Genomic DNA, 56,270 nt, shown 5'->3' with positions numbered 1-56,270 from the left:
CATCTACGGGCCCGAGATCGCCCGCCGCGTCCTGGCCTACTTCACCGGCATGCCCGATCCGTCACGCACCGCCTTCCCCGAGCTCACCGAGCGGGAACGGGAGGTGCTCGGGCTGGTCGCCCAGGGCAAGGGCAACGGCGAGATCGCCGGGATCCTCTCCCTGTCCGGCAAGACCGTGCGCAACCACGTCTCCAACATCTTCATGAAGCTCCAGGTGGCCGACCGCGCCCAGGCGATCGTCCGCGCCCGCGAGGCCGGCCTGGGGGGCTCTCCCTGACCGGTCGGCCTCTCCGTACCAGAGTCACCAGAACCTCCCGAGGATGCCCCGGTCTTCAGGCCGGGGAGGAATCGGGAGCGAGAGGGCCGCCAAGGCCCGAGCATGCCCTGACCGGTCAGTCATGTCGATCGGCTTCTTTCCGGGTCGTGTAGCCGTAGCCGTCCGCGCGTTGAAGGTGACGGACATGGCGGTGGTTGATCCCGATGATGCGGCCGTGCCGGGTGGTGATGTCGAACGAGCCGGAGGAGCGGACCAGGACTCGCCCGAGGTGAACCCCGGCCTTCTTGCCTGCCGGGACGTTCGCGCGGACCAGGTCGCCGGTCTGGAAGCCGTGGTGCAGTTTGGTCCGTGGCCGGACAAGGCGGGGGAACCCGTATCGGTCGGGGACGGTGCGGGCGTAGCTGCCGCGCCCGGTCGCCGCGACCACCAGGAGCATCGGCGGCCAGGCGGTCACGCTCTCCAGTTCACCGACGTGCAACGCGTCCAACGTGTGGGACTTGGCGGCGCCGGTACGCGACCGGTTCCACTTCGTACGGCCGCCGGAGGCGGTGTGAACGGGCAGGCCGGTGGCTTCCAGGGCCCGCCACAGCGCCCACCGGGTGGCGTTCACGGCGGCGGCATCGCGCAGCGGAGCCTTCGCCTGCTGGAGGATCCTCGCCAGCAGGGTGGGCCTGTCGTTGAGAAATTCCTCGATCGGGGTGGCGTTCTTGGCCTGGTTGCAGCCGATGCACGCCAGGGCAAGGTTGCTGATCCGGTCCGAACCGCCCCGGGAACGAGGGTGGATGTGATCGATGTTCAACGGCACATTCTGCTTGCCGCAGTACGCGCACGTTTGACCCCATTTGGCGAGCAGGTATTCGCGGACCTCGTACCCGGCCAGGGTGCCCTGCTGGTATTCCATGCCTTCCAACGGCTTGCCCGCCGACAGGGCGTGGGTGTCGAAGGAGACCTTCTCCACGTGGACGGCGGCCACAGGCGCCCACCGGGTCAACCGCGCCGCCCACGACACGGTGGTGTCCACCCGGTGGCGCAGCGACGGCGCCAGCCACCCTTTCGGCTTGGTCCGGTTGAAGAACCGGCGAGAACGGTAACGCAGGTTCCGCGACCGCCTACCCCGCCGGTACGCGGCCCGCGAGGCGAGCCTGTCGCGGATCAGCGTGCCTCGGTGGTCGAGCTGGATCGCATACCGTCCGGCCCGGCCCTCGTTATGTTCGGTGAACACGGCCAGGCCGGTGTGCCTGGAGCCGGGGTCGATACCGACCTGCACGCCTTCGACGGTCGAGGTCGCCACATCGCGGTCCTTAAGACGGATGACGAACGGGGTATGACGCACCACCACCGCACGCCCGGCCGCCAGCAGGCGACGGGCACGGGCAGGATGGCAGGGATCGAGCGGGTGGCCGCGCTTGTCGAGGACGAACACGACCGGGTGAACCTCACGGTTCGCTCCCTCGGACACCGAAGCGCCCTCGGGGTGACGCCGAGCAGATCGGGTGCCGTCCTGCTCGATCTCCCCTCGCCCAGGTCGAACACCAGGTACCGCCGGGCGGCGGTGTCCGTGAGCCGTTTCGTGCCCACCCTCGGGCGTGTCTGCTCCCACGGATTCCAGAGCGGCAGGCTGAGGAAGCACCCGCCGGTGGGTCTGCGATCTCGTGTTCAACGTGGCCATCAAAACGCACCTCCTTGAGCTGACGGCCAGGGCTGGTCAACGCGGGGCTTGTCAGGCGCATCGCTGCGCCTCAAGCCCCCTCCTTCAGAAGGGGGTCGTTGACTCGCAGACGTCGGCGAGGAACTCCAGGACACGGAGCGGATCGGGCAGCGGGCGGCCGTCCGGCGGGCGCAGCCACGAGCAGTGCCCGCCACTGGGCAGGAGCGAGGGCGGGGCGAGGACGTAGCTGTCGCGGCAGTGCCAGCGCAGGCCGGGCATCTCGTCGATGGTGGACGGGCCGAAGTCGAGGGCGCAGGACCACCACTCGTCCTCGTCGTCGGAGACGTTACGAGTGGCCACATAGAACAGGGCCCGGTCGCCGTTGACGGCGACCGGGCCCTGGGCTGCTCCGGCGGAGTCCATGTTCGCGAGGGCGGTGCGCCCCGCGGCGAGCGGTACGTCGAACACGTCGAACACCCGCCCCGTGGGGAGGATCACATTCGCCTCGGGTTCGTACCGCCACCAGTTGGTCAGCAGCGTGGGGTCGGTGGTGGCCTGCATCTGCCAGGCCACCGAGAGAGGGTGGCTTCCCGGGTCGGGACAGCCGACGCGGTCACAGGAGCAGGAGCGCGAGCCGCCTCTCAGCGGCCGCGCGCCCAGACAGCTCGCCCAGCCCAGCGCGGCGTACTCCAGCACAGAACTGATCATCTGCTTCGGATGGCCATGTCGTCTGTTTCGACGAACCATCGGTACCCCGACCATTGTGTCCTCCGTCGTCCGCGCATCCCGCGTGCCACCCGGATGCGACGACCTGTCCACACTCTGGTCAGTGGGAACGTCAAACCCCCCAGGGTCTACGCCACCTGGGACACATCCGCACCGGTTATCGCACTCTAACGCACACGTATCTCCAGCAAGCGACGAACCTCCAGTTCTCGGTACGTGCCGCCGATCTCATCTCAGCTTCGCGGCGACCTCGGTCGCCCAGTAGGTGAGGACCATGTCGGCCCCCGCCCTGCGGATCGCGACCAGCGACTCCATGATCACTCGATCCCGGTCGATCCAGCCGTTCGCGGCGGCGGCCTCGACCATGGCGTACTCGCCGCTGACCTGGTACGCCGCCACCGGCACGTCCACGGTGTCGCGCACCTGACGCAGGATGTCGAGGTAGGCCAGGGCCGGCTTGACCATGACGGCGTCGGCGCCCTCGTCGAGGTCCAGCCGCACCTCGCGCAGCGCCTCCCCGACCGGTCCCGCCGCGTCCTGCTGGTAGGCGTTGCGGTCGCCGAACTGCGGAGCGCACTCGGCCGCCTCGCGGAACGGGCCGTAGAACGCCGAGGCGTACTTGGCCGAGTACGCGAGGATCGGCACCTGCTCGAAGCCGTCGCCGTCCAGGGCCGCCCTGATCGCCGCCACCTGGCCGTCCATCATGCCGCTCGGTGCGATCACCTGCGATCCGGCCCGCGCCTGGGCCACCGCCGCGGCCGCGTAGCGCTCCAGGGTGGCGTCGTTGTCGACCTCCCCCTCAGCGGTCAGGATGCCGCAGTGGCCGTGGTCGGTGAACTCGTCCAGGCAGGTGTCGGTCATCACGACCATCGTGTCACCCACGTCGGAGACCAGATCGGCGACGGCTCGCTGGACGATCCCCTCCGGGTCGTCGGCCGCCGACCCCCTGCCGTCCTTCACCGCGGGGATACCGAACAGGATCAGCCCGCCCACCCCTGCCTCGGCCGCCTCGTGGGCGGCCTTGCGCAGCGAGTCGCGGGTGTGCTGGAACACCCCGGGCATCGAGCCGATCGGGTTCGGACGGTCGATGTCCTCCTTCACGAACATCGGCAGCACCAGTTCCGCCGGGTGCAGCCGGGTGCCGGACACCATCCGGCGCATCGGTGCCGTGCGGCGGAGCCTTCGCGGGCGTGCGACAGGGAACTGGGCCGTCATGGTGTCTCCCCCTCCTCCCGGCCGGTGAGGGACTGCGGGCCGGAGAAGCTCGATGTGTGTGCCGGCTCACCGCTCACCGCGACGCGCCGCTGTCTCATGGCGCGCCGCCCGGCACCGCACATCACGCACCGCGTGCCGCGGCACTCCGGTCGCCACGCCCACCACCTGTGGCGACGCACCGCCTGCCGGGGGCGCCGCCGATCACGGCCCGGCGCGCTCGCGCGGGACCGTCGAGCACGGCCTACCCGCCCTTTTCGCGTGCGCAGCCGCCTTGTTCAAGGTTACTTGGCGCGGCGCCGGGCCCCTCTCCGGGTCTGCGAGGGCCTGCGGGGGACGTCCCCCGCCATGACCGCGGCCTGCCGCTGCTTGGCACCGTACTCCGCCAGCGCCGCCGCGAGAGCGGAAGTCGAAGGTTTGTCGGCCATGACGTCGACCCTGAGCCCGAATTCCTCCGCGGTCTTGGCGGTCTGCGGACCGATCACGGCGATGACCGTGACGTTGTGCGGCTTGCCCGCGATGCCGACCAGGTTGCGGACGGTGCTCGACGAGGTGAACAGCACCGCGTCGAACCCACCGCCCTTGATCGCCTCGCGGGTGGGCGCGGGCGGCGGCGCGGCGCGGACGGTACGGTAGGCCGTCACGTCGTCGCACTCCCAGCCGAGCTCGATCAGCCCGGCCACCAGCGTCTCGGTCGCGATGTCGGCACGCGGCAGCAGCACCCGGTTGATCGGGTCGAGCATCGAGTCGTACGGCGGCCACTCGACCAGCAGGCCCTCCGAAGACTGCTCGCCGGACGGCATCAGATCGGGCCTGACGCCGAACTCCACCAGGGCCCGCGCGGTGCTCTCACCCACGGCCGCGACCTTGAGCCCGGCGAACGCGCGGGCGTCCAGGCCGTACTCCTCGAACTTCTCGCGCACCGCCTTGACCGCGTTCGCGCTGGTGAAGGCCACCCATTCGTAGCGTCCCGTGACCAGGCCCTTGATCGCCCGATCCATCTGCTGCGGGGTGCGCGGCGGCTCGACGGAGATCGTGGGGACCTCCTCGGGCACCGCGCCGTACGAACGCAGCTGGTCGACCAGGCCGGCCGACTGCTCCTTGGTCCTGGGCACCAGCACCCGCCAGCCGAACAGCGGCTTGGTCTCGAACCAGGACAGCCGGTCGCGCATGCCGACGGCCTCCCCGATCACGATCAGCGCGGGCTCGACCATCCCGGCATGCTTGAGATCGGGCCCGATCCGGCCCAGCGTGGTCACCACGGTGTGCTGCTCGGTCGTGGTTCCCGCGCTGCTGATCGCCACCGGCGTCGAGTCGGGACGGCCCGCCGCGATCAGCGCCTTGCCGATCGGGACGGCCTCGGCGACGCCGTTGTAGATCACCAGGGTGCCCGCTCCCGCGGCGTAGGCGGCCCAGTCCTTGATCTGGGTCGCGTCCACCACCCGGAACTCGGGCACCGACACCGCGGCCGGGATCCCGGCGTAGGTGAGCACCGCCGTGGCCGGAGGCACACCGGGCACGATCTCGAAGTCCACCTCCGCCTTGGCGCAGGCCGCGACCTCCTCGGTGATCGAGGAGAAGAACATCGGGTCGCCCGCGCACAGCCGCACGACGCAGCTGCCGCCCTTGGCTGCCTTGACGGCCTTCAGCGAGACGGCGCCCTCCTCTGCCGCGCCGATGATCTCGACGCCCTCGCGGCAGTGACGTAGCAACGAGCCGTACGCCTCCTGATCGAGGATGACGATGTCCGCTCTGGAGAGCAGATCGGCACCGCGTAGCGTGAGCAACCCCTCATCGCCGGGCCCTGCACCGACAAAGGCGACGAACCCGGACGGATGCTCGAAGGTGGTACTTCCGGAGCTCAATGTGCTTGCTCCCCTATCAACGTGCCGGCCCCTTCGGCGATCATCTCGGCCGCGAGGTCGCGACCGAGATCCATGGGCGCAGAAGAGCTCCCGGCGGCGGACTTGCGCACCGCCCGCCTGCCGTCGACGGCGACGGCAGCGGCGGTCAAAACCAGATCGTGCCCGTGCTCGGCCGCGTACGTGCCCAGCGGGGCGGCACACCCCGCCTCCAGCGCGTTGAGCACCGCGCGCTCGGCGGTGACCTCGGCGCGGGTGCGCGCGTCGTCGAGCACGCTCAGCAGCTCGATCATGTCGGCTCTGTCGGAGCGGCACTCCACGGCCAGCGCTCCCTGACCGGGGGCGGGGAGTATCTCCTCGACCTCGAAGATCTGGGAGATCTCGGCCTCGCGCCCCAGCCTGCCGAGCCCGGCGGCGGCGAGCACGACCCCCTGCAGCTCGCCCGAGGTCACCCTGCCGATCCGAGTGTCGGCGTTGCCCCGGATGGGAACGTAGTCGAGATCAGGACGGATCATCCGGAGCTGGGCGATCCTGCGCGGGGAGCCCGTGCCGATCTTCGCTCCGGACGGCAGGTCGGCCAGCTTGGCGACGCCCACCAGGGCGTCCCTGGGGTCGTCGCGCGGCGGGATCGCCGCGATGACCACGCGCGGGTCGGGCGTGGTGGGCAGGTCCTTCAGCGAGTGCACCGCGAAGTCGATCGAGCCCTCGATCAGCTCGTCACGGAGCGCGCTGACGAAGACGCCCGTACCGCCGAGCTGCGTGAGGTCGCCCTTGGTCACGTCACCGAAGGTGACGACGCCGACGAGCTCGACGGCCCTTCCGGTCAGCTCGGTGAGGCGGTCGGCGACCAGGCCCGACTGCGTGGTCGCCATGACGCTCCGCCTCGTTCCCAGCCGGAGCGGAGGAGAAATGCTGCTCACAAGCCTGCCTCCTTCTTGCTCGGCTCGGTGTTCCTACCCTGCTCGACATCGATCGTCTCGATACGCCGCACCGCTTCGGGCACCTTCGGGTCAAGATTGAACAGCTCGCGGAGTGCTTCCGCATAATGATCGCCCGCCGGAGACTCCGCCAGCTGCTTGACACGCACTGTGGGCTCGTGAAGTAGCTTGTCGACCACCCGCCTGACGGTCTGGGTGACCTCGGCCCTGACTCGCCCGTCGAGTTCGGGAAGCCGCGCGGCGAACCGCTCCAGCTCCGTCTCGACCACCTGCGCCGCCTTGCTCCGCAGCGCCACCACGGTCGGCGTGACGCGCGCGGCGCGCTCGGCCGACAGGTAGGCGGCGACCTCCTCGGCGACGATGCCGCGCACGGAGGTGACGGCCTCGGCCCGGCCGCCGTCGTCGGTGCTCGCGTCGGCCCCGCTCTCCTGCATGGACTCCAGGTCGACCAGCGTCACGCCGGGCAGCCGCCGTATGGCGAGGTCGACGTCGTGCGGCAGGGCCAGGTCCAGTATGAACATCCGGTGGGGAGTCACCATGTCGGCGGTGATGACCACGTCGGTGGCGCCGGTGCAGGAGATGACCAGGTCGGCCCTCGCCAGCTCCCTCTCCAGGTCGTCGAACTCGGCGGCCCGGCCGCCGACCGTCTGCGCCAGCCGTACCGCGCGCTCGTGGGTCCGGTTGACCACCACGATGTCGGTGAGGCCCGCCCGCTGCAGGGTCGCGGCCGACAGGGCGCTCATCGATCCCGCGCCGACCACCAGGGCCCGCGTCCCTTCGAGAGGGCCGAGGGCCCGCTCGGCGAGCGTGAGCCCGACCCCGACGAGGGAGGCACCGGCCCGGTCGATGCCGGTCTCGGTGTGCGAGCGCTTGCCCACCCGGAGTGCCTGCTGGACGAGCTCGTTGAGCGTCGGGCCGAGCGTGCCCTGCTGCTGGGCCAGCCTGAGCGCCGAACGCACCTGGCCGAGGATCTGCCCCTCGCCCAGGACCATCGAGTCAAGTCCCGAGCCGACCGAGAACAGGTGCTCGATCGCGCGATCCTCGTAGTGCACGTAGAGGTGGGCGGCCAGCTCGTCCATGGAGACGCCGGAATGGGTGCTGAGCAGCCAGGAGATCGACGTCACCGCGGCGTGGAACCGGTCGACCTCGACGTAGACCTCGACCCGGTTGCAGGTCGAGACGATCATGGCCTCGACGACGTGGGCATCTCGGTGGACGTCCTGGAGCAGCTTCACCAGCGAGTCGCCGGAGACGGAGACCCGTTCCAGCAGGGCCACCGGGGCCGTACGGTGGCTCAGGCCGACGACGAGAACACTCATCGCCCCTCCACCGCCTTCCCCGGGAGGGCGCGGTCCGCCCCCGTCGTCCCCATGTTCGCGGCACACGTCGTAGTGATCGTGCTCATCGTGGTCGCCCGGGAGGGCCTGAAGAGTGGGTGCCCGTCAGTTCGTGCGTGGTGCTTCCTCACAAGTCCACCGCCTCGGGCCACTCCTCGGCCATCGCGGGCCCTCCAGTCATCCGATCCGTCTTACGTTGCTCGTGGAACGCAAGGATCTGTAGTTCAATCGATAGGTCGACCTTACGGATGTCAACACCTTCTGGAACAGAAAGTACAACGGGGGCAAAGTTCAGGATGCTGGTGACCCCCGCGGCAACGACCCGGTCGGCCACCTGCTGGGCCGCCAGGGCCGGTGTCGCAAGCACCACGATCGACACTCCCCGCCGTCGTATCACGGCTTCCAGCTCGTCGATGTGCTCCACATTCAATCCCGCGATGTGGTCGCCCACCACTTCGGGGTCCGCGTCGAGCAGCGCCGCGACCCTGAATCCTCGGGAGACGAACCCGCCGTAGTTGGCGAGTGCACGACCGAGGTTACCCACTCCGACGATGGCAACGGCCCAGTCCTGGGTGAGGCCCAGCTCACGGGAGATCTGGTAGATCAGATATTCGACGTCGTAGCCGACTCCTCGGGTGCCGTACGACCCGAGGTGGGAGAGGTCCTTGCGAAGCTTGGCGGAGTTGACACCGGCCGCGACGGCCAGGTCCTCCGAGCTCACGGTCGCCAGGCCACGCTCGGCCATGCCGTTCAGCGCTCGCAGATAGAGCGGCAGCCGGGCGACGGTCGCCTCGGGTATGCCGCGTTCGCGGGCTTGGGACAGACGGCGGATCACGTGCCGGAGCTCCAGGGGGACAGGCGACCGGCGCGGCCCGGACGCGACGGATGACGAGGTGAGGCCACTGTCATTCAGGTTAGTCCTTTTGTGAACCGGTGCACAAAGTGAGTGTTCACAATCTTGGCCACCCCCTCCGCCGGTTCGTGGTCCGACCCCCTCATCAGGGCCCTGACCTGCGCCTCCGGCAGCTCCCCTGGCGGCCGTCACCGGCCTGCCCACCGCCCGCCGCGCAGGCCGTCGGGCAGGCCGTCGGGCAGGCCGTCGGGCGCCCTGACTCGGCTACCGTGGCGGTCATGTCACCCCGAGACCATCGCATCACCCTGCTCGGCAAACCCGGTTGCCACCTGTGCGACGACGCGCGGGCGGTGATCGAACGGGTCGCCGCCGAACTCGGCGTCCCATGGGAGGAACGCGACATCACGGCCTCAGCAGAGGATCAGGAACGGTACTGGGAGATGATCCCGGTCACCCTCGTCGACGGCGTGCAGCACGACTTCTGGCGCGTCGACGAGAACCGCCTCCGCGCCGCCCTCGGCGCCTGACACGTCCCACCCGGCCCGGCGCGCGGACGATCACCGTCCGCGCGCCGCGTTCACGGCCTGAAGGCCGTCGGGAGCGGCATCACCTTCGCGGCGTTCATGGTGAGCTCGATGACGTTGGTGGCGAGCACCATCGGCTGGCGTTCGGTGACGAAGCGCTCCGTGTGCGGCTGGCGTTGATGGTCGCTGTAGGCGACCTCGTCACGGTAGATCTCGTAGACGATGCGCTGGAGCGGCGCCGACTTCACCGAGTGACAGGCGTAGATGAGCGTGTCCGGCTCGGATCGGCGTACCGCCTCGACGGTCTCCTCGGCGAGCCGGTCGAACCTCTCGCCGGTGCCGTCGAGGAGGGTGAAGACGGTCAGCATGCCGAAGATGTTCGGTGAGGGACGGCCTGAGCCGCCCGGCAGGTCGCCCGGTCCGCCCGGCCCGCCGGGTCCGCCAGGTCCACCCGGGCTGTCCGGGTACCTGGCACCGCTCGGGGGGGCGGCGCCGAACGCCTGGTCATAGCTGTGAAAACCGCCTCGCCCCTGGTCCATGCCCGGGGAGGGCGCGCTGCCGAACGCCTGGTCGGCGGGCATGGGCTGGAGACTGCCCGACCTGCCGAACTCACCGGTGGCGGGCCCGGCGGGCCTGCCGAACTCACCGGTGCCCGGACCGGACTGCCTGCCGGGGCCGGAGGCCCCGTGCCTGCCGAACTCGTGGGCCGGGATGTCGTACTCGCCGGTCGCCGGCCCCCCGGACGGCATGCCGAACTGACCGGTGACCGGCGGCTGTCCCCCGGGGGCGCCACCCCGTCCGCCCGGGTCGCCGCCGAACGGCTGGTCGGGAGAGGGCATGCCGAACTGACCGGTGACCGGCGGCTGTCCCCCGGGGGCGCCACCCCGTCCGCCGGGGTCGCCGCCGAACGGCTGGTCGGGGGAGGGCATGCCGTACTCACCCGCCATGAACATCCCGGTGGCGGGTCCGCCGAACCTGTCGTCGCTCGGCGGAGGCTGCTGCCCCATGCGTGCCGCGTAGTCGACGTCCCGGTCGCCCGCGCGGTACTCGGCGACGAGGTCGCCGAGTCCGGAACGGCGGGGGGGCTCCTCGGCCAGGGCCCGGCCGCCAGGGGCCTCCTGGGACATCCTGCGTCCGGCGACCTGCACGTCGCGGGGCTGGTACTCGGGGGGCCGGAGTGTCGGGAGGCGGTTCTGCCAGTCGTCGTCCGCGGCCTCCTCGTCGTCGTCCTCGTAGGGCGCGAGCGGGCGGAGCATGGCGTACCAGACGGCGGCGGCGGTGACGAAGAGCAGCAGCGCGGTGAACATTCCGGGCACCGCGAAACTGACGGCTCCCACCAGGGCGAGGCCGGTGGGACCGAGCACCAGGAGCGCGTGCATGTTGTCGGCGTCGTAGTCGTCGCCACCGCGCCAGCGCACGACCGCGAGCAGCAGTCCGGCCAGCAGCACGATCGCGACGATCACGTGGACGACGAGCAGCAGGTATTTCGACGGCAGGTCCCAGTGGTGACCACCCAGCGGGAGGACCTTGGCGAAGTCCTTGTCCTGCAGGACCGGGTCGACCGCCAGGATCACCGTCGCGATGACGGTGAGTGCGATCCCCAGGAGCCATGAGGCGAACCTGGCCGTGCCCTTACGGGCCAGCAACTGGATGACTCCGACGGCCAGCCACAGGGGCGCCAGCATGGATCCGGTCAGTTGATAAACACGAAATGTTCCTGCCCCGAACCCGGTTAAGTAGCCGACGGCGATTACTCCGAGTGAAACGGAGAGAGACGCCGTCGTGATGCTCCAGGCGATCAGCCAGCCCTTGGGCTCACTGCGAAGGCGGCTGATGAGAGCACCGGTGGCGATGACGGCGAGCAATGCACCGGCGAAGGCGATGACAGCGACGAGGACTTCCATGGTGTCTCCAATGCTGCCGGACATTACCCCCTAACCGGTAGCCGAACCCTCGGTCGGCTACCGGAGTCGGCACGAAACAACCGACCCCACACCGTATCTGGCGATTACCCCCAGTCACGGCGCTTCGAAGTGGATTGTGGAATTACCGCTTGGTTTCCTAGAGTGATCAGGCACGCCGTACCCCCTTCCCCTCAGGGATACCGGATGCCTGAAACGTGGCCGCTCGCCGGGCACCTCCCCACGACCGTCGGGATGGCCCAGCCCGTCCGCAGTAATGACCTCACTCTGCGTGAGGACGCCTCCGAAGAACTCCGGAGGCTCGTTTTGCGTGCCAAAACCGGAGACACGGATGCTTTTGGCACGCTCTATGATCGCTACCTCACCCTGGTCTACCGCTATGTCTATTTCCGGGTCGGCTCACACCCGCTGGCCGAGGATCTCACGAGCGAGACCTTTCTCCGCGCACTCCGCCGGATCACTGACTTCACGTGGCAAGGGCGTGATTTCGGGGCCTGGCTCGTGACCATCGCGAGGAACCTGATCACCGATCACTTCAAGTCCGGCAGGTACCGTCTTGAGGTCACAACGGCCGAGGTGATCGACATCCCGCTCGACGGCCCGCACATCCCGGAGAACGCCGTGGTCATCTCGATGATCAGCGACCGGGTGCTCAGCGCCGTCCGCGACCTGGGCCCCGAGCAGCAGGAGTGCGTGGTGCTGCGCTTCCTGCACGGCATGTCGCTGGCGGAGACCGCGCTCATCATGGGCAAGAAGAGCGGCGCGATCAAGGCGCTGCAGTTCCGCGCGATCCGCTCCCTGGCCCGCGCGCTCCCCTCGGACCTGGGCTGACGCCGCGTCCGCCCCCCCTTACCCCGCCCCGGGAGGCCTCACCCGGAGGAGCCCGCGGGAAGAATCACGCGTCCGGCCGGGCAGCGGAGGATTGTTCACCATGCCGATGCCGGTGCGGCGCGTAACCTGGCGTGCGGAGTCGTCGTTAGGCAAGTGAGACCGATGGATCATGAGCTGGGGGCGGCAGGGAGCGTTCATGGGGAAGTGGCTGCCCGGAATCTCGCGGAGATCGCAGGCTCACATCCAGAACCGTGTGTCGCGCCTCGGTAACCGCATGGCGGCCACCCCCCGTCCCGAGTTCCACGCCAGGCTCCGTGAGCAGCTCACCCAGCCCCCTCCCGGAGAGGACCTGTCGGAGCGGCCGCCGACCGGCCCGCGCCACTCCCGGCGCAGACCTCGTACCGGGCTGTTCACGCAACTGCTGAGCGTCGCCCTGGTGGCCGCGATGGTCGCCTCCGGTATATGGACCTACCGGTCGATGCCCGGTGACACCTTCTACCCGCTCAAGCGCGCCGCCGAGAGGACGCTGTTCCACCTGAGCACCGACGAGGCCGAGCGGGCCGACCGCTCCTTCGGCTACGCGGAGACCCGCGCCCGCGAGGTCGAGGAACTCCTGGGCTCCGGCGAGCGCGAGGACATGATCGGGGAGACCCTCCAGGCGATGGAGGACACCACCCGCTCCGCGGTGACCTCTCTGCGGCAGGTCCGGCGCCGTGACGCCGCGAACGCCAGCGAGCTCAAGCGCTTCGTCCAGAAACAGCGCACCCAGATCAGCGGAATGATCCCCAAGATGGACGCCGAGGATCAGCTCAAGGCCCACGTCTACCTCAACTACATCGACGGCCTGGCTCCACCCGATTAGCCTGTTCCGTCCGGGTCACGCCATGTCGTATGACACCGAGACGTCGCATTTGACTAACACCGATCTCCCCCCGTGTCCCGGTTAAGCTGAGGTGCTATGAGGCGGCTACTACGACGACGGGGCGAAACGGCGACGGTCGGGGAGCAGGCGGCCGGGGAGGTCGCGGCCGCGGCCGCCGTGGCGATGCCGATGGCCGAACCCGACCCGGTGGCCGCCGCCTTCTTCGACGTCGACAACACCATGATGCGCGGCGCGTCCATCTACCACTTCGCCCGGGGCCTCGCCTCCCGGGGCCTGTTCACCAGCAAGGACCTGATCAGGTTCGCGCTCGGCCAGGCGGTCTTCCGGGTCCGCGGCGACGAGAACCCGGTCCACATCGCGGAGGCCAGGGAGACCGCGCTGGCGTTCGTGGCGGGCAGCAAGGTCGAGGAGATCATCCGGCTCGGTGAGGAGATCTACGACGAGGTGATGGCCGACCGCATCTGGGCGGGCACCCGCGCCATCGCGCAGGCGCACCTCGACGCCGGCCAGCGAGTCTGGCTGGTCACCGCGACCCCGGTGGAGCTGGCCCGCGTGATCGCCCAGCGCCTCGGCCTGACCGGTGCCCTCGGCACCGTCGCCGAGACCGAGAACGGCGTCTACACCGGCCGCCTGGTCGGCGACCTGCTCCACGGCCCGGCCAAGGCGGAGGCCGTCAGGGCTCTGGCCCGCAGGGAGGGGCTCGATCTGACCCGCTGTTCCGCCTACAGCGACTCGGCGAACGACCTGCCGCTGCTCTCCCTGGTCGGCCACGCCACCGCGATCAATCCCGACGCCGAGTTGCGCGACTTCGCCAGGGAGAACGGCTGGGAGATAAAGGACTTCCGCACGGGGCGTAAGGCGACCTTGATCGGCCTGCCCATCGCGGCGGGCGCCGGGGCCCTCGCGGGGAGCATCGCCGCCGCCATCGCTCTGCGCCGCCACTACCGTTCCGGCGGCTGACCCACCCCACCGCTCCGGCGCCCGCCGGACGGCCTGGTGCGGCTCCGGTCAGCCTGCCGTACCGGCGGCCGTGACCCGGTCCAGCAGTGCGGACAGTTCCCGGTTGACGGCCTCCGGGCGTTCCAGGCCGATCATGTGGCCGGCCTCGGGGAACACGACCATCCTGGCGCCCGGCAGAGCCTCGGCGATGCGCCTGCTGTGCGCCGGCGGAGTGAGACGGTCACGGTCTCCGACCATGACGAGCGTCTCGACCCCGCCGAACGCGGCCAGCGCGGCCAGCTTGTCGTGGATGAGGAAGTCACGGAAGAAACCGACCATGATCTCTGTCGGGGTGGCCGAGGCCATGTCGCTGACGAAGCGCACATGCTCGCGCGGGGCGCGGGGCCCGAAGGCGACGTACCGGGTCACCGGCAGGTTGGTGCGAGATTTGAGGGCCGCGCTGCGGTCGATGAGCGCCCCCCTGGCCAGCATGCGTTCGAACATGAGGGGCGTGACGCGCGGGGCGAGCCGCCCGATCGGCCCGGGGAGCCCGAACGTGCTGCCGTTCAGCCGCCCGGACGACGTGCTCAGCAGGGCCACTCCCACCACCCTGGCGGCGAACGTCTCCGGATGCCGCCCGGCGAACGCCATGACCGTCATACCGCCCATGGAGTGGCCTACGAGCACCACCGGCGACCCCTCGGGCACGGTGGCCTCGATCACCGCGGCGAGGTCGTCACCGAGCTGGTCGACGGTGCAGGCGTCGAGGGCACCCGCCGAGGAGGCGCCGTGCCCGCGCTGGTCGTAGAAGACCAGGGTGGCCCTGCCGGCGAGCGCCTCGCGCTGGAAGTGCCAGCAGTGCCTGTTCATCACCCAGCCGTGCATGAAGATCACGGTCGGCTCGGGCGCCCCGGCCTCCTCGATGTCGACCGCGAGCCGCACGCCGTCGCCGGTGGTGACGGTGGCCGGCCGACCGCGGTGCCCGCCGAGCACCGTGCCCGCGTACGCCCTGCGCCGCCGCGCGGCGACTCCCAGCGCCGCCCCCACGGCCAGTCCGGCGATGGCGGCCCCTGTCGCGCTCCGGCCTGCGCCCATGACCACTCCCTTGATCCGGAAGACCGATGTTGAGCACACCATACCGACAGAAAGCACCCGTTGTTAGACGTCGCGACTAATAAAAACCGCCCCCGCTCGCCCGCCGGGCGCGCGCTGGCGCGACAGGTCTCCATCCGGATCGGCGAGATGCCGGAGAGCCTCAGAAGAAGGGCGGGAACGCGTGTCCGCGCTGCAGCCGGAGCTCGTCCAGCTGCTGCTGGATGGTCTCCCTGACCTGGTCCGTGAGGTTGAAGACCAGCATCGGATCATCGGCGTCGGCCGGGTCGAACTCGTCGGTACGGATCGGCTCACCGAAGCTGATCATCCACTTGGACGGGAGCGGGACCAGCCCGAGGAGCCCGAACCAGGGGAACAGCGGCGTGACCGGCAGGTAGGGAAGACCGAACGCCCTGGCCAGGAAACGCAGGTCACCGATCTTGGGATAGATCTCCTCGGCGCCCACGATGGCGCAGGGAACGATCGGCACGCCCGCGCGGATGGCGGAGGCGACGAAACCGCCCCGCCCGAAGCGCTGCAACCGGTAGCGATCGGAGAACGGCTTGCCGACCCCCTTGAACCCCTCGGGAAAGACACCGACGAGTTCACCCTTGCGGAGCAGCCGGTCGGCGTCCTCGCGGCAGGCGAGGGTGTGGCCGGTCTTGCGGGACAGGTGGCCGAGCACCGGGAGCCGGTAGACCAGGTCGGCCCCCAGCAGGCGGAGCGCGCGGCGCGCGGGATGTTCGTCGTGCAGGGCCACCTGCAGCATGAGCCCGTCAAGCGGAAGGGTGCCCGAGTGATTGGCCACGACCAGGGCGCCGGAGTCGTCGGGCACATTGCGCAGGCCGACGGTCTCGGTGCGGAACCAGTGGCGGTACAGCGGGCGGACCAGCTCCAGCAGCACCCTGTCGGTGAGCTCGGGATCGAAGCCGAACTCGTCGACCTCGTACTCTCCGGTCACCCTGCGCCGCAGGAAGGCGAGCAGCTCGGCCAGCCTCTGATCGTCGCCTCCGCCCGCCGGCGGCCCGGGGAAAGACTCGTCCGACGTCTCCTCGGAGACGGGCTCGCCAAAGGTGCGGGCGCGGGTGATGGGGATCACCTCGGCCTCCCGGCCCTCCCCCGCCGTCTCGGTCATTCCGTCACCGCCCGGGACAGCATGTCCATCATGGCGGCCGGAAGGCCACCGGCCGGCTCGCGCGCGCGGACGAAATCCGCGAAGGCGGTGGCGGTGGAGAACTTCGGCTTCCAGCCGAGAGCCTCGGACAGCAGGGTGGTGTCGACCACACGGCCGTGACACATCAGGCGGAGTTGCTCGGGAGAGAAGTCGACCAGCCCCGCGCCTCGGGCGAGGTCGCCGATGAGAGCGAAGACGGGAGAGGGCATCGGAAGCGAGAGCAGGCCCACCCGGCGCGCGCACTGCGACAGGAGCAGCACGCCGTCCCCGGCCACGTTGAACGTGCCGGGGTGGTCGTCCATCGCCATCCGCCGCAGCACCTCGACCGCGTCGTCCTCGTGAACGAACTGCAACCGGGGGTCGAACCCGAGCACGGTCGGCAGGACGGGCTGGGTGAAGTAACGCGTCAGCGGGGAGTCGACGCCGGGACCCATGAAGTTGGCGAACCTGAGCGTCGACACGACCACGTCGCGGCGCCGCCTGGCGAAGCCCCGGACATAGCCCTCCACCTCTGAGGCGTCCTTGGCATAGCCGTGGCTCGGCGGCTCGGCCGGATCGGCGTCCTCGGTGAAGACCGCGGGGTCGTGCGGGGAGGAACCGTAGACGGCGGTGGTGGAGCGCACGACGACACGGCGGACCGTCGCGGACCGCTGACAGGCACCGAGCAACTGCATGGTGCCGATGACGTTGTGCTCCTTCATGAGTGCCCGGCCACCGCTCCGGGGAGGAGCGCTCACCAGGCTCATGTGAACGACGGTGTCGATGTCGGCGGCCGCGATCACCTGCGCGATGTCGGGGCTGCGCAGATCGACGCGGACGAACTCCGTCCGGCCGAGAGGTACGCCGCCATCACGTGAGAGCGAGGGCGGCGGCACCGTATCCACTCCGATGACCCGGTCGATGTCCGGGTCATCCGCGAGAACGCTCGCCACTCGGGCGCCGATGTGGCGCGAGACCCCGGTGACAAGCACGGTGTGGGTCATCGGCGCCTCGCAGATCCGCGCTGTTACTTCTTGTTACGCCGCTGGATGCGGGTCTTCTTCAGAAGCTTGCGGTGCTTCTTCTTCGCCATGCGCTTACGGCGCTTCTTGATCACAGAGCCCACGGGACCCCCAGGTAGCTGGTAGCCGAGAATGTCAAACCGGCGTGCGATAGCACACCGGCACAACAGACTACCGGCGATCCACGGTGGATCGCCCCTGGGGGGACCCCGGGCACATCAACTCACGACGTGGCGCACACGTCGCTACCCCGACGAGACGGAGACCTGTCACACACAGGTCGCACCGGAAATCGTGCTCCGACACAACCGGAAGGGACAGAGTCACGAGCCGTCAGCGCGCCTCGCCCACCTCACGGCCGGATGTTCCCTCCACCGGCCGCTCGGCTCGGCGCGCCGAGCCCCTGTCTCAACCTGCCTCGATGTAGGCATCCCTGAGATAATCGTGCACCGCCTGCTCAGGCACCCGGAAGGATCGACCGACCCGGATGGCCGGCAGCTCGCCCGAATGCACGAGTCGGTACACAGTCATCTTGGACACCCTCATGACAGTGGCCACTTCTGCCACCGTCAGGAACTTCACCTCGCTGAGAGGTCTTTCGCCTGCACCCATCGGACGCCTCTTCCGCACGTGTATCCGGGTTATCCCCACTGGTGCCATTGCTCACGCACGTGTACTGCCGTCAGCGTAAGTCGAGAGGCCGGGCACGCAAACCCCCTATTTTCTCAGCCCTCTGAGCCTCACGTCAGTGAAACCGACAAAATCGCTGGCCAGCAGCCGGACCGTGCCCCTGTTTTCGATCTTGGAACGGACCAACTGTCTCCTATTAGAGTCGCCCACAATCATCAAAAAGTTGGCAAACGGTCGGCGAGCTCCATGGAATGCAGGCGCGAAATACCTGTATAGGGACGGCCCGATTTGCGCATCCCCCGTCTCAGAGGGCTCGCGCGACCCTCTCGACCAGGTGGTGTGTCAGCGGTTCGTAATACCTCGGTAGCACGTTGTCATCGAGCGGGACGGTCACCGCGATCTTGCCCTCGGCCTCCCCGACGAAGAGCGCGGGGTCGTTGCTGTCGGCGAATCCGACGGTGAGGATGCCCGCCTCGCCCGCCGCTCCGGCCCAGCCGTGGTCGGCGATCACCAGATCGGGACGGTCCGCGCCAAGCTCGGCGATCATGGCCCGCATCGGGGCGGGGTCGTGGGTGTGCACGAAGGCGCCCTTGTCGTCGAGCATCGCGACGTCGTCCAGATAACGGACCTTGCGCCTGCGGCCGAACCCGCTGCCCCAGTACGACCAACCCTCGGCCGGGCTCATCAGGGTCGCCCCGCGCGCCCTGAGCATCCGGGCCAGGGCCAGGTGAACGGTGAGCAGGCCGGTGGGGTGCCCGGTGGCGATCAGGATCCGCGGATTCTCCCTGCCGAGCACTCCCGCGATCGCGTCGCCCATCTTCTCGACCGCCTCGATCGTACGGTCGGGGTCGATGGTGTCCTGGCCCTCCCGGTGCAGCGGATCGGCCACCACCCCGGCTGACTTGGCCATCAACTCCAGCACGTCCCGATAGGACCAGGCGCCGTCCACGGTCAGCCCGAACATGTAGTGCGGGTCACGGTTGGCCAGCGACCGGTAGTGGTCCAGGTTGTTCTCCCGGCTGGTCGCCACATCACCGGCGATCCGAGTCCGGACCAGGTGCTCACGAAGCTCGGCACGGGTCATTGGCAACGCTTCGCGTCGCGGCTCGGATGCCGGAATCCGGTGACTTCCCTCGTCGTTCATCCACTTCGCTCCGTGTTGGGGGTTCACCAACGGCCTCATGCCTACGGGAGGGGATCCAGGCCGTGGAAGGGGAAGATGGCTTTCCTTGTCGCCATGATGGCCCGATCGACCGGATCTGCTGGGTCATAACCTGTGGAGAAATCGCGAAATTCCGGATTCCGACCATCGGTCAGCGTCAGGGGTGCCGACTGGTTGGTCCGTTCCTTGACGAACGTGCGCCATGCCTCGGGAGTGGCGGTCCTCGGGTCGAGCGGGTGACCCGCCACCTCCGCGATCAGATGGGTCCACGCCCGGGGCACGACCTGCACCAGCTCGTACCCTCCGCCACCGGTCACGACCCATCGCCCGCCCGCGGTCTCGTGGGCCAGTTCGTGCAGCGCCGCGTACGCCGCGCGCTGGCCGTCCAGGCTGAGCATCAGGTTGGCCAGCGGGTCGAGGGCGTGACTGTCGCAGCCGTGCTGGGTGACCAGGATCTCGGGGGCGAACTCCCGCAGCAGCGGCGGGACCACCGCGTGGAAGGCCCGCAGCCAGTCGCCGTCGCCGCATCCGGCGGGTAGCGCCACGTTGACCGCGGTGCCCTCCGCGCCGCTCTCATTGGGGAAGCCCGTGCCGGGGAAGAGCGTGCGGGGACTCTCGTGCAGGCTGATGGTGAGAACCCTGGGATCGTCGTAGAACATCGCCTGCACGCCGTCGCCGTGGTGCACGTCCACGTCCACGTAGGCGACCCTGGACGCACCTTGGGCCAGCAGCCACGCGATCGCCACACCCGGGTCGTTGTAGACGCAGAACCCGCTCGCCAGGGCGGGCATCGCGTGGTGCAGGCCACCCGCGACGTTGACCGCGTGCTCGACCTCGCCGGTCCACACCGCGCGGGCCGCGGCCAGGCTGGCTCCGGTGATCAGCGCGGACGCCTCGTGGACCCCGACGAAGGCGGGATTGTCCACGGTGCCGAGCCCGCAGGCCAGGTCGCGTCGCCCGGTGGCCGAGACCCTCTTGACGGCCTCGATGTAGTCACGCTTGTGAACGAGTGCCAGCTCGTCGTCGGTGGCGGGCGCGCATCCGCTCATCTCCACCAGGTCCAGCACGCCCAGTTCCCTGGCCAGCGCCATGGTCAGCTCGACCCGCACGGGCGCGAGCGGGTGCTCCGGGCCGAAATCGTAGGAGATGAGCGCATCGTCCCAGACAACCCGCACGGACCGGCTCATGCGCACTCCCTGTCTGGTCGCGACGCCGCGCGCCACGGCCCGATCTTCCTACTCCCGGCTCGACGTTACCGCACGTGTACGGAATGCGGTTTACGCACGCGTCTTGGAGGACGGGACGGTTTTCATCTGAGCGAAATATCCTAATTTATTGCTATTAACAGTCCCGGAGGCCGGGACACGACACCGCTGCCCGGAACACCGCCCCGAGCACCCTCCCACCTGGCCGGAGGCGGGGACGGCGTGGTCAGGTGGGGTGCACCCGGCGCAGTCCCCGGACAGCGGGAACCAGGAGAAGCGAGACGCACCCGGCGACCGCCACGATCGAGGACACGGTCAGCAACTGTGGCGCACCCGTCACCCCGGCCACCGGACCGGCGAGCACCTGTCCGATCGGAATGAACAGGGTCGAGCCGGCGACCTCGTAGGCGGTGACCCGGTTGAGCGCCTCCGCGGGCACCTGGGTCTGGACGCTGGTGGCCCACATGACCGACCAGAACGCCCATCCCGCGCCGCCGATCACATGCGCGGCCATGAGGATTTCCGGCGGCGACGCCAGAGCGATGGAGAGCGGCTCCAGGGCGAAGCCGAACAGACCGATCGCGCCCGCCATCAACGGCCGCCCCGGGCGGACCCGCATGGCGATCAGGCCGCCGACGACCGTGCCCGCGCCCGAGGCGGACATGACCAGGCCGTAGGCGGCCTCGCCGAACCGCTCGGTGATCAGCACCGAACCGAGCGGGAGCATCGGGCCGAACAGGGTGACGCCGAAGACCGCCCAGACCAGGATCACCGACCACATCCAGGTCCTGGACCGGAACTCCCGCCAGCCGCCGCGCAGGTCGCGCCAGATCGACCGCGCCACGACAGGGAGGGCGACCGCGGGCAGGCGCAGGAGGAGCAGGCAGACCGCGCTGACGGCGAACCCCACGGCCTCGATCGCGAAGACGACGCCGACCCCCCGGAAGCCGACGATGGCACCGGCGACCCCCGGCCCGGCCAACATCATGATCGACTCGGAGACGCGCAGGGTGGCGTTGGCCCTCTGCACGTCCCTCGCCACCCGCGGGACCGTACTGGAGACCCCCGGCTGGTACATCGCGGCGGCGACACCGTTGATCGCGGAGATGACGAGGATCGGCCAGAGGTCCGGCCTGCCGGAGATGAAGAGCGCCGCGCTGATCCCCTGGGTCACCATCCGGACCGTGTCGGCGCCGATCATCATGCGGCGCGGCGTGAACCTGTCGGCGAACACCCCGCCGAACAGGATCAGCACCGCGAAGGGCGCCATCCAGGCGGCCAGCGCCAGCCCCACCCCGGTGGGACCGTAACCGAGCCCGCCCACCCCCACCGCCGTCGCGAACGGGACCATCGACGCGCCGAGCATGGAGATCGATCTGGCGGTGAAGAAGAGCAGGAAGCTCCGCGTCCAGACGGAGGCCCCGCCAGGCTCCCGCCGATCATCAGCCGATACGGCCTGCCCCACGATCGCCTCACTTCCCCGGAGTTCCGCGGGAAATGATGCCTTATATAGGAAAATTTCCTAACAAAGGGGTAGGTCAGCCCTCGGCGAGTTGGCGTCCCCTGTCCCTGGCGGCCTCGATGGCGGCCAGGAAGGCGGCTCGGACGCTGTGCCGCTCCAGTTCGGCGATGGCGGCGATGGTGGTGCCTCCCGGCGAGGTGACCGCCTCGCGCAGTATCACCGGGTGCTCGCCCGAGTCACGGAGCATGATCGCCGCGCCGACGATCGACTGGGTGACCATGTCGAGGGCGGCGGCACGGGGCATGCCGAGCAGGATTCCGGCGTCGACCATGGCCTCGACGAGATAGAAGAAGTAGGCGGGACCACTGCCCGACAGGGCCGTGGCCGCGTCCTGCTGCGCCTCGGGGATGCGCAGCACCTTGCCGACCGGGCTGAACAGGTCCTCGGCGCGCTTGAGGTGCTCCTCGGAGGCGTGCGCCCCCGCCGAGATCACGCTCATCGCCTCGTCGACCAGCACCGGCGTGTTGGACATGACCCGGACCACCGGGATCTCGGCGCCGAGCCGCGACTCGACGAACGAGGTCGTGATCCCCGCCGCCGCCGAGATGACCAGCCGGTCGGCCGGCAGGTGCGCCGCGATCTCGGCGAGCAGGGACCCCATGTCCTGCGGCTTGACCGCGAGGATGATCGTGTCGGCGCTCTTGGCGGCCTCGGCGTTGGAGACCACCCGTATGCCGTACTGCTTCGTGAGGGCCTCGCCCCGCTCGGCACGTCGTGCCGTCGCCATCACGTCGCCCGGCTTGAACCCGGCTCTGAGCAGCCCGGACAGCAGGGCCTCCCCCATCTTGCCGGTTCCAAGAATCGCGATCATGTGAGCACCTCGAAATCAGGGGTCGAAACTCCTCGCAGCCTATCGGCCCCACTTCCCGGGGAATCATCCAGCGGCGCTGGGTAATGGCGATGTATGTGGACATACGCCATCGACATGAACCGCCGTGCACCAAGGGCTGACCGCACCACCCGCCCACAATGACCTCGTCACGTTTTCGGCGGTCACGGCCGAGGTACGGCGCGACATCAGGGTGTCCTGAACCTCCCAGGGCCCGGATCCGTCTTAGGGGTATGCGTATGATCGTGACCCCCATCCTGGCCGGAAGCCTCCTGTTGGCCCTGGGCTGCGGCACCGAACCCAGCGCCACCGCACCCTCGCAGCCGGTGAGCCGGAGCACCGCCCTTCCCGGCGGCCCCTCGGAACCGGCGAGCCACACCGTGGCCCCCCGGGACGAGCCCACCGGCGGCGGCCCCAGACCGACGAGACCGGAGGGCCACACCGAGAATCCCCGCAAGGTCAGGTGGCTGAAGGCGACACCGTCGAAGGACGGCCGGAGCCTGCGGATCACCTGGTGGTCCGGGGTGGAGCCGTGCAACGTGCTCGACCGGGTCACCGTACGAGAGACCGCCAAGCGGGTGACCGTCACCCTCTGGGAGGGCCCGAGCAGCAAGGCCCAGAACGTCGCCTGCATCGAGATCGCCATCCAGAAGGTGACGACGGTCAAGCTCAAGAAGCCGCTCGGCGCCCGCAAGGTGGTCGACGGCGCCCGCTGACGCGGCACTCTCCGGGGTTCACGCGTCCGGAACGGACCCCCGCGGGCGGTGACCGGGAGACCTCCGGTCATCGCCGGGAACGACCACGTGCGTTCCCTCGTCGGAGGGAGCGAAGGATCCCGCCCGTTGCCCGGAAATCGGGAATGCTTCCGCGCGGTCGAAGGTTGAGTCCAATAGGCTCAAGTCGTTTGACAAACCTCACGCGAGGTTCCACTATGAGTGGCATCGACTCAACTTTGACTACAAGGACGTACTCATGGCACGTGCGGTAGGTATCGACCTGGGGACGACCAACTCCGTCGTCTCGATTCTTGAGGGCGGTGAGCCCACCGTCATCGCCAACGCCCAGGGTTCGCGGACCACGCCGTCCGTGGTCGCCTTCGCGAAGAACGGCGAGGTCCTCGTCGGGGAGGTCGCCAAGCGGCAGGCCGTCACCAACGTCGACCGGACGATTCGCTCGGTCAAGCGCGAGATGGGCACCAACTGGACCGTCGAGATCGACGGCAAGAAGTTCTCCCCGCAGCAGATCAGCGCCTTCGTCCTGCAGAAGCTCAAGCAGGACGCCGAAGCCTACCTGGGCGAGAAGATCACCGACGCGGTGATCACCGTTCCCGCCTACTTCAATGACGCTCAGCGTCAGGCCACCCAGGAAGCCGGCACCATCGCCGGCCTCAATGTGCTGCGCATCATCAACGAGCCCACCGCCGCGGCGCTCGCCTACGGCCTGGACAAGGACAAGGACGAGACCATCCTCGTCTTCGACCTCGGCGGCGGCACCTTCGACGTGTCCCTGCTCGACGTCGGCCAGGAGGACGGCCACGGATTCGTCGAGGTCAAGGCCACCAGCGGCGACAACCACCTCGGTGGTGACGACTGGGACCAGCGCGTCGTCGACGAGCTCGCCACCCGGTTCAAGAACGCCCACGGCGTCGACCTGACCAAGGACAAGATGGCCCTCCAGCGCCTGCGTGAGGCCGCGGAGAAGGCCAAGATCGAGCTCTCCAGCCAGTCGGAGACCTCCATCAACCTGCCCTACATCACCGCCTCGGCCGAGGGCCCCCTCCACCTGGAGGAGAAGCTCACCCGCGCCGAGTTCCAGCGGCTCACCGCCGACCTGCTCGAGCGGTGCAAGGGCCCGTTCAACCAGGTCGTCAAGGACGCCGGCATCAAGGTCTCCGACATCGCCCACGTGGTGCTCGTCGGCGGCTCGACCCGCATGCCCGCCGTCGCCGACCTCGTCAAGGAGCTGACCGGCGGCAAGGAGCCCAACAAGGGCGTCAACCCGGACGAGGTCGTGGCCATCGGCGCCGCCCTCCAGGCCGGTGTGCTCAAGGGCGAGGTCAAGGACGTCCTGCTGCTCGACGTGACCCCGCTGAGCCTGGGCATCGAGACCAAGGGCGGGATCTTCACCAAGATCATCGAGCGTAACACCACGATCCCGACCAAGCGCTCCGAGGTCTTCACCACGGCCGAGGACAACCAGCCGTCGGTGCAGATCCAGGTCTACCAGGGCGAGCGCGAGATCGCGGCGTACAACAAGAAGCTGGCCACCTTCGAGCTGACCGGCATCGCCCCGGCGCCGCGCGGGATCCCGCAGATCGAGGTCACCTTCGACATCGACGCCAACGGCATCGTCAACGTCTCCGCCAAGGACCTCGGCACCGGCAAGGAGCAGACGATGACGATCACCGGCGGCTCCGCGCTGCCGAAGGACGACATCGAGCGCATGATGCGCGAGGCCGAGTCCTACGCCGACGAGGACAAGAAGCGCCGCGAAGAGGCCGAGACGCGCAACAACGCCGACTCGCTCGTCTACCAGACCGAGAAGTTCCTCGGCGAGAACGCCGAGAAGGTCCCGGACGACATCAAGAACGAGGTCAACGAGGCCGTCTCCGAGCTCAAGAAGGCTCTGGAGGGCACCGACTCGTCCGAGATCCGCGCCTCCGCGGAGAAGCTCGCCACGGTCAGCCAGAAGATGGGCTCCGCCATCTACGCTCAGTCGCAGGCCTCCGAGGCCCCGACCGGCGCCCCCGGGGCGGACGCCACCGCCGGGCAGAAGGCGGACGACGACGTGGTCGAGGCCGAGATCGTGGACGACGAGCCGAAGCGCGACAGCGGCACCAAGTGACGGCCGGAAAGTCGAGGGGAGCAGCAGCGTGAGCACGCGCGAGAACGGTTCCGAGGAGGAGCCGGTGATCCGCGACAACCGGAAGATAGACCCGGAGACGGGACAGGTCCGCGAGACGGCCCCGGCGGAGGCCACGGGCCAGAACGACAAGGAACAGGCCGACAGGTCGTCCTCGTCCTCCCTGGCATCGGACCTCGCCTCGATCGAGCTGGCCACCCAACTCGCCGAGCGCACCGCGGACCTACAGCGTCTTCAGGCCGAGTATTCCAACTATCGCAAGCGGGTCGAGCGGGACCGGGCCGTGGTCAAGGAGCAGGCGGTGGCCGGCGCGCTGACCGAACTGCTTCCTGTCCTCGACGACATCGGCCGGGCCCGCGACCACGGCGAGCTGACCGGCGGTTTCGCCAAGGTGAGCGAGTCGCTGGAGGCGGCCACGGGGAAACTGGGGCTGAGCGCCTTCGGCACCAAGGGCGAACCGTTCGACCCGACGGTGCACGAGGCCCTGATGCACAGTTACTCCCCCGACGTCACAGAGCCGACCTGCGTGGAGATCCTGCAGCCCGGTTACCGGATCGGCGAGCGAGTGCTCCGCCCCGCGCGAGTCGCGGTGGCCGAGCCCGAAGAGCCCGCCGCGGACGACAACTGACCCCCCAAGATCCAAACTCTGAGAAGGAACGTGGATGAGCACCAAGGACTACTTGGAGAAGGACTACTACGCCGTCCTTGGTGTGCCCAAGACCGCCACGGCCGATGAGATCAAGAAGGCGTACCGGAAGTTGGCCAGGAAGTATCACCCTGACGCCAACCCCGGAAGCTCGGAGACCTCCGAGAGCACCGCCAAGTTCAAGGAGGTCTCCGAGGCCTACGACATCCTGTCCGACACCAAGCGCCGCAAGGAGTACGACGAGGCGCGGACGCTGTTCGGATCGGGTCTGGGCGGCTACGCCGGGGCCGGGGGGGCTCCGCGTACCGGCGCGGGTGGGTTCCCGTTCGACCTGGGAGACCTCTTCGGGGGCACCAGCCAGCAGAGCGGCGCCGGGGAGCGCATCGGCGACATCTTCGGCGGCCTCTTCAACCGGGGTGGCGCGAGCCGCCCCGGCGGGACGTCGACCAGGGCACGGCGCGGCCAGGACATCGAGTCCGAGGTCTCGCTCTCCTTCTCCGAGGCGGTGGAGGGCACCACGGTCTCGCTCCGCCTGACCAGTTCCTCCGCGTGCACCGCGTGCGGGGGAACCGGCGCCAAGGCCGGCACCACCCCGCGGGTCTGCCCGACCTGCGAGGGCACCGGGGCGGCCAGCCGCAACCTCGGAAACTTCGCCTTCTCCGAGCCGTGCCGCGACTGCAAGGGCCGCGGCCTGCTGGTGGACGACCCGTGCCAGGTCTGTGAGGGGAGCGGGCGGGGCAAGAGCACCCGCACGATCCAGGCCCGCATCCCGGCGGGGGTCGGCGACGGCCAGCGCATCAAGATCAAGGCCAAGGGCGCCCCCGGGGAGAACGGCGGCCCCGCCGGTGACCTCTACGTCCAGATCCACGTCAAGCCGCACTCCGTGTTCGGCAGGACGGGTGAGAACCTGACGGTCACCGTCCCGGTCACCTTCACCGAGGCGGCGCTGGGAGCCGAGATCAAGGTGCCGATTCTCAAGGGAATGCCGGTCACGCTGCGCATCCCCGAGGGCACCCCGAACGGCCGCACCTTCCGGGTGCGCGGCAGGGGTGTGGCACGCAAGGACGGCACCAAGGGCGATCTGCTCGCCACGATCGAGGTTCTGGTGCCACAGCAGCTGGAGGACAAGGCGAGAGGGGCCCTTGAGGAGTTCCGCGACGCCACCTCGGGTGGTGACCCACGGGCGGACCTCATCGAACAGGCCAGAAGCGAGTAGCCATGGAAGCCAACTACTTCGATCTGTCGGATGACACACCCGTCTATGTGATCTCGGTGGCCGCCCAGCTGTCAGGTCTGCACCCGCAGACCCTTCGCCAGTACGACCGTCTCGGCCTGGTAAGCCCAGGCCGTACGGCGGGACGCGGACGCCTGTACTCCACCCGCGACATCATGATGCTCCGCGAGGTCCAGCGGCTCTCCCAGGAGGAGGGCATCAACCTCGCGGGCATCAAGCGAATCCTGGTCCTCGAGACGGAGGCCCTGCGCCTGCGTGACGAGAACCACCGTCTCCGCTCGGAGATGAACATGATCCGCGCCCTCATCCAGTACCAGCTGCCCCCCGCCTGAGAACTCCCACCCGTGAGGTCGCGCCGGTGACTGGACCGACGAGGGAAGGAACCGGACCCCAGCGACCGAACCGCGACGCGCCGGCGTCGCCAATGGCCCGTGAGGTCGCGCCGGTGACGGGGGAAGTCACCGGACCCAGTGGCCGAACCGCGACGCGCCGGCGTCGCCGGCAGCACCTCCTGAACCACACGAGGGAAGTCAATGGACTACAAGCTCACCCAGAAGAGTCAGGCGGCGGTCTCCTCCGCCATCCGGCGGGCAGCCGCGGAGGGCAACCCCGAGGTCGCCCCCGCTCATCTGTTCACCTCGCTGCTCGCCCAGACCGGCGGCACCGCGGTGCCCCTGCTCGAAGCGGTGGGCGCCGACTGGAAGCAACTGCGGATCGAGGCCGAGAAGCAGCTCGCGGCCCTGCCGAAGGCACAGGGCGCCACGGTCAGCGCCCCGTCGAGCTCCCGGCAGCTGCTCACCGTGATGAACACGGCGGCCCAGCGGGCCCGTGGCCTTGAGGACGACTACGTCTCGACCGAGCACCTGCTGGTCGGTCTCGCCACGGACGGCGGCCCCATCGCCGAACTGCTCAAATCGCGCGGCGCGAGCCCGAACGCGCTGCTCGACGCCTTCGAGAAGGTACGCGGGCACGCCAGGGTGACCAGCGAGACGCCCGAGGACACCTACCAGGCGCTGGAGAAGTACGGGGTCGACCTGACCGAGCGGGCCCGGGCGGGCAAGCTCGACCCGGTGATCGGCCGCGACTCGGAGATCCGGCGCGTCGTCCAGGTGCTCAGCCGCCGCACCAAGAACAACCCGGTGCTCATCGGCGAGCCCGGCGTCGGAAAGACCGCCGTGGTGGAGGGGCTGGCCCAGCGGATCGTCGCGGGTGACGTGCCCTCCAGCCTGCGCGACAAGCGTCTGATCGCGCTCGACCTGGGCGCGATGGTCGCCGGCGCCAAGTACCGCGGCGAGTTCGAGGAACGTCTCAAGGCGGTGCTCGGGGAGATCAAGGAGAGTGACGGCCAGGTCGTCACCTTCATCGACGAGCTGCACACCATGGTCGGCGCGGGCGCCGGCGAAGGCGCGATGGACGCGGGCAACATGCTCAAGCCCATGCTGGCCCGCGGCGAGCTGAGGATGATCGGCGCCACCACGCTGGACGAGTACCGCGAGCGCATCGAGAAGGACCCCGCGCTGGAGCGGCGGTTCCAGCAGGTCTACGTGGGCGAGCCCACCGTCGAGGACACGATCGCCATCCTGCGCGGCCTCAAGGGGCGCTACGAGGCGCACCACCAGGTCCAGATCGCCGACGGCGCGCTGGTGGCCGCCGCCGCCCTCTCCGACCGCTACATCACCTCCCGCTTCCTGCCCGACAAGGCGATCGACCTTGTCGACGAGGCCGCCTCCCGGCTCCGCATGGAGATCGACTCCCGTCCCGTCGAGATCGACCAGCTCCAGCGGAACGTGGACCGGATGAAGATGGAGGAGCTGGCGCTCGCCAAGGAGACCGACGAGAGCAGCCTGCAGCGGCTGGAGCGGCTCCGCGGGGAACTCGCCGACCGTCAGGAGGAGCTCAACGCCCTGGTCGGCCGGTGGGAGCAGGAGAAGGCCGGGCTCAACCGGGTCGGTGACCTGAAGAAGCAGATCGACGAGGTGCGGAGCGCCGCCGAGCGCGCGCAGCGCGACGGCGACTTCGAGGCCGCCTCGCGGCTGATGTACGCCGAGGTGCCCAGCCTGGAGGCCAAGCTCGCCGAGGCCAGCAAGGCCGCCCAGCCCGAGAACCCGATGGTCAAGGAGGAGGTCGGCGCCGACGACATCGCCCAGGTCATCTCCTCGTGGACCGGCATCCCCGCGGGCCGGCTGCTCGAAGGCGAGACCGGCAAGCTGCTCCGCATGGAGGAGGAGCTCGGCAGGCGGCTGATCGGCCAGCGGCAGGCGGTCGAAGCGGTCTCCGACGCCGTACGGCGAGCGCGGGCCGGCATCTCCGACCCGGACCGGCCGACCGGCAGTTTCCTGTTCCTCGGCCCGACGGGCGTCGGCAAGACGGAGCTGGCCAAGGCGCTGGCGGACTTCCTGTTCGACGACGAGCGGGCGATGGTCCGCATCGACATGAGCGAGTACGGCGAGAAGCACAGCGTCTCGCGGCTGGTGGGCGCCCCGCCCGGTTACGTGGGCTACGAGGAGGGCGGCCAGCTCACCGAGGCCGTGCGGCGCAGGCCGTACACCGTGGTGCTGCTGGACGAGGTCGAGAAGGCGCACCCCGAGGTCTTCGACATCCTGCTCCAGGTGCTCGACGACGGGCGGCTCACCGACGGCCAGGGCCGGACCGTCGACTTCCGCAACGTGATCCTGATTCTCACCTCGAACATCGGCTCGCAGTTCCTCGTGGACCCGAGCATGACGAAGGAGGCTCAGCGGACCGCCGTGATGGCCGCGGTCAGGGGCTCGTTCAAACCCGAGTTCCTCAACCGGCTCGACGACGTGATCCAGTTCGACGCGCTCGGCACCGAGGAGCTCTCCCGGATCGTGGACCTGCAGGTGACCCACCTGGGCAGGCGCCTGGCGGACCGGCGGCTCACGCTGACGGTGACCCCGGCGGCACGCGACTGGCTGGCGCTGACCGGCTACGACCCGCTGTACGGCGCGCGTCCGCTCCGCCGCCTCGTCCAGTCCGCGATCGGCGACAAGCTGGCCAAGGAGGTGCTCTCCGGCGAGGTCCAGGACGGCGACGAGGTGCTGGTCGACCTCGACGAGGCGAGCGACTCCTTGAACATCGGCCCGGTAAGGGCTTGACCATCACCGGATGGGCCCCGGTAATGGCTCGACCACCATTGGGCTAAGCGCGCCCCTGGGCAAGACCCCCCTGTTACGTTCGGCAGTCATCGGATTACCGAACGCAACAGGGGGATGTGCATGTCGAACTCATCACGGAACATCAGGGGAATCCTCGCGGTGGCGCTGCTCACCGCCGGCGCCGGCTGGACCATGGTCTCTCCGGCCTCGGCTGAGGTCGCGCCCTGCCAGGAGCGCGAGGCGGCGGGGGCGCAGCAGGCGCCCGGGGCCATGGCGGCCGGCTGCGAGGAGGCCGGCGACGCCGGAACACCGGCGATCGCAGACGGTTCCGGGGCGTCGATGACCGCGAACACCGGCGAGACGCCGGTGACCGCGAACATCGGCGGGACGCCGGTGACCGCGAACATCGGCGGGACGCCGGTCGCGACGGACGGCACCGGGGCATCGGTGACCGCCGGCACCGGCGAGGTGCCGGTGACCGCGGAGCGGCTCGCACACGTCACCGACCTGCCGGATCTCTCCCAGGCCTCAGCGCTGGTCAGCTTCGCCGACGCCGGAGGCGTCGCCGCGGGCACCGGCTTCCACGCGCTGCCCTTCGGGCAGTCGAGCCTTCCCGGCCACGAGTGGACGAACTCCTGGGTGAGCATCGTGGCCGACGCGCCGGACCTGCCCGGCCTGCCGGGGGCGCCGGGTGCTCCCAGCGACGGCATCAGCTGGCTGCGAGCCCCGGTGCCGCCGACGCCCGAGCGACCTGCCGAAGCGGCGGTCACGCCGGACGACGATACGGCGCCGCTACCCCAGCCGGCCCAGGCGGACGCCGTCACCGAGGACCTGCCGTCGGCCGAAACGCCGGTGGTGGAGCCTCCGGCCGCCGCACGCCCGGAGGCCCCCGCGGCACCGGAGGCCCCCGCGGCACCGGACACCTCCGCGGGCGAGACCGCCACGGCGGAGGGCGGCGCGCAGCCTTCCGTCCTCCCCGCCCTGGAGAGGACGATCCCGGGCCTCAATGTGGGGTAACCACCGGATCGCGAACCACCACGGAGGAAGGGTCGTGCCCCAACGGGCACGGCCCTTTCCTGGTTTCAGGGCGGGCCGCCGTCAGCAGGAAGCGTCGAGGAGGGCGTCGAGCTCGTCTTCGGGGAGCCCGAGGTCGACGCGGATCCGGTAGCGGGTTCTGAGCAGGGCGATGTGTTCACCACCGCCCTCCACCGCCTGGTGCGCCCCCTCGGTGGCCCACCGATGGGCCTCCCCGAGGTCTCCGTAGGCGACGAGCGTCTCGGCGACCGTGAGAGCGGTGGCCGCGGTGACCCCGCCGACCGCGTGGATCGCCGCGATCACCTCTCTCGCCTCGTCCGGCTGTTCGAGCTCGAAAAGAGTGTCGGCGATCCCGGCCCGGGGATCGACGCTCACCTCGCCACCGTCGTCCACCGCTCGCTGGAAGCAGTCGAGGGCCCGAGCGGGCTGTCCGGCCTGCCGCCACTCCTCGGCGGCGAGCACGAGGATCGCCGCCCGCGACATGTCGCCGGACGCGTACGCCTCGACCAGGGCTTCGAGTCGCCGGGCCAGGGCTTCGTGATCGTCGGCCAGAAGTGCCTGCTCAAGCAATCGATCAAGTTGCTCACGTGTCACATGCGCCACATCGCGAGAGTACCGAGCGACGCTCGACCGCGTACGGCCAACGGCAGGTATTGGCCATATGACCTTGAGTAAACGAACGACTACGGTGCGCGTGTTTCTCCAGTAAAACGGGCATATGAGCGACGACTCCTGCTAGGGGAGCACATCATTGGGAGGAGCTGCGATGGGCATGTCCAGGCAGACGGCCTTCACCCTGATGCTTCTCCTGGCCTTCTCTGTGATCGTTCCGGGATCCGCCGGATATCTGTCGGTCAAGATGGAGGCGATCGACCAGGCCCACCAGGAGCTGCTCACCCTGGAGAGCAGACTCCGTCATGAGAAGCTCGCCGCCCGGATCAAGAGGATGGAGCGGGTCCATCGGGCACGGCGTCTCCAACCGGTCACCCCCTCCGGTCGCGAGCCCTCCGAGCCCGTCCGGAGTTCCCGCGTCGAGTCGGGGACGCTGCCGCCCGGACCCGGCACGGTCGTAGCGGTGCCGATCGAGCCGGGCGCGGAGTGGCCACGCGAGAGGCGGCCGCGCGCGCAACGGCAGGATGTGCAGCGGCAGAGCCCCCAGAGACCGGGAACAGCCTGGCAGAACCCGCAGGGGCCGGAAGCGCGGAGACCGGCGGAAGCACAGAGACCGACGGCACAGAGGCGCGTTGAGACCGGGACGGCCGGGGCGGCCGGGCTGGCCGGCGGGACCTTCGCGCAGGAGCGGTGGTCCCAGCTCGAACGCCGGGGCAGGGCCCGGCAGTATCGGGAACGGCTCACCGACGCGGGGCCCGTGTCCGCCACGCCGGACTCGATCGGCGGCGGGAATCAGCGCGAGGGCACCGGCGAGCCTTTCGAGGAGAACCTTCTCCCCCAGCCCTCTCAGACCGAGACCCGGGCGAACTGACGGTTCAGATAGCCACGGATCAGACGCTTGGCCTCGGCCACGATCTCCGGGGCACCGTTCGGATCACGACGGAACGCCAGCTTGAGCACCGCGTCTCCTGCCTCCACCGCGACCAGGATGGCCAGGTCGAACTCCTCGCTGTCGGCCAGACCGTACTCCTGCAGGAGGAGGCCGCGCAGCCGTCCGGCGATCACCGTGTTGTTCTCAGAACCGGCATCGAGCAGGTTGAGGTCGACCACGTCGCCGAAGTGCAGGGACCGGAAACCCGGCACGCTCCTGTGCATCTCCACGTACTCATCGATGATCGCGTCGACCGCGTCCCACCAGCCCGCGTAGTCCTCCGACAGGAAGCGTCTCCCGATCCGGGAGACGAACCCTTCGATGTGGCGCCGGGTCACCGCCTGGGCGATGGCCCGCTTGTCGGGAAAGAACTGGTAGACCGAGCCGATCGCGACCCCCGCGCGCTCGGCGATCCGCGTGGTGGAAAGCGCGTCGTAGCCGATCTCGTCCAGCAGGTCGGCGCACGCGTCGAGCATTCGCTCCACGCGCCGTGCGCTCCGTCGCTGGGTGGGCTGACGCCGCAGCGGGGCTTCGCAGGGCTCCTCGGCAGGCACGATGGACACCCCACCATCTTGCCCGCCGGACGCCGTCAGGTCAGTGCTTATTCGCCATTGAAGTGCTCCCCACGGCTAAAGCCGGGGAATTCCAGCCAGCCCGGACGCTGCTGTTGCTTGGCGGTTGGCCTTCCGGCCCACGCGGTTGCGTGGTCTGCGCACCCCAGCTCGCACACCCGGTCTGGGCTGCGCGAACTCCGCCCTCCCGGCAGTGAGTATGTTCTTGGCGGCGTTCACATCGGCGTGTTCGGTGTGTTTGCAAGAGGTGCACCGAAAGACCGCTTGGCTCTCGCGGGATTTGCGATCCACCACCTTGCACACGTTGCACGTCTGACTCGTGTACGCCGGGTTGACAGTGATCACGCAGGTGCCCGTATACCGGGCCCTACTACGGGTGGCCAGCTCGATCCGGTACCAGCCCTTGTCCAAGATGGACCGGTTCAGTCCGGCCTTGGCGGCGGCCCCGTTCGGCAAGAACGCGCCCGGCTGCTCAGGGTCCGGCCTGGGTTCGACGCCGGCGGTCATGTTCTTGGTCTTGAGCGCCTCGAACACGACCACCTCAAAACCCGTGGCCAGGGCATGGGCGGCCTTGGCGGCGAAGTCCTCCCGGCGTCTGCGGACCCTCCGCACCATGTCGGCGACCCGCGCGGCGGCTTTCCTGCGCCGGGCCGATCCCTTCATGGTCCGGGCGAAGTCGCGCTGAAGCTTCTTGGCATGCTCGACTTCCCGGTCACGGGCGAACACCCGGTGGTGGAAGCGGCCGTCCGAGCGGGTCACGACCTTGACCACGCCCCGGTCGATCCCCACCGCGCTGCCGGGGGCAGCGTGCCGCTCAGGCGAGGCGAGGCCATCCTCGACGAGAAAGCTGATGTACCAGTGCCCGCCGTCCTGGCTGACGGTGGCGTTCTTGACCTTCCCGCCGAGCGGGCGGGTGACCCGGAAGCGGACCCAGCCGAGTTTCGGCAGCTTCACCCGCGCCCAGCGCCGGTTGAGCCGCTCGACCGTGATTTTCCCGCCCTCGGGGAAGCGGAAGCTCGGCGGGTCGGCGACCTTCGACTTCCAGCGGACTTTCCACGTGCCGTGCTTGGCACACGCCTGATCCAGGTCGATCAACGCCTGCTGGAGACAGTGACCGGGGACCTCGGCCAGCCAGGGGAAGTCATCTTTGGCCTCGGCCACTTGGCGGGCCTGGTCGTGGTAGCCGATCCACCCGCCGCGCCAACGGTAGATCCGGCGCTGTTCCAGCGCGGTGTTCCACACCGACCGGCACGCCCCGCCGATGCGCTCGGCGAATTCACCCTGTTCGGGGGTGAAGTCCAGGCGGTACTTACGTCCGGTGAGCATCGGCGATCACCGGTTCCTCTGGTTCTCGACGTAGCGCTCGACCGCATCCAGGGGCGCACCACCTGCGATCGCCACGAAGCAGGAGTTCGTCCACAAGGTCGGCGGCTTCGACCTCAGCGCCGGGAATTCCTCGCGGAGCAGGCGAGAGGTACGGCCTTTGACGGCCTTGACCAGCCTGTGGATCCCGAATCGGGGTCCACCTCGACCAGCAGGTGAACGTGGTCGGGCATGACGTCGAGTTCCACCGGCCACGCCCCCTTTCTCCTCGATCACCTCAGGATCGACTGTTCAAGCCGTTCTTCGATCCGACCACCCAGAACCCGCCGCCGGTACTTGGGACACCACGCCACGTGGAACGCGCTGGAAGGCGATGTCGCCGTTCGCCCGGAGCGCCACGGTCACCCTGAGTCACCATACAGAGGGAAGCCATCTACCGCTCAAAGATTCGACTACCCATCAAGGAGAACTCTCATCAGGTCAGAGCACGCTCGGGCCTGGCGGCCCTCCCACGCCGGGCCTGCCCCATGGCTAAAGCCAGGGGTCCGCGCCCGGCATCTCCGATCGCGAGATTTCGCCGCCGCCGGCCGTGTCGGCCATGCCGACCGGCGCACGGCCGCCGGGCCGGTCCCCGCGCGGTTCCCTGGAGGGCGGTGCCCCCTCGACGTGCCCGGCGAACTCGGCGATCACGCGGGGGCGCACTCGGGGATGGCTGCGCTGCGCCCAGTGACCCGCGGGGATGCGACGGCGCCGAGGCGACGCGGCGCGGGGAGGGCAGGGCCGGCCCGGTCAGCCGGACTGACCGGGCCTGGCGGCCAGTCCGGTGCAGTCGCGCAGCGCCTTCCAGTTCGCGATGGCCTGCTGCCTCCCGAGCCCGGTGATCGGGATAGGTACCCCGCCCTGGATGCTGGCCGGGGTCCACTGGTCCTTGAGCACCCTGCGGCCGTTGATCGTCAGGGTGAGCACGCCGGTCCTGCCGGTCTCCGGGCCCCAGTTGTAGAAGACGAAGTTACCCATGCCGTAGTTGACGTAGCTGTTCTTCAGGTAGCCGCCGCCGAGCAGGATGTGCGCGTGGCCGCCCACGATGACATCCGCCCCGGCCGCGACCAGCTTGGGCGCCAGGCCCCGCTGTGCCTCGTTGGGGCACTTCTGCAGTTCGGTGCCCCAGTGCAGGTGGACGATCACGGTGTCGGAGTTCTTGCGGGCCCTGCGCACCTCCTGGATCAACCGCGCCTCGTTCTTGGCCGAGGCGAGGCCGGCCTTGTCGCCGGAGGCGGTCCACGCCCCGACGAACTCCGCGTCCAGCACCTGGGTGGCGCCGATGATGGCGACGCGGTTGCCGTTCACGGTGGTCCGCCACGGCCGGTAGGCCTCGGCCTCGTTCCTGCCCACGCCCACAACGGGGAACTTGGCGCGTTTTATGGCGGCGAGGGAGTCGGTCAATCCGCTCTGCATGTAGTCCATGCCGTGGTTGTTCGCCAGGGACGCCACGTCCACCCCTGACGCCTTCAGCGCGGTCAGCGCGGCCGCCGGGGCACGGAAGGTGTACTGCTTGCCCGGTGCGGGGGTGCCACCGGTGGTGATCGCGGTCTCCAGGTTGACCATCGCCAGGTCGGAGCGACTGAGCACCTTGGCGATCGGGCCGAGCGCGGTCTTCGGATTGGCGTTCAGACGGGTCCGCAACACGCCCTCGAAGTGCACGTCGCCACCAAAGGAGATGGTGTACGGCTTGCGCTCGGGGGTAGGGGTGGGCTCCGTCTGGGGGGTCGGCTTCTCCTCGACGTCGGCGAGTGCGCCGGGGGTGACCGACTCGGCCGTGGAACAGGCCGCGAGGAGCACGGCTGAGGCGGTGATCGTGGCGGCCAGGGCAAGACGTCGGGCGGTGCTGTACGTGTCCATCGGTATCCGAGGATGCCATCTCGCCCGCGATGTGTGGCACAACTCGCCCTACGGGATTCGATTCCACAAAACTTAACCGAGTTGCTTATTTGAATAACTCAACTTTAGAGCGTACCGCCTTGTCCATGGAGGATGAGGACCGGATCCGGCAGGCGGGCCTTCGGGTGACCGCGGCCCGGCCGGCGATCACGCGGACTCTACGGGAGGGCGACCATCTCGATGTGGACACCGTCTGTCACGGCGTGCGCGGCCGGATCGGCCGGGTCTCCCCGCAGGGCGTCGTCCAGGGCCTGGGCGCCGCCGAACAGTCGCCCCTCTCCCCGTACGGCTTTTCCCCGGCCCTTCCGGAGAGACATGCGAAAGGGGCCTGACCGCCGTTGGACAAGCCCCCGTCCGAGGTGCGGAACCGTTCAGAAGTCGAACTTCCCACCTTTCACCCCACCGACGAACGCGGCCCATCCGGCATGGCCGAAAACGAGCACCGGTCCTTCCCGGTCCTTGCTGTCGCGCACACCCACTTCGCGTCCGGAGAGCCGTGCCACCTCCACACAGTTACCGTTGAGGGAACTGCGGCTGCTCTTCTTCCAGATCAACGCATCACCCGATTCCATGCCCGTCCTCTCACCTGACAGCACCAGTGTCAGAATTTCACCGAGAAGACGGGGAAAGACAAGACCCTTATCTGGAATAGTCCGCTAACCAGCGGGTTTATCCGGTCGGGTCCCATACCGGGGGACCGGCGACGGCGGAGCCCACGGTTCTCCCCGCCGTCTGGGCCCACATGGACGTCTCCGTCAGGAACACGAGCACGCTTCGCGGCGGTCTTGATCGACCGACACGTCACCCGTGTCGATGAGAGCCTTCCCTCATGTCCGTGCCGGCCGGCGACACACCGGGACGGCGGGCTCCGGCCGGCCGGGCGCCCCGACGATGCGGCCGATCGAAACGAAGGGCGCCCATCTCCGCTCTCGCGGCGAAAGGCGCCCGGGGAAACGGCCCGCGACCGGCGGGCCGTCTTCAATCCTCAGAGACGCAATCCGTCCTTCTTGATCGCGCCGATGAAGATTCCCCACTCCTCGCGGGTGAAGACCAGAACCGGCCCTGACCGTTCCTTGCTGTCCCGGACCCCCGTGCGGCCCCCGTCCAGCACCGCCACCTCGACACAGTTCCCGTTCACGGAACTCAGCGAGCTTTTCTTCCACTCGGTGGCGCCGATATGTTTCTTGTTCATTTGTCTTCCAATATGTGCATAGCGGCCTGCCGCTATCTTTTCCAGTACTCCGTTGTGTTTCTCATCAGTTCCTGTGACGCCGTCTCGTCCAGAGCCCTTTCCATCAGGTGGCCGAAGGCCCGTTCGTACCCGTAGACCATTTCCGCGTCCTCTATGAACCGTCCACCGAACAAGGACTCCAGGTAGACGACATCGGGGAAGTCGGAGAACGTCAGGTGCACGAAGGTGCCCGTGGACACCGGCGGCGGAACGTCCTGGGGCAGGATCCGTATCTCCACGTGCGGCAACCGGGAGATCTCGATCAGATGCAGGAGCTGGTCTCGCATGACCTGGGCGTCGCCGTACTGGTTCTTCAGCACGGACTCGTGGAAGACGCTTATGTGCGTCAGCGGTCGCGGCGCGTGCAGCAGGGTGTGCTGGCGCATCATCCGGATCTCCGCGCGATCCTGAAACCAGCTCGACGGTAGCTGGCTGGCGTGTTGACCCGCCGCGAGGACCTCCCGGGCGTACTCCTTCGTCTGGAGAAGTCCGGGCACGACCTGGGGTTCCCAGTCTCGCGTCATGGTGGCCTCCGCCTCCATCCCGATGAGCGTGATGTAGTCCTCGGGGACGGAGCTTCGATATCGCTCCCACCACCCCTTCCGGGCGGCGTCGTGTCGCAGCGCGACCAGAGCCTCCCGGAGGTGCTCGTCGACCCCGTAGAGCCCGCAGAGCGCCTCGACGTCCTCCTCCTTGGCCAGTGTCTTGGCGGTCTCGATGCGGCTGACCTTGGCGGTCGACCAGCCAAGACGGTCGGACACCTCGTCGCCGGTCATGTTCAGGCCTTCACGGAGCCGACGAAGCTCCATGCCCAGCCGACGCCGGCGGAGCGCTGGACTACCACGTTCCGGCATCACGACCTCCTCGCCATGACGGGCGGGTGGACGTCATGGCCTCAACAGGAACCAGACGAATGGTAGTGCAAATTACACTGTAGTTTGCAGTGTATTCGGAGAAGTTTATTGCTTTTTCCCTTACGGCAAGTCTTGCAGGGAAATCTCTGCTGAGCGACTATCAGAACAGGAAGGTTCCCGGAAGATCGGGGAATCCACCGGTGATCATCCGGGGGTGTCTTCGAGGGCCTCCGTGAATCGCGCGCGGAGCGAAACGGGCGCGCACCTGATCGGCGACGGCGCCGTCTCCAGCACGACGGAGTTGAACCGGGGAGGCCAGCAGAGGAAGCGGAGGAGATCGGCCGGCGACGGCCCAGAGTCGCACGCGTCAGGGGGCGCCCGATCGGGCGCAAAAAAGCACCGGGCCGGCGGCCACCGACCCGGTTGGCACAAGAACTCCACGTTGAAACCACGAAGGGAGTCTCCTATGTCCTTCCACCGTACCAAGGGACTCTGCGGAATCAAGACCCTCCTCCTCGATCTGATCTACATCACCGACCGAGAGCTCTGCATGGACCAGGACGAGTGGGCCCACCGGCTCGGCTGGACCGTGACCAGGACCGGTTTCGTGAGCAGGCGCTACCGCGAGCCCCGGTTCGACCTCCTCAAGGCCGAGCGGACCGCCGCCCCCGCCCTCGCCCTGGCGCCCGTCCCCGACAAGAGGGCGGACGGCGATGTCGCGGCGTAACCTCCGCGACAACCGCTACGGTCGTCCCGACGGCCGGCCCCCCGGCCGGACGGGCCTTCTCGTCCGGCTGTGGCGCTGGCGGACGGAGATCGTCCTGCTCGCCGCCGTCTCGGCCGTCCTGGCCGCGGCGGCTCTCTCCTTCAAGCAGGGCCACTGGTGGCCCTCCGCCCTGCTGGCCTGCACCTCCGGCGTCCCCGCCGCCTCCCGCTCCGGGCGCAGGTGGGTACGGACGCACGCGTGGTGCCTGATCTCCCGACACCGCCTGCAGAGGACATGCGTGGAGATCGGGATGCACACCCGCTCGGGACGGCTCCCGCTGGTGCTGTGGATCACTCCTTCCGCCGCCGGGGAGAGGGCGCTGATCCTCGCCAGGGCCGGGATCTGTGCCGAGGACTTCGAGGCGTTCTCGGCCGAGATCGCGGCGGCGTGCTACGCCCGCGACACCGTGGTCCTTCGGCACCGCAGATGGGCGCACCTGCTGACCGTCGAGGTCATCCGCAGGGACGAGTTCACCGGCCCGCCGCTGGGACTCGACCGGCTGTACGGGTGGACGGACTGGGTCAGCCCACGGGCCCACCGGGCCGTGCGGGAGGAGTCCGATACCCGTTCCGCCGCCGACCTGCTTCCCGGACCGCACGAGCCCGCCGACCACCGGCAACGGGCCGCGTGATCCTCCGGTCCATCGGAAGCGGACCGCAGGACACAACGGGCTGCAACGGGCTGCAACGGGCCACAGCGAGCCGTAGCGGGCCGTAGCGGGCCGTAGCGGGCCGTAGCGGGCCGTAGCGGGCCGTAGCGGGCCGTAGCGGGCCACCTGGGTTCCACCGGCCGTCCCGTCCTCCTGGCGGCACCGAAGCCCCCGAGTTCGCCCTCGGGGGCTTCCCCTCGCCCCGCCCTACGGCCATGATGAGTTCACTTGCCGAACTCAGGAGTGCCGATGAGAACAGCGCACCGGACCTGCCCCCTCTGCGAGGCCGTCTGCGGCCTCCGGCTCACCCTCGACGACACCGGGCACGTCACCTCGGTCAAGGGCGACCCGGACGACCCGTTCTCCAGGGGGTTCATCTGCCCCAAGGGAGCGAGCCTGGGCCGCCTCGACGAGGACCCGGACCGGCTGGGCGTCCCGATGATCCGGACGGGCGAGGCGTGGCGCGAGGCCTCCTGGGACGAGGCGTTCCGCACGGTCGAGGAGGGCCTGAAGGGCGTGATCGACACACACGGCCGCCGGTCTCTGGCCGTCTACGTCGGCAACCCGTCCGCCCACTCCATGGCGGGCGCCCTGTACGGCACCCCCCTGATCCGCGCCCTCGGCACCCGCAACGTCTTCTCCGCGAGCACCGCGGACCAGATGCCCAAGCACGTCTCCTGCGGCCTGATGCTCGGCGACCCGCTGGCCATCGCGGTGCCCGACCTGGACCGCACCGACTACCTGCTGATGCTCGGCGCCAACCCGCTGGAGTCCAATGGCTCGCTCTGCACCGCCCCCGACTTCCCCGGCCGTCTCAAGGCGCTGCGCGGGCGCGGGGGCAGGCTCGTGGTCGTCGACCCGCGCCGCACCCGCACCGCCGCTCTGGCCGACGAGCACCTGTTCGTGCGGCCGGGCACCGACGCCTACCTGCTGTTCGGCATCGTCCGCACCCTCTTCGCCGAGGATCTGACCTCGGTGGGCGTCGAGGTCAACGGGCTGGACGAGGTCAGGCGGCTGGCGGAGGACTTCACCCCGGAGACCGTGGCCCCGATCTGCGGGGTGCCCGCCGCGGAGATCGTACGGCTGGCGCGCGAGCTGGCCGCGGCCCCGACCGCCGCCGTCTACGCCCGGATCGGCACCTGCACCGTCGAGTTCGGCACCGTCACGCAGTGGCTGGTCGACGTCGTCAACATCCTGACCGGCAACTTCGACCGCCCCGGCGGGGTCATGTTCGCGAAAACCGCGGTGGAGAACGGCCGCAGGAGCAAGCCGTACACCACGGGACGCTGGCACAGCCGCGTCCGCGGGCTGCCGGAGGCGAACGGTGAGCTCCCGGTGGCCACCCTCGCGGACGAGATCGAGACACCGGGCGAGGGGCAGGTCAGGGGGCTGGTCATGGTGGCCGGCAACCCGGTGCTGTCGGCGCCGGGCGGCCCCCGGCTGGACGCGGCCTTCCGCGACCTGGAGTTCATGGTCTGCGTGGACCCGTACCTGAACGAGACCACCAGGCACGCGAACGTCATCCTGCCGCCGCCCCGGGTGATGCAGTCGCCGCACTACGACCTGTCGCTGCTGTTCGTCGCGGTCCGCAACTACGCGAGGTTCTCCCCGCCGGTCCTGCCGCTGGAGCCGGGACGTCCCTCCGAGGCCGAGATCATGGCGCGGCTGACGATGATCGCCTCTGGGCAGGGGGCGGACGCCGACCCGGCCCTGCTCGACGAGCTGATCCTCGACCAGATGCTCCGCAAGGCGGTCGAGACGCCCGGCTCGCCGATGGAGGGCGGGGACCCGGCCGAGCTGCGTGCCTCGCTGGACGGCGGCAGCGGAGCCGAGATGCGGCTGGACGCCATGCTCAGGCTCGGCCCCTACGGGCTCTCCCTGGCCACGCTCCTGGCGAATCCGCACGGCATCGACCTGGGCGCTCTGGAGCCTCGGCTGACGGAGATCGTCCGTACCGCCTCCGGGCGGGTGGAGCTGGCCCCGCCGCGGCTGGTCGAGGACGTCGCGCGGCTGCGCGGGCGGCTGACCGTGCCCCCCGCGGAGATCGTGCTGATCGGCCGGCGCCACCTGCGCTCCAACAACAGCTGGCTGCACAACGTGGGCCCGCTGGTCGGCGGGACCAACCGGTGCACCCTGCAGATCAATCCGGACGACGTGAGCAGGTTCGGGCTGGGCGAGCACGCGGTGGTCCGTTCGGCGGCCGGCGAGCTGGTCGTACCGCTGGAGCCGACCGACACGATCATGCCGGGGGTGGTGAGCCTGCCCCACGGATGGGGACACGCGGGCACCTCGCAGCTGGTGGCCGCCAAGCACGCGGGGGTCAACGTGAACGCGCTGACAGACGATTCCATCGTGGACGTACCCTCGGGAAACGCCGTGTTCAACGGGGTTCCCGTCACGCTCGGTCGGACATGATCCCATGATCGCTCGGAAAAGGGGGATCGACGCGCATTAGGCTTGCGCGCGTGACCACCCCTTTAGCACAGGACCGTCTACACGCTCAGCTCACCTTCGCCATGGAGATCGACAAGCTCAGACGCATCGTCCGCCGCAACACCCTCATGGACGGGTCGCGGCGGGAGAACGACGCCGAGCATTCCTGGTACGTGGGCATGCTGGCGATGGTCTTGGCCGAACACGCGCCACCGGGCACCGACCTCGACAGGGTCGTCGCGATGCTGCTCGTCCACGACATCGTCGAGATCGACGCGGGAGACACCTTCATCTACGACGCCTCCGCCGTCGAGGCCCAGCTGGGCATCGAGCGCAAGGCCGCCGACCGGATCTTCGGGCTGCTCCCGGACGACCAGGCCGCGCGGTTGCGCGACCTCTGGGACGAGTTCGAGGAGCGCAGGACTCCCGAGGCCAAGTTCGCCAAGGCCCTCGACCGGATCGCGCCCATCATGGCCAATCACCACAACGAGGGCGGTACCTGGTCGCTCTACAAGGTGACGGCGGAACAGGTGCTGGAGAAGGTGAAAATCATCGAGGAGGGGTCGGCGACGCTGGGCGCCTACGCCACCGAGATCATCGCTCTCTCTGTCAGCCGAGGACATTTGGCGCGTGCATAACCCCGTTCCCGGGTAGGTCCCTATGGGTCGAGAGGGGGCGATAGTGAAGGAAAGCGTCAAAACAGGGCGCCGAACTTTTAAGCGTCTGGTGCCCGGGGTCGAGTTCACCGAGCGGATCGAGCGGTCACCCAGGGCCGATCGGCCGATCCGCATACTCGCCAAGGCCGTACGCCGAAGGATCGGTCCCGGCCTGCTCCGTGACCTGCTGCACGGGGTACCGCTCGGCAAACCGCTCCATCCACCGCTCGCCAACCTCAGCCTGGGCCTCTGGGCGGCGACCGCGGTGCTCGACGTGACCCGCTCGGATCCACGCGCGTCGCAACTGCTGGTCGCGGGTGGGCTCGCCACCGCCACCCCGGCGGTGGCCGCGGGCATCGTCGACTGGTCCGCGCTCCACCGCGAGCAGCAGCGGGTGGGGTTCGTGCACGCGATCGCCAACCTGGCCTCCCTCGGGCTCTACGCCGGATCGCTGGTGTTCCGGATGACCGGGCGCGACCGGACCGGCCGGCTGCTGTCGTTCGTCGGGCTGGGTGCCGCGAGCATGGGCGGCTACCTCGGCGGCCACCTCGCCTACCGGCAGGCGGCCGGGTCCAACCACGCCGAGTCCGTCGCCCACCTGGTCCCGCTGGGCTGGCACGACCTGTGCGAGATCGGCGATCTGCCCGACGGACGTCCGGTGACGCGGCGGCTCGGCTACATCGACCTGTTCGTGCTCCGGGTCGGGGGCAGCGTCACGGTCCTCGCCGACCAGTGCGCCCATCTGGCCGGGCCGCTCCACCAGGGGCGCCTGATCTCCGAGGAGGGCACCGCCTGCGTGGTCTGCCCGTGGCACGGAAGCACCTTCAGACTTTCCGACGGTGCCGTCGTACACGGCCCGGCCACCGCCCCCCAGCCGTCCTTCGAGACCCGGATCCGCCGCGACGGCGTGCTCCAGGTCCGTCCCGCCCAGGTATGACGGACCACCTCACCCGGGCGCGACGCCGGCCTGTTCGGGTTATCCGGACTTGCCGTCGGCGGGGTGTTCCACCAGGGCGAGGATCCGGCTGGACATGAACCGGGCGGTGCGCACGGCCGTTCCGCTCCGGGTGACCTCGCTCACCTCGACGACACCGCCGCGTGCGTTGGCCACCTCAACACGGCGTCCTGCTCTGGTGGCGCTGACCTCGTAGGTACGGGAGCTGTCTCCTGCGTCGATGACAACCTCGACCTTGTCACCTTTCATACCTAATTGGTACCCACTAGTAGGCAGGTTCACCCGTACACCAGTTTGACTATCGCCACCACACCGATGCAGACGATGAACCAGCGCAATACCGGAGCGGGCAGCTTCCTGCCGATCCTCGCCCCGAGGAAACCGCCGATCGCGGCGCCCAGCGCGACCATCAGCACCGCCAGCCAGTCGATCTCCGCGATCAGGATGAACAGCGCCGCGGCGGACATGTTGATCAGCAGCGAGAGCACGTTCTTGGCCGCGTTGATCCGCTGCAGGCCGTCGTCGAGGAAACTGCCGAGCAGCCCGATGAGCAGCACGCCCTGCGCGGCGCCGAAGTAGCCGCCGTAGATGCCACAGGCGAAGACACCGACCCAGAGCCAGGGGCCACCGTGCGGCTGGGCGTGCTCCCGCCGGGCGCTCAACCACCTGTTGAGTCTCGGTTGGGCGATCACCAGCACGCACGCCACGCCGATCAGGACGGGCACCACGATGTTGAACGTCTCCGCGGGGAGATAGAGCAGGAGCACCCCGCCGATCACCGCACTGACGATCGTCGGAATTCCCAGCCGGATCAGCCGCTGGCGCTGTCCCTTCAACTCCGCCCGGTAGCCGAGCGCGCCGGTCAGCGAGCCCGGGACCAGGCCGACGCTGTTGCAGACGTTGGCGACGACCGGCGGCATCCCCAGCGCGACCATGGTCGGAAACGTGATCAGAGATCCGGAGCCGACAACGGCGTTGATGCCTCCGGCTCCGATACCGGCCACGAAGATCGCGGCCGCCTCCCACGGTGTCATGAACTCCCCTTCGCTGGTGAGGCTCGCGCCCATGACGAGGTGCACGGCACTTACCGGATGCTAGGAGGAGCCCGGCAGCCGTCTCGCAGCAGGGGTATGCTTTACCGGTTTTTGGACAACCGAAATAGGTTCAGAACTGGTGCGCCCGCGCGTACCACCGGCCGTCCCGCCCCTGATCCAGGCTGAGCGGGACGCTGAAGGTGTGCGACAGGTTCTCCGCCGTCATCACCTGCTCGATCGGCCCCTGGGCCACCACGGAGCCGTGCCGGAGCAGCAGCGCGTGGGTGAACCCGCTGGGCACCTCCTCCACGTGGTGGGTGACCAGCACCATGGTCGGCGCCTTCGGATCGTGCGCGAACGTCGCCAGGCGGCGGACCAGGTCCTCACGCCCGCCCAGGTCCAGGCCGGCGGCGGGCTCGTCCAGCAGCAGCAGCTCCGGGTTCGGCATGAGCGCGCGGGCTATCTGGACCCGCTTGCGCTCTCCCTCGGACAACGTGTTGAACCGGCGCCGGATCAGGTGGGCGCATCCGAACTGGTCGATCAGCTCGACGGCGCGCGTGACGTCGTGGGAGTCGTACTCCTCCGTCCAGCGGCCGAGGATGGCGTACGAGGCCGTGAGCACCAGGTCGATGACCTTCTCCTCCGGCGGCACCTTCTCCGCCAGCGAGGCGCTCGCGAGCCCGATGCGGGGCCGCAGTTCGAAGACGTCGCTCTGGCCGAGCCGCTCGCCCAGAATCTCCACGATGCCCTCGGTGGGGAACAGCATCGCCCCGACCACCTGCAGCAACGTCGTCTTCCCCGCGCCGTTGGGACCGATGACGACCCACCGCTCGTCCTCGTGAACGGTCCAGTCGATCTCCCGCAGCAGGGCCGCCCCGTCCCTGCGGACGGTGACGTCCTGTAGCCGAAGCACCTGACCGCCCATCCCCTACGCCTCCTTGTGAATCGCTGGAACAAAACCTATTGCAGGGTGAGCGCATATCGTGGATCGGTGCACCCTGATTCACCGATCTCGGCCACCCTGGTCTGCTGGGGCAACGCCTGGCTCGCCGGACAGGTCGGCCTCGACGAGGCCGCCGACCGCGTGGAACGACAGGCCGGCCCCCAACTCGTCGCCGCGGAAAGCGGCGACCTTCCCCTCCGCGGGTTCCTCGCCGACCTGCGGATCGAGGGTATGAAGTCGCTGCGACTGGCCCTGCCCGTCCCGGGCGACCCGCTCGGACTCACCGGACCGCCCCCCTTCAACTCCGCGGCCATCGAGGCCGGACAGGCGGCGACAGCCGTGCTCGGTGACAGATGCCTTGGCCTGGTCCCGGTAAAGGACCACCGCGGGTCATCGTACGCCGGGGTTCGCTGGAGCGTGCTGGAGGCCCGGGCCGTGGCACCTGACCTGCCCTCTCTCGCCGAGGCGGAGCACGAGCTGACCCGCGCGATGCGCGTGGCCACCGACGCCATGCTCGGCGTGGAGGGTCCGGCCCAGGGCCACCGGCAGCTGAGAGTCGTCGATGACGGCCTGGCTCCCGGCTATCCCGCCCGCGCCCATCGGGTCGCCGCCCTGGCCGCCCGTCTCTCCGCGGTGCTCCGCATAGCCGACGAGCGGGGGCTCACCTCGGGCCAGCTCGCCGTACGCGCCGAGGCCCTGCGTGAGCTCGATCGCGCGGTGCGCCGGGCCCGGGTGGTCGCCCACCACGCCATCACCGAGCTGGTCTGAGGGCCTGCTCCGAGGGCCTGTCACGGGACGGTTCACCGGCCGGAGGTCAGCTTCCAGAGCTTGACGGTGCGGTCCTTGCCCGCCGAGACGGCCACCATGCGGTCGCCGACGGTCATGACGGCGACCGCGTAGACCCCGCCCTTGTGCGCCTTGATCGCCTTGCCCAGGGGTTCGCCCTCGGCCGGGTCCCAGAGCCGGACGGTCCCGTCCGTGCTGCCCGACACCAGCACGGTGCGCCCGTCCACCGTGCCGAACGCCAGGGAGTAGACGTTGCCTCCGTGACCCTTGAGCGGCTTGCCGATGGTCTTGGAGGTCTTCGGGTCCCAGATCCTGATCTTCTTGTCCTTGCCGCCCGAGGCGATCACGGTGCGGTCGCCCAGCTTGCCGAAGGCCACCGAGAAGACCCGCCCGCTGTGCCCCCGGTAGACCTTGCCGTACCGCTTCCTGGTGACGAGGTCCCAGATCCTCAGCGTCTTGTCGGCACTGGCGGACACGACGACGGAGCGTTTTCCGATCTTGCCGAAGGCGAGCCAGTTGACGTCGTCGCGGTGCGCGGAGACGACTCTGAGCAATCTGCGGCTCTTCAGGTTCCAGAAGCGGAGCGTGCCGTCACCGTCCCCGGTGACGGCGACCGGTGAGCCGTTCACCACGCCCGCCGCGGCGGAGAAGACCGCGATGGGGTGATGGCCGAGAACCCTGCTCTTGCGGGTCTTCAGGTTCCACAGGCGGACGGAGTGGTCGTAGCCGCCGGTCACCGCGTACGGCGTGCCGCCGAAGGTGACGGTGGCGACCGCGTAGACCTCGCCCCGGTGGCCGCGGAGCCGGTGGAGCCTCTTGTGCTCGGCGGGGTCCCATATCCCGAGCGAGCCGTCCTGGCTGCCCGAGACCACCGTGGGCCTGCCCTTGACCTCGGCCTTGGCGAGGGACTGTACGGCCTTGCTGTGCCCCTTGAGCGCCTTGCCGTCCTGACCGTCGAAGAGCACCGCGGCGGGCGGCACGGCGAGCGGCTCGGACGGCTCGGACGGCTCGGACGGCTCGGACGGCTCGGACGGCTCGGAGGCCGGCGCCGTCGTGAGGCTCTCCGCGGGGGCCGGGGGCAGGGCCTGCGAGGCGGCCGTGGAGGGCGGCGTGGCGGGAGCCGAGGGCGACGGCCTCCGCGTGCCGTCATCGGGAGCCGGGGAGCTCGCCGTGGTGTCGCTCCGCATGCTCGGCACCGCCACCAGCACGGCGGTGGCCAGGGCCAGGGCTCCCACGAGCACCCCGGCGACGAGGGCGGCCCGTCTGCGCCGCGTCCCGTGCTCGCCGGGCGCTGTGGGTACCGGTTCACCGAAAAGGTCCGGGTGCCGCGGCGGTGGCGGGGGGTACGCCCCCTGCGGGGACGCGGCCTGCCGGCCGACGGGCGTCAGATTGCCCGGGTAGCGCGCGGGTCCCGCCGGGGAGGCGAAGGGAACGGCCGCGGGCGGAGGAGCGGCCGGGGAGGTGCCCGCCCTGCCGCCCGGAGCGTGGTCGCGGGCCGCGCCGGACTCCCCCTGATCCGCCCCTGACGGCCGCACCCACAACGTCTCGGGAGCGGGCGGCGAAGGCGCGGGCGAGGCGGCGGGTGAAGGTTGTGGAGGTTGTGGAGACTCGGGAGCGGACGCCTCCTCCGACTGGGTGTCCAGAAGCGCGAACAGCACCTCGGAGGCGCTGGGCCGCTCCTCGGCCTGCTTGCTGAGGCACGAGGTGACGATCGGCCGCAGGGTGTCGGGGAGTTCGGACAGGTCGGGGTCCTCGTTCATCACCCTGTAGATGACCGCGGGCACGCTGTCCTGGCCGAACGCGGGCCGCCCGGTCGCGGCGAACACCATCGTCAACGCCCAGCTGAACATGTCGGAGGAGGGCTCGACCCGGTGCCCGGACACCTGTTCCGGCGACATGTAGGCGGGGGTGCCGACCACTCCGCTCGTCACGGTCATCGCCGAGTCGAGGGCCCTGGCGATGCCGAAGTCGATCACGCGGGGTCCGTCGGGACCGAGCAGCACGTTGCTGGGCTTGAAGTCGCGGTGCACGATGCCCGCCCGGTGGATGGCGGCCAGCGCGGTCACGGTGCCGACCGCGAGCCGGTGGAGCACGTTGCCGCCGCGGGGTCCCTCGGCCTGCACGACCCGCTGCAGGGAGACCCCCTCCACCAGCTCGCTCACGATGTAGGGGCGGTCACCGTCCATGTGGGCGCCCAGCACCTGGGCGGTGCAGAACGGCGCCACCCGGCGGGCGGCGGAGACCTCGCGGAGGAACCGGTCGCCGTCCATGCCGGTGTCACTCAGCCTGGGGTGGAGCAGCTTGATCGCCACCATCCCCCCGTCGGGCCCCCGGCCCGCGTAGACCACCCCCTGCGCCCCCTCGCCGAGGCGGCCGAGCAGCCGGTAGTCGCCCAGTGACTCCGGGTCCTCCCTGCGCAACGGGTTCGTGTCCGGCACCTGAGCCTCCCCGTCGTCCAGCCTGCGAACCGCCGCCACCCCGAGTCACCAAAGATACGCAAATAACTAATTTTCAGGTAGATCATTCACGCTTCCGGCGTGTCCTTCTTAAGTCATAATCTTCGAAACAAATGGTGACCCCGGTCACCCCTAGCTCGTGCGGAGACGCCCATGCGCCGAAGCTTCGGCACGCTCCTAGGTCTCAGCCTCATCACTCCGCTCGCGATCGCCCCCAGCGCCTCGGCCGCCACCGCGAACACGCAGTTCCCGGCTTCCCCCAAGGCCCTGGCGGCGACCTGGACGGACGTCTCGGCCGCGGCCCCGTCAGCGGCGAGTCTGGACAGGCCCTGGTCCGCTTTCAAGGTCTCGGTTAAAGCCCCAAAACGGGTCAGAAGCGGCCAAGAGTTCATGTATACGATCAAAATTACCAATCGGGGACCGCAGAAGGCCGACTACTTCTACGTAGGCGGGACCCTCCTGCCGAAAGGCATCAGCAAGACCGTCTACTACAAGGGCCCGAAAGGCACCGACTGCGACTTCTACACCGACGGCTTCTGGTGCGTGACGCCCTGGATCCTCGGCAAGGGCGACTCGGAGACGGTGCGCATCTGGGTCAAGCTCAACAAGCGGACCAGGGGCACCGCGGTCGCCAAGCTCGGCGCCGACACCTGGAACGTCCCGACCGGAGGCGCGGACCTCAGCCGCGACGAGTGGAAGCGGCTGAACTTCCCCCACTGGTACTACCTCAAGACGGTGAAAACCAAGATCGTCCACCCCACTCCGCCCAAACCCAAGCGCAGTGGGGGCGGAAAGTACACCCCGCCACCGCCGCCGCCTCCCCCGCCACCGCCCCCGCCGCCGGGACGGCGTGAGGAGAAGAAGGACACCTGACCTCGCAGCCGGTCAGGCCAGGCCGTTCCGCACCGCGTAGAGGGCGGCCTGGGTCCTGTCCTGCACGCCCAGCTTCATCAGCACGTTGGAGACGTGGGTCTTCACGGTCTTCTCCGCCACGGTGAGCCGTCTGGCGATCTCCCGGTTGGAACGGCCCGACGCGATCAGCGCGAGCACCTCGCGCTCCCGTTCGGTCAACGACGCCGCCCGCCTGTCCTCCGGCGTGGCCGGAAAGGGCCCGGGGAGGGAGAGCATCGCCTCCGCGGCCTCGGGGGCGAGCAGCACCTGGCCGCCGTGCACCGCCCGGATCGCGTGCACGAGCGCCGCCGGTTCGATGTCCTTGTACAGAAAGCCCGCCGCGCCCGCCCGGATCGCCGGGGCCACGTCCTCCCGGTCGCTGACCGAGGTCAGCACGAGCACCCGCGGCGACAGTCCGCGCTCCCCCAGCAGGAGCAGCGCGCCGAGCCCGTCGAGGACCGGCATCTTCAGGTCGAGCAGCAGCACGTCCGGGGCGAGGGTCTCCACCAGGGCGACCGCCTCGGCGCCGTCGGCGGCCTCGCCGACCACGTCGAGGTCCCCCTGGAGGTCCAGGAAGGTACGCAGCCCCTGCCGGACGACCGGATGGTCGTCGGCGATCAGGACGCGGATCACGCCGGCACCTCCATCCGGACGAGCGTGCCGCACCCCGGCTCCGACCTCACCCGCACGTTGCCGCCGACGGCCTCCGCCCGATCGCCCATCGAGGCGATGCCCAGCCCCCGTCCCACGGCGGCGGCCACCTCGAATCCCGTCCCGTCGTCGCTCACCTCCAGAAACACGCGCCCGCCCTCGCAACCCAGCCGTACGCCGACGGCACGTGCCTTCGAATGCCTGGAGGCGTTGTGCAGCGCCTCCTGGGCCACCCGCAGCACGACCGCCTCGATCTCGGGTTCGAGGTCGCACACCGGAGCCTCCTCGAACGAGAACGAGGCCGGGTGGAGCCGGTCGAGCAGGCGGACGTGCTTGCGGAGCGTCTCGGCCAGGCCGTGCCGGTCGAGTTCGGCCGGCCGGAGCTCGACGATCACCGCCCGCAGTTCGGCCAGCGCCTCTCCCGCCAGCCGTTCCACCCGGTCGAGCTCCCGCACCGCCCGTACGGGGTCGCCGGCGACCAGCGACGCCGCGGCCCGCGCGGTGAGGCGCAGCGAGAACAGCTTCTGGGTCACCGCGTCGTGCAGTTCCCTGGCCATCCGGGTGCGCTCCTCCACCAGCGTGAGCTCCCGGCTCCGCTCGTACAGGCGGGCGTTGGTGAGGGCGAGCGCGGCGTGCGCGGCGAACATGGTGAGCAGCCGCTGGTCGGCCTCGGTGAAGCCGCCCGGGGCCCGCTTGTTGGACAGGAAGATGATGCCGAGCACCTCGTCCCCGTCGAGGATCGGCACACCGAGGAAGTCCTTGAGCACCGGGTGGGCACGGGGCCAGGATTCGAACCGGGGGTCCCTGCGGATGTCGGGAAGCCTGACCGGCACGCCCTCGCGCAGCATGGCGCCGAGCATGCCGTGCTGGCGGGGCGTGGGCCCGATCGCGTCCCACTCCTCGTCGGAGATGCCCTCGGCGACGAACTCGGCGAACGCCCCCTGGTCGTCGGGCACCCCCAGCGCGGCGTAGCGGGCGTCCAGCAGCCGCCCCGCCGACCGCACGATGACGCCGAGCACCTCCCGGACCGACAGATGCCTGGTCACCGCGAGGACGGCCGAGCTCACCGCGTGCAGCACGGCGTCCAGGTCCTCACTCTCGGAACTCTCGGAACTCTCGGAACTCACGGAACGACTCTAGACCCGGCCCGCTGAGAGCTCGGAGCCACCGTTCGGCGGCGGCGTGCGAGGGAGCGGGCACGGCTCGATCCATCACACGCTCGCTCACACCCACGTACCGGATGGTTCAGGGCATGGACACGCCGGGTGTGCCGGCACACCATACGAACGGAGGGGACCAATGCCACTCATCAATGTGAAGGTCATCGAAGGGGTGTTCACCGACGCCCAGAAGTCCGAGATCGTGAAGACGCTCACCGAGGCGATGGTCGCCATCGAGGGCGAGAACATGCGCTCGGTGACCTGGGTCGTCGTCGAGGACGTCAAGAGCGGTGGCTGGGGCATCGGCGGACTGCCGCTGACAACCGCGGACGTGAGGGCCCTGGCCGCGGGCACGCCGGTCGGCTGACTCAGGCCCGGTGGACGGACGCCTGTGGCGGCCGGTACCACGACCGAAGCCGAGGAGGTGCGTTCATGTTGACGATCCGGTTGCTGGGGCCGCCGGCCATCGAGCGGGACGGCCGGCCGGTCCGTCCGCCGCGGGGGCGGAAGGCGTGGGCCCTCCTCGGCTACCTGCTGCTGGCGGAGCGGCCACCCAGCCGTAAGCGCCTGGCCGAGCTGCTCTTCGGCCAGGCCGACGACCCGCTGGGAGCCCTGCGCTGGACGCTCGCCGAGCTGCGCCGAGCCCTCGGCGTGCCCGACCTGTTCGGTGGTGATCCGGTGGTCACCACATTCGGTGACGACGTGGCCGTCGACGTCCATCTGCTCACCCGCGAATACGCCGACCCCTCCGTGCTCCTGGACCTCGGCGGCGAGCTGCTCGAAGGTGTGCTCCCGGCCTCCAGCCCGGAGTTCGAGTCGTGGCTGCTGGTGGAGCGGCACCGTGTCTCGGCCACCGTCGAGGCGCGGCTGCGCCAGGCGGCGGTCGCCCTGATGGCGTCGGGGCGCGCGGGTGACGCGATCGCGTACGCCTCGCGTGCGGTGGCTCTCAACCCGCTTGAGGAAGGCAACCACGAGCTGTTGGTGCGGAGCCTCGCGGTGACCGGCGATCGAACCGCCGCCCTGCGGCAGGTCGCGGTGTGCGAGGACGTCCTGCGACGTGAACTCGGTGTCGAGGCCTCCGCGGCGCTTCGGGAGGCGGCGGCCGTGGGCTTGGGTTCCCTGACGGCGCTGCCGCTGGGCGGTCAGGCCGCGGCCTCCAGCCAGCTCGAAGCGGGCCGCGCCGCCATCGCGGCCGGTGCCGTCGACGCCGGCCTCCAGTGCCTGCGCCGGGCCGTGGTCGAAGCGGCCCGCTGCCGGGATGCCGCGCTGCAGGGTCGTGCGCTGGCGGCCCTGGGGGGCGCGCTGGTCCACGCGGTGCGCGGCCGGGACGAGGAGGGGGCAGTGGTGCTGCACGAGGCGATCCTGCTGGCCACTCGGACGGGCGACCGCGCCACCGCCGTGACGGCTCACCGGGAACTGGGGTTCGTCGAGGTGCAGGCGGGCCGGCGCGGAACCGCCGACGTGTGGCTGGCGAAAGCGCAGGCGATGGCCGAGACCGACGAGGAGCTCGCCGCGGTTCTCGGTGTTCGTGGCATGAACGCCTCCGACCTCGGCGACTACCCGGCCGCCTTCGAGCACCTCGGGGAGTCGGTCCAGCGGGCCGGTGGCTGTGCCGATCGCCGGCAGGAGGCGTGGTCGCTGTCGATAACGGCTCGGGCACACCTGCTGCGCGGCGAGCACAGCCAGGCCGCCGTCGCGCTGTCCCGGTCTCTGGAGCTGGTGCACGAACAGCGCTGGATGGCCTTCCTGCCCTGGCCGCAGACCCTCCGGGCCGAACTCGATCTGTACACCGGCGAGACGGACATGGCGGCCGACCGGCTCGAACAGGCGTGGGTGATGGCCTGCCAGCTCAACGACCCGTGCTGGCAGGGCATGGCCGCGCGCGGTCTGGGCCTGCTCAACGCCGGCCGGGGCGACCGGGTCGCGGCCGGGGAATGGTTCGGTGAAGCGGCACTCCGCTGCAACCGGGTACCCGACCGCTACCAGTGGGTCCACGCGTACGTGCTGGACGCGATGATCACCACCGCCCTGGATCACGACGACCAGGACCGGGCCAGGCCGCTCGTCGCGACCCTGGCGTCGCTGACCGCCCGCTGTGAGATGCGCGAACTCGTGGTGCGTGCGCACCTTCACCGGTACCGCCTCGGCGATCGGCAGGCGCTCACGTCCGCTCGGCTGCTCGGCGCGGACATCGACAATCCCGCGCTGACCGAACTGCTCAACGGTTCCGAACCGGCCGTCCCGTCGAGGAGGCGACGTCGCGGGACCGGGTGAGAGAGGCGGAGACCCCGAGGCGTCGTCCGGCCGCTCACCGTTCGGCCGGCCAGTCAGTCACAAGGAATCCACAAGTGGGCTCCCGCATGCTGATCGCAGTACCCAACGGGGGATCACCGAATTCCGACTGGAGTAAAGAAATGCGCCGGCACCTGACCGCCTTCGCCGCCATCGCCCTGGCGGGAGGCATGCTGCTCACCCCTGGAACCGCGAACGCCGCGGCTCCCCGGATCACCGCCCCGCAGGGGGCGGTCCAGGCCGACAAGCCGCTCGCGCCGCTGAAGCTGACCGTCACCTACCCTCGCAGGGCCTGGGCGGGTGACTCGTACGTCTACACGCTCACGACCAAGAACGTGGGCAAGTGGTACACCGACATCGCCTACATCGGCGGCTACCTTCCCTCGCAGGTCTCCAAGGTCCGCGTCATCCGCAAGCCCGCCGGGTCGTACTGCGAGATCTCCGGCCGCGAGGTGGGCTGCCTGCTCGACACCCTGAACCCCGGGAAGACGGCCACCATCAAGGTCAGGGTCTGGTTGAGGAACAGCGCCAGGGGCACCGCGACCGCCGATTTCGGCTCGGCCTCGATCGACGTCCCCGCGGGCGGGCTCGGCACCTTCGACATCCACGGCATCGACATCGGCAGCGACGTCAAGTACGTGCGGGTGAAGACCCGGGTGCTCCGCTAGCCGGCCGATCGTTCCGCGCGTGTCACCGTCCCCTTAGGTCAATGACGCGGCACGCGCGGATGGATTCGGCCTGTTTTATACCCCGAAGTCCCTTTTCTGGATTTCCAGAAACCAACTTTTCGCGATTCGGGTTCCGCACGGAACCCGGACCTCCACCCGGCTCGGGGTCCCGCCCCTCTCCGGGCTCAGGTCGTCCCGGGGCCCGGCTCCCGCCAGGCGGGCCGGGCGGCGCGGTCACCACGCGCTTCGCGCCCCGCTCAGCCCGACGTCACGCCAGGCGTTCCACTAAATACACAATTGAATATTGATTTCTCCTCACATCTATATGTGTGATAAAACGCTGGAACTTTATGGGACGTTCCAGGCGTCCCCCAACCCTCCAGCTGGGAGACGTTTGATGCGCCACCCGATCTCCAGGATCGTCGCCCTTGCTCTGGTCGCCCCGCTGGCCGGTGGCATGCTGCTCACCGCCCCCGCCTCGGCCGCCTCCACGCAGGCGCCCGCGGCGACGGTCAAGTCCGCGGCCGAACCGTTCTCCTCCTTCGCGGTCACGGTTTCCGCGCCGAAGAAGGCGAAGGCCGGCGGAAAGATCACTTACCGGATCAAGGCCGTCAACAAGGGTCCCTACGAGGCCGACGCCTTCTACATGGGCGGCCTGCTGCCCAAGGGGGCCAAGGCCACCGCGGTCTCCGCGCCCAAGGGCACGGAATGCGGCAACTACGAAGACGGTTTCTGGTGCTTCACCCCCTACGCCCTTGATATCGATGACTACGAGATCATCACGATCACGGTGAAGCTCGGCAAGAAGTCGGGGCGGACCGCCGAGGCCATCCTGGGCGTCGACACCTACGACCTCCAGACCGGCGCCGAGGACCTCTCCCGGGACGAGCTGGAGCGTCTGGGCACCAAGAGCTGGTACTTCGTGAAGAAGGTCAAGACCAAGATCGTGATGCGGACGCCTGGCACGCTGGTGGCCGTGGCTGTGCCGCCGTGCGCCTCGGCCAGGTTG

Annotated in this window: 55 protein-coding genes and 1 pseudogene (1 of these 56 running past the window's edge); 24 read left to right on the top strand and 32 right to left on the bottom strand. The window is 69.5% G+C overall.

Going from position 1 to position 56,270, the window contains the following annotated elements; all coding sequences use genetic code 11:
- Positions 1-277, top strand: the final stretch of a protein-coding gene (locus AB0J58_RS00280) for a response regulator transcription factor (RefSeq protein ID WP_364208136.1). It extends 365 nt beyond the left edge of the window; 277 of the gene's 642 nt are visible here — the last part of the coding sequence; its start codon lies off the left edge, out of view; it ends in the stop codon at positions 275-277.
- 115 nt (positions 278-392) lie between these two features.
- Here AB0J58_RS00280 and iscB read toward each other — a convergent pair whose 3' ends face one another.
- From iscB to AB0J58_RS00245, 7 genes are all read right to left on the bottom strand, one after another.
- A complete protein-coding gene (gene iscB / locus AB0J58_RS00275; RefSeq protein ID WP_364208133.1) occupies positions 393-1,736 on the bottom strand; it encodes an RNA-guided endonuclease IscB in 1,344 nt (447 codons plus the stop codon).
- A 294-nt stretch (positions 1,737-2,030) separates the two neighbouring features.
- Positions 2,031-2,687 carry a bifunctional DNA primase/polymerase gene (locus AB0J58_RS00270; protein ID WP_364208130.1) on the bottom strand — a complete coding sequence of 219 codons (657 nt, stop codon included), beginning with the start codon at positions 2,685-2,687 and terminating at the stop codon, positions 2,031-2,033.
- Between the two features lie 192 nt (positions 2,688-2,879).
- Entirely contained in the window at positions 2,880-3,866 is a 987-nt protein-coding gene (gene hemB / locus AB0J58_RS00265) for a porphobilinogen synthase (protein ID WP_343980993.1), read from the bottom strand.
- Between the two features lie 281 nt (positions 3,867-4,147).
- On the bottom strand, positions 4,148-5,728 hold the full coding sequence (locus tag AB0J58_RS00260) for a bifunctional uroporphyrinogen-III C-methyltransferase/uroporphyrinogen-III synthase (protein ID WP_343980989.1): 1,581 nt from the start codon (positions 5,726-5,728) through the stop codon (positions 4,148-4,150).
- Positions 5,725-6,645 (bottom strand): hydroxymethylbilane synthase, encoded by a 921-nt coding sequence (gene hemC / locus AB0J58_RS00255; RefSeq protein ID WP_364208127.1) that lies wholly within the window; start codon positions 6,643-6,645, stop codon positions 5,725-5,727. Before hemC ends, AB0J58_RS00260 begins: the two co-directional genes overlap by 4 nt.
- Complete coding sequence (locus tag AB0J58_RS00250) at positions 6,642-7,982, bottom strand: glutamyl-tRNA reductase (protein ID WP_364208124.1); 1,341 nt, start codon at positions 7,980-7,982, stop codon at positions 6,642-6,644. Before AB0J58_RS00250 ends, hemC begins: the two co-directional genes overlap by 4 nt.
- Positions 7,983-8,127: 145 nt before the next feature.
- Positions 8,128-8,835 carry a redox-sensing transcriptional repressor Rex gene (locus tag AB0J58_RS00245; RefSeq protein WP_343980979.1) on the bottom strand — a complete coding sequence of 236 codons (708 nt, stop codon included), beginning with the start codon at positions 8,833-8,835 and terminating at the stop codon, positions 8,128-8,130.
- A gap of 296 nt (positions 8,836-9,131) precedes the next feature.
- Between AB0J58_RS00245 and AB0J58_RS00240 the strand changes: the two genes are divergently transcribed.
- Entirely contained in the window at positions 9,132-9,380 is a 249-nt protein-coding gene (locus AB0J58_RS00240; protein ID WP_343980976.1) for a glutaredoxin family protein, read from the top strand.
- Positions 9,381-9,430: 50 nt separating this feature from the next.
- Here the strand turns inward: AB0J58_RS00240 and AB0J58_RS00235 are convergent, their stop codons facing one another.
- Positions 9,431-11,281, bottom strand: a complete 1,851-nt coding sequence (locus tag AB0J58_RS00235; protein WP_364208121.1) for an antibiotic biosynthesis monooxygenase — start codon at positions 11,279-11,281, stop codon at positions 9,431-9,433.
- A 204-nt stretch (positions 11,282-11,485) separates the two neighbouring features.
- On the opposite strand from AB0J58_RS00235, the gene AB0J58_RS00230 reads away from it, so the two are divergent.
- From AB0J58_RS00230 to AB0J58_RS00220, 3 genes are all read left to right on the top strand, one after another.
- A complete protein-coding gene (locus AB0J58_RS00230; protein ID WP_364208118.1) occupies positions 11,486-12,130 on the top strand; it encodes a sigma-70 family RNA polymerase sigma factor in 645 nt (214 codons plus the stop codon).
- A 196-nt stretch (positions 12,131-12,326) separates the two neighbouring features.
- On the top strand, positions 12,327-12,992 hold the full coding sequence (locus AB0J58_RS00225; RefSeq protein ID WP_364208115.1) for a DUF5667 domain-containing protein: 666 nt from the start codon (positions 12,327-12,329) through the stop codon (positions 12,990-12,992).
- Between the two features lie 96 nt (positions 12,993-13,088).
- Positions 13,089-13,973, top strand: a complete 885-nt coding sequence (locus AB0J58_RS00220) for an HAD-IB family hydrolase (RefSeq protein ID WP_343980964.1) — start codon at positions 13,089-13,091, stop codon at positions 13,971-13,973.
- A 48-nt stretch (positions 13,974-14,021) separates the two neighbouring features.
- Here AB0J58_RS00220 and AB0J58_RS00215 read toward each other — a convergent pair whose 3' ends face one another.
- From AB0J58_RS00215 to proC, 9 genes are all read right to left on the bottom strand, one after another.
- On the bottom strand, positions 14,022-15,047 hold the full coding sequence (locus AB0J58_RS00215; RefSeq protein WP_364208112.1) for an alpha/beta hydrolase: 1,026 nt from the start codon (positions 15,045-15,047) through the stop codon (positions 14,022-14,024).
- 160 nt (positions 15,048-15,207) lie between these two features.
- Positions 15,208-16,179, bottom strand: a complete 972-nt coding sequence (locus AB0J58_RS00210; RefSeq protein ID WP_364208109.1) for a lysophospholipid acyltransferase family protein — start codon at positions 16,177-16,179, stop codon at positions 15,208-15,210.
- Positions 16,176-17,201 carry an NAD-dependent epimerase/dehydratase family protein gene (locus AB0J58_RS00205; RefSeq protein ID WP_364208106.1) on the bottom strand — a complete coding sequence of 342 codons (1,026 nt, stop codon included), beginning with the start codon at positions 17,199-17,201 and terminating at the stop codon, positions 16,176-16,178. Before AB0J58_RS00205 ends, AB0J58_RS00210 begins: the two co-directional genes overlap by 4 nt.
- Positions 17,202-17,224: 23 nt before the next feature.
- On the bottom strand, positions 17,225-17,323 hold the full coding sequence (locus tag AB0J58_RS00200; protein ID WP_018654693.1) for an AURKAIP1/COX24 domain-containing protein: 99 nt from the start codon (positions 17,321-17,323) through the stop codon (positions 17,225-17,227).
- Positions 17,324-17,627: 304 nt separating this feature from the next.
- Positions 17,628-17,831 carry a helix-turn-helix domain-containing protein gene (locus AB0J58_RS00195; RefSeq protein ID WP_012887307.1) on the bottom strand — a complete coding sequence of 68 codons (204 nt, stop codon included), beginning with the start codon at positions 17,829-17,831 and terminating at the stop codon, positions 17,628-17,630.
- 322 nt (positions 17,832-18,153) lie between these two features.
- Positions 18,154-18,933: a phosphatase gene (locus tag AB0J58_RS00190; protein ID WP_364208104.1), complete on the bottom strand. Its 780-nt coding sequence runs from the start codon at positions 18,931-18,933 to the stop codon at positions 18,154-18,156.
- 101 nt (positions 18,934-19,034) lie between these two features.
- The gene (locus tag AB0J58_RS00185) at positions 19,035-20,198 is read right to left on the bottom strand and encodes an acetoin utilization protein AcuC (RefSeq protein WP_364208101.1); all 1,164 of its coding nucleotides are present in this window, start codon (positions 20,196-20,198) and stop codon (positions 19,035-19,037) included.
- 244 nt (positions 20,199-20,442) lie between these two features.
- Positions 20,443-21,681: an MFS transporter gene (locus AB0J58_RS00180; RefSeq protein ID WP_364208098.1), complete on the bottom strand. Its 1,239-nt coding sequence runs from the start codon at positions 21,679-21,681 to the stop codon at positions 20,443-20,445.
- A gap of 73 nt (positions 21,682-21,754) precedes the next feature.
- Positions 21,755-22,549 (bottom strand): pyrroline-5-carboxylate reductase, encoded by a 795-nt coding sequence (gene proC, locus AB0J58_RS00175; protein WP_364208095.1) that lies wholly within the window; start codon positions 22,547-22,549, stop codon positions 21,755-21,757.
- A 257-nt stretch (positions 22,550-22,806) separates the two neighbouring features.
- Here proC and AB0J58_RS00170 point away from each other — a divergent pair, with 257 nt between their 5' ends.
- The 7 genes from AB0J58_RS00170 to AB0J58_RS00140 all read left to right on the top strand — a co-directional run bounded on the left by AB0J58_RS00170 (position 22,807) and on the right by AB0J58_RS00140 (position 31,442).
- The gene (locus AB0J58_RS00170) at positions 22,807-23,283 is read left to right on the top strand and encodes a hypothetical protein (RefSeq protein ID WP_343980922.1); all 477 of its coding nucleotides are present in this window, start codon (positions 22,807-22,809) and stop codon (positions 23,281-23,283) included.
- Positions 23,284-23,539: 256 nt separating this feature from the next.
- Entirely contained in the window at positions 23,540-25,411 is a 1,872-nt protein-coding gene (gene dnaK, locus AB0J58_RS00165) for a molecular chaperone DnaK (RefSeq protein ID WP_343980919.1), read from the top strand.
- 28 nt (positions 25,412-25,439) lie between these two features.
- Positions 25,440-26,057 carry a nucleotide exchange factor GrpE gene (gene grpE, locus AB0J58_RS00160; RefSeq protein WP_364208092.1) on the top strand — a complete coding sequence of 206 codons (618 nt, stop codon included), beginning with the start codon at positions 25,440-25,442 and terminating at the stop codon, positions 26,055-26,057.
- A 34-nt stretch (positions 26,058-26,091) separates the two neighbouring features.
- Complete coding sequence (gene dnaJ, locus AB0J58_RS00155) at positions 26,092-27,291, top strand: molecular chaperone DnaJ (RefSeq protein ID WP_364208089.1); 1,200 nt, start codon at positions 26,092-26,094, stop codon at positions 27,289-27,291.
- 2 nt (positions 27,292-27,293) lie between these two features.
- Positions 27,294-27,641, top strand: coding sequence for a helix-turn-helix transcriptional regulator (locus tag AB0J58_RS00150; RefSeq protein WP_343980908.1), 348 nt, complete (start codon positions 27,294-27,296; stop codon positions 27,639-27,641).
- Between the two features lie 201 nt (positions 27,642-27,842).
- On the top strand, positions 27,843-30,425 hold the full coding sequence (gene clpB / locus AB0J58_RS00145; RefSeq protein WP_364208086.1) for an ATP-dependent chaperone ClpB: 2,583 nt from the start codon (positions 27,843-27,845) through the stop codon (positions 30,423-30,425).
- A 120-nt stretch (positions 30,426-30,545) separates the two neighbouring features.
- The gene (locus tag AB0J58_RS00140) at positions 30,546-31,442 is read left to right on the top strand and encodes a hypothetical protein (RefSeq protein WP_364208083.1); all 897 of its coding nucleotides are present in this window, start codon (positions 30,546-30,548) and stop codon (positions 31,440-31,442) included.
- An 81-nt stretch (positions 31,443-31,523) separates the two neighbouring features.
- Here AB0J58_RS00140 and AB0J58_RS00135 read toward each other — a convergent pair whose 3' ends face one another.
- Positions 31,524-32,054: a hypothetical protein gene (locus tag AB0J58_RS00135; RefSeq protein WP_343980897.1), complete on the bottom strand. Its 531-nt coding sequence runs from the start codon at positions 32,052-32,054 to the stop codon at positions 31,524-31,526.
- A 178-nt stretch (positions 32,055-32,232) separates the two neighbouring features.
- On the opposite strand from AB0J58_RS00135, the gene AB0J58_RS00130 reads away from it, so the two are divergent.
- The gene (locus tag AB0J58_RS00130; protein WP_364208080.1) at positions 32,233-32,943 is read left to right on the top strand and encodes a hypothetical protein; all 711 of its coding nucleotides are present in this window, start codon (positions 32,233-32,235) and stop codon (positions 32,941-32,943) included.
- On the opposite strand, the gene AB0J58_RS00125 is transcribed toward AB0J58_RS00130, so the two are convergent.
- The 8 genes and pseudogenes from AB0J58_RS00125 to AB0J58_RS00090 all read right to left on the bottom strand — a co-directional run bounded on the left by AB0J58_RS00125 (position 32,919) and on the right by AB0J58_RS00090 (position 38,921).
- Complete coding sequence (locus AB0J58_RS00125) at positions 32,919-33,566, bottom strand: TetR family transcriptional regulator (protein WP_364208078.1); 648 nt, start codon at positions 33,564-33,566, stop codon at positions 32,919-32,921. The genes AB0J58_RS00130 and AB0J58_RS00125 overlap by 25 nt on opposite strands.
- Positions 33,567-33,632: 66 nt before the next feature.
- Positions 33,633-34,901 carry a transposase gene (locus AB0J58_RS00120; protein ID WP_364208075.1) on the bottom strand — a complete coding sequence of 423 codons (1,269 nt, stop codon included), beginning with the start codon at positions 34,899-34,901 and terminating at the stop codon, positions 33,633-33,635.
- 6 nt (positions 34,902-34,907) lie between these two features.
- Positions 34,908-35,303, bottom strand: a pseudogene (tnpA, locus tag AB0J58_RS00115) (IS200/IS605 family transposase).
- Between the two features lie 384 nt (positions 35,304-35,687).
- A complete protein-coding gene (locus tag AB0J58_RS00110; protein ID WP_343980887.1) occupies positions 35,688-36,797 on the bottom strand; it encodes a CapA family protein in 1,110 nt (369 codons plus the stop codon).
- A gap of 197 nt (positions 36,798-36,994) precedes the next feature.
- Positions 36,995-37,153: a hypothetical protein gene (locus AB0J58_RS00105; protein ID WP_364208072.1), complete on the bottom strand. Its 159-nt coding sequence runs from the start codon at positions 37,151-37,153 to the stop codon at positions 36,995-36,997.
- Positions 37,154-37,207: 54 nt separating this feature from the next.
- Positions 37,208-37,408 (bottom strand): DUF397 domain-containing protein, encoded by a 201-nt coding sequence (locus AB0J58_RS00100; protein WP_364208069.1) that lies wholly within the window; start codon positions 37,406-37,408, stop codon positions 37,208-37,210.
- 413 nt (positions 37,409-37,821) lie between these two features.
- Complete coding sequence (locus tag AB0J58_RS00095) at positions 37,822-38,028, bottom strand: DUF397 domain-containing protein (RefSeq protein ID WP_364208066.1); 207 nt, start codon at positions 38,026-38,028, stop codon at positions 37,822-37,824.
- 32 nt (positions 38,029-38,060) lie between these two features.
- Positions 38,061-38,921 (bottom strand): helix-turn-helix transcriptional regulator, encoded by an 861-nt coding sequence (locus AB0J58_RS00090; RefSeq protein ID WP_364208063.1) that lies wholly within the window; start codon positions 38,919-38,921, stop codon positions 38,061-38,063.
- A gap of 466 nt (positions 38,922-39,387) precedes the next feature.
- On the opposite strand from AB0J58_RS00090, the gene AB0J58_RS00085 reads away from it, so the two are divergent.
- The 5 genes from AB0J58_RS00085 (at position 39,388) to AB0J58_RS00065 (ending at position 44,362) form a co-directional block, all read left to right on the top strand.
- Positions 39,388-39,648 (top strand): hypothetical protein, encoded by a 261-nt coding sequence (locus AB0J58_RS00085; RefSeq protein ID WP_364208060.1) that lies wholly within the window; start codon positions 39,388-39,390, stop codon positions 39,646-39,648.
- Complete coding sequence (locus tag AB0J58_RS00080; RefSeq protein ID WP_364208058.1) at positions 39,635-40,318, top strand: hypothetical protein; 684 nt, start codon at positions 39,635-39,637, stop codon at positions 40,316-40,318. Before AB0J58_RS00085 ends, AB0J58_RS00080 begins: the two co-directional genes overlap by 14 nt.
- A gap of 267 nt (positions 40,319-40,585) precedes the next feature.
- Positions 40,586-42,751 carry a molybdopterin-dependent oxidoreductase gene (locus tag AB0J58_RS00075; protein WP_364208055.1) on the top strand — a complete coding sequence of 722 codons (2,166 nt, stop codon included), beginning with the start codon at positions 40,586-40,588 and terminating at the stop codon, positions 42,749-42,751.
- A gap of 101 nt (positions 42,752-42,852) precedes the next feature.
- Positions 42,853-43,407: an HD domain-containing protein gene (locus AB0J58_RS00070; RefSeq protein WP_245651701.1), complete on the top strand. Its 555-nt coding sequence runs from the start codon at positions 42,853-42,855 to the stop codon at positions 43,405-43,407.
- Between the two features lie 88 nt (positions 43,408-43,495).
- Entirely contained in the window at positions 43,496-44,362 is an 867-nt protein-coding gene (locus AB0J58_RS00065; RefSeq protein WP_343980868.1) for a Rieske 2Fe-2S domain-containing protein, read from the top strand.
- A 39-nt stretch (positions 44,363-44,401) separates the two neighbouring features.
- Here the strand turns inward: AB0J58_RS00065 and AB0J58_RS00060 are convergent, their stop codons facing one another.
- From AB0J58_RS00060 to AB0J58_RS00050, 3 genes are all read right to left on the bottom strand, one after another.
- Positions 44,402-44,629: a hypothetical protein gene (locus AB0J58_RS00060; protein WP_364208052.1), complete on the bottom strand. Its 228-nt coding sequence runs from the start codon at positions 44,627-44,629 to the stop codon at positions 44,402-44,404.
- A gap of 29 nt (positions 44,630-44,658) precedes the next feature.
- Entirely contained in the window at positions 44,659-45,414 is a 756-nt protein-coding gene (locus AB0J58_RS00055) for a sulfite exporter TauE/SafE family protein (RefSeq protein WP_364208049.1), read from the bottom strand.
- Between the two features lie 130 nt (positions 45,415-45,544).
- Complete coding sequence (locus tag AB0J58_RS00050; RefSeq protein WP_343961859.1) at positions 45,545-46,339, bottom strand: ABC transporter ATP-binding protein; 795 nt, start codon at positions 46,337-46,339, stop codon at positions 45,545-45,547.
- 66 nt (positions 46,340-46,405) lie between these two features.
- On the opposite strand from AB0J58_RS00050, the gene AB0J58_RS00045 reads away from it, so the two are divergent.
- Positions 46,406-47,125: a hypothetical protein gene (locus AB0J58_RS00045; RefSeq protein WP_364208046.1), complete on the top strand. Its 720-nt coding sequence runs from the start codon at positions 46,406-46,408 to the stop codon at positions 47,123-47,125.
- A 32-nt stretch (positions 47,126-47,157) separates the two neighbouring features.
- Here AB0J58_RS00045 and AB0J58_RS00040 read toward each other — a convergent pair whose 3' ends face one another.
- Positions 47,158-49,581 carry a serine/threonine-protein kinase gene (locus tag AB0J58_RS00040; protein WP_364208043.1) on the bottom strand — a complete coding sequence of 808 codons (2,424 nt, stop codon included), beginning with the start codon at positions 49,579-49,581 and terminating at the stop codon, positions 47,158-47,160.
- A gap of 171 nt (positions 49,582-49,752) precedes the next feature.
- Between AB0J58_RS00040 and AB0J58_RS00035 the strand changes: the two genes are divergently transcribed.
- Positions 49,753-50,472 (top strand): hypothetical protein, encoded by a 720-nt coding sequence (locus AB0J58_RS00035; protein WP_364208040.1) that lies wholly within the window; start codon positions 49,753-49,755, stop codon positions 50,470-50,472.
- Positions 50,473-50,484: 12 nt separating this feature from the next.
- Here AB0J58_RS00035 and AB0J58_RS00030 read toward each other — a convergent pair whose 3' ends face one another.
- Both AB0J58_RS00030 and AB0J58_RS00025 read right to left on the bottom strand, forming a co-directional pair.
- Positions 50,485-51,123, bottom strand: coding sequence for a response regulator transcription factor (locus tag AB0J58_RS00030; RefSeq protein WP_364208037.1), 639 nt, complete (start codon positions 51,121-51,123; stop codon positions 50,485-50,487).
- Positions 51,120-52,268, bottom strand: a complete 1,149-nt coding sequence (locus AB0J58_RS00025) for a GAF domain-containing sensor histidine kinase (RefSeq protein ID WP_364208034.1) — start codon at positions 52,266-52,268, stop codon at positions 51,120-51,122. Before AB0J58_RS00025 ends, AB0J58_RS00030 begins: the two co-directional genes overlap by 4 nt.
- A 172-nt stretch (positions 52,269-52,440) precedes the next feature.
- Here AB0J58_RS00025 and AB0J58_RS00020 point away from each other — a divergent pair, with 172 nt between their 5' ends.
- From AB0J58_RS00020 to AB0J58_RS00005, 4 genes are all read left to right on the top strand, one after another.
- Entirely contained in the window at positions 52,441-52,668 is a 228-nt protein-coding gene (locus tag AB0J58_RS00020) for a 4-oxalocrotonate tautomerase family protein (RefSeq protein ID WP_364208031.1), read from the top strand.
- 65 nt (positions 52,669-52,733) lie between these two features.
- Entirely contained in the window at positions 52,734-54,575 is a 1,842-nt protein-coding gene (locus AB0J58_RS00015; RefSeq protein WP_364208028.1) for a BTAD domain-containing putative transcriptional regulator, read from the top strand.
- 140 nt (positions 54,576-54,715) lie between these two features.
- The gene (locus tag AB0J58_RS00010) at positions 54,716-55,261 is read left to right on the top strand and encodes a hypothetical protein (protein WP_364208025.1); all 546 of its coding nucleotides are present in this window, start codon (positions 54,716-54,718) and stop codon (positions 55,259-55,261) included.
- A 397-nt stretch (positions 55,262-55,658) separates the two neighbouring features.
- Positions 55,659-56,270: hypothetical protein (locus AB0J58_RS00005; protein WP_364208022.1), on the top strand; the 612-nt coding region annotated here is incomplete at its 3' end.

The sequence above is a fragment of the Streptosporangium sp. NPDC049644 genome, assembly GCF_040675205.1.
Taxonomy (GTDB): Bacteria; Actinomycetota; Actinomycetes; order Streptosporangiales; family Streptosporangiaceae; genus Streptosporangium; species Streptosporangium fukuiense.
Note: the sequence above shows the minus strand (reverse complement) of the source record. Positions and strands in the feature narration are given on the sequence as shown.

Coding starts and splice junctions, on each gene's coding strand:
- AB0J58_RS00270 (WP_364208130.1), bottom strand. CDS start 2,687: ATGGTCGGGGTACCGATGGTTCGTCGAAACAGACGACATGGCCATCCG.
- hemB (WP_343980993.1), bottom strand. CDS start 3,866: ATGACGGCCCAGTTCCCTGTCGCACGCCCGCGAAGGCTCCGCCGCACG.
- AB0J58_RS00250 (WP_364208124.1), bottom strand. CDS start 7,982: ATGAGTGTTCTCGTCGTCGGCCTGAGCCACCGTACGGCCCCGGTGGCC.
- AB0J58_RS00240 (WP_343980976.1), top strand. CDS start 9,132: ATGTCACCCCGAGACCATCGCATCACCCTGCTCGGCAAACCCGGTTGC.
- AB0J58_RS00235 (WP_364208121.1), bottom strand. CDS start 11,281: ATGGAAGTCCTCGTCGCTGTCATCGCCTTCGCCGGTGCATTGCTCGCC.
- AB0J58_RS00230 (WP_364208118.1), top strand. CDS start 11,486: ATGCCTGAAACGTGGCCGCTCGCCGGGCACCTCCCCACGACCGTCGGG.
- AB0J58_RS00225 (WP_364208115.1), top strand. CDS start 12,327: ATGGGGAAGTGGCTGCCCGGAATCTCGCGGAGATCGCAGGCTCACATC.
- AB0J58_RS00220 (WP_343980964.1), top strand. CDS start 13,089: ATGAGGCGGCTACTACGACGACGGGGCGAAACGGCGACGGTCGGGGAG.
- AB0J58_RS00215 (WP_364208112.1), bottom strand. CDS start 15,047: ATGGGCGCAGGCCGGAGCGCGACAGGGGCCGCCATCGCCGGACTGGCC.
- AB0J58_RS00210 (WP_364208109.1), bottom strand. CDS start 16,179: ATGACCGAGACGGCGGGGGAGGGCCGGGAGGCCGAGGTGATCCCCATC.
- AB0J58_RS00205 (WP_364208106.1), bottom strand. CDS start 17,201: ATGACCCACACCGTGCTTGTCACCGGGGTCTCGCGCCACATCGGCGCC.
- AB0J58_RS00195 (WP_012887307.1), bottom strand. CDS start 17,831: ATGGGTGCAGGCGAAAGACCTCTCAGCGAGGTGAAGTTCCTGACGGTG.
- AB0J58_RS00190 (WP_364208104.1), bottom strand. CDS start 18,933: ATGACCCGTGCCGAGCTTCGTGAGCACCTGGTCCGGACTCGGATCGCC.
- AB0J58_RS00185 (WP_364208101.1), bottom strand. CDS start 20,198: ATGAGCCGGTCCGTGCGGGTTGTCTGGGACGATGCGCTCATCTCCTAC.
- proC (WP_364208095.1), bottom strand. CDS start 22,549: ATGATCGCGATTCTTGGAACCGGCAAGATGGGGGAGGCCCTGCTGTCC.
- AB0J58_RS00170 (WP_343980922.1), top strand. CDS start 22,807: ATGATCGTGACCCCCATCCTGGCCGGAAGCCTCCTGTTGGCCCTGGGC.
- dnaK (WP_343980919.1), top strand. CDS start 23,540: ATGGCACGTGCGGTAGGTATCGACCTGGGGACGACCAACTCCGTCGTC.
- dnaJ (WP_364208089.1), top strand. CDS start 26,092: ATGAGCACCAAGGACTACTTGGAGAAGGACTACTACGCCGTCCTTGGT.
- AB0J58_RS00150 (WP_343980908.1), top strand. CDS start 27,294: ATGGAAGCCAACTACTTCGATCTGTCGGATGACACACCCGTCTATGTG.
- clpB (WP_364208086.1), top strand. CDS start 27,843: ATGGACTACAAGCTCACCCAGAAGAGTCAGGCGGCGGTCTCCTCCGCC.
- AB0J58_RS00140 (WP_364208083.1), top strand. CDS start 30,546: ATGTCGAACTCATCACGGAACATCAGGGGAATCCTCGCGGTGGCGCTG.
- AB0J58_RS00130 (WP_364208080.1), top strand. CDS start 32,233: ATGTCCAGGCAGACGGCCTTCACCCTGATGCTTCTCCTGGCCTTCTCT.
- AB0J58_RS00120 (WP_364208075.1), bottom strand. CDS start 34,901: ATGCTCACCGGACGTAAGTACCGCCTGGACTTCACCCCCGAACAGGGT.
- AB0J58_RS00110 (WP_343980887.1), bottom strand. CDS start 36,797: ATGGACACGTACAGCACCGCCCGACGTCTTGCCCTGGCCGCCACGATC.
- AB0J58_RS00105 (WP_364208072.1), bottom strand. CDS start 37,153: ATGTCTCTCCGGAAGGGCCGGGGAAAAGCCGTACGGGGAGAGGGGCGA.
- AB0J58_RS00100 (WP_364208069.1), bottom strand. CDS start 37,408: ATGGAATCGGGTGATGCGTTGATCTGGAAGAAGAGCAGCCGCAGTTCC.
- AB0J58_RS00095 (WP_364208066.1), bottom strand. CDS start 38,028: ATGAACAAGAAACATATCGGCGCCACCGAGTGGAAGAAAAGCTCGCTG.
- AB0J58_RS00090 (WP_364208063.1), bottom strand. CDS start 38,921: ATGCCGGAACGTGGTAGTCCAGCGCTCCGCCGGCGTCGGCTGGGCATG.
- AB0J58_RS00085 (WP_364208060.1), top strand. CDS start 39,388: ATGTCCTTCCACCGTACCAAGGGACTCTGCGGAATCAAGACCCTCCTC.
- AB0J58_RS00080 (WP_364208058.1), top strand. CDS start 39,635: ATGTCGCGGCGTAACCTCCGCGACAACCGCTACGGTCGTCCCGACGGC.
- AB0J58_RS00075 (WP_364208055.1), top strand. CDS start 40,586: ATGAGAACAGCGCACCGGACCTGCCCCCTCTGCGAGGCCGTCTGCGGC.
- AB0J58_RS00070 (WP_245651701.1), top strand. CDS start 42,853: ATGGAGATCGACAAGCTCAGACGCATCGTCCGCCGCAACACCCTCATG.
- AB0J58_RS00060 (WP_364208052.1), bottom strand. CDS start 44,629: ATGAAAGGTGACAAGGTCGAGGTTGTCATCGACGCAGGAGACAGCTCC.
- AB0J58_RS00055 (WP_364208049.1), bottom strand. CDS start 45,414: ATGACACCGTGGGAGGCGGCCGCGATCTTCGTGGCCGGTATCGGAGCC.
- AB0J58_RS00050 (WP_343961859.1), bottom strand. CDS start 46,339: ATGGGCGGTCAGGTGCTTCGGCTACAGGACGTCACCGTCCGCAGGGAC.
- AB0J58_RS00035 (WP_364208040.1), top strand. CDS start 49,753: ATGCGCCGAAGCTTCGGCACGCTCCTAGGTCTCAGCCTCATCACTCCG.
- AB0J58_RS00020 (WP_364208031.1), top strand. CDS start 52,441: ATGCCACTCATCAATGTGAAGGTCATCGAAGGGGTGTTCACCGACGCC.
- AB0J58_RS00015 (WP_364208028.1), top strand. CDS start 52,734: ATGTTGACGATCCGGTTGCTGGGGCCGCCGGCCATCGAGCGGGACGGC.
- AB0J58_RS00010 (WP_364208025.1), top strand. CDS start 54,716: ATGCGCCGGCACCTGACCGCCTTCGCCGCCATCGCCCTGGCGGGAGGC.